This window comes from Mesorhizobium sp. M0968, assembly GCF_040319065.1.
GTDB lineage: Bacteria > Pseudomonadota > Alphaproteobacteria > Rhizobiales > Rhizobiaceae > Mesorhizobium.
In genome coordinates this window covers 1-56,878 of sequence record NZ_JAMYNL010000006.1, presented here as the reverse complement: position 1 = coordinate 56,878, position 56,878 = coordinate 1, and the positions used below count along the sequence as shown (strand labels likewise).

General features: G+C 61.9%; 56 protein-coding genes (1 of these 56 cut by a window edge). 39 read left to right on the top strand and 17 right to left on the bottom strand.

What is annotated here, in order from left to right; translation table 11 throughout:
* From NKH67_RS12890 to trmB, 17 genes are all read left to right on the top strand, one after another.
* Positions 1-609 carry the final stretch of an imelysin family protein gene (locus NKH67_RS12890; RefSeq protein ID WP_502893747.1) on the top strand. Its footprint begins 684 nt before the window's first position, so 609 of the gene's 1,293 nt are visible here — the last part of the coding sequence; the start codon falls outside the window, past its left edge; the stop codon is at positions 607-609.
* Positions 610-665: 56 nt separating this feature from the next.
* Positions 666-977 (top strand): (2Fe-2S)-binding protein, encoded by a 312-nt coding sequence (locus tag NKH67_RS12885; RefSeq protein WP_023676882.1) that lies wholly within the window; start codon positions 666-668, stop codon positions 975-977.
* Positions 943-1,428, top strand: a complete 486-nt coding sequence (gene bfr / locus NKH67_RS12880; protein ID WP_023676883.1) for a bacterioferritin — start codon at positions 943-945, stop codon at positions 1,426-1,428. Before NKH67_RS12885 ends, bfr begins: the two co-directional genes overlap by 35 nt.
* A 12-nt stretch (positions 1,429-1,440) precedes the next feature.
* Complete coding sequence (locus NKH67_RS12875) at positions 1,441-3,048, top strand: di-heme oxidoreductase family protein (protein ID WP_353031013.1); 1,608 nt, start codon at positions 1,441-1,443, stop codon at positions 3,046-3,048.
* Positions 3,048-4,121: an imelysin family protein gene (locus NKH67_RS12870; RefSeq protein WP_353031011.1), complete on the top strand. Its 1,074-nt coding sequence runs from the start codon at positions 3,048-3,050 to the stop codon at positions 4,119-4,121. The genes NKH67_RS12875 and NKH67_RS12870 overlap by 1 nt, the downstream gene beginning before the upstream one ends.
* A 2-nt stretch (positions 4,122-4,123) precedes the next feature.
* Positions 4,124-5,230: a DUF1513 domain-containing protein gene (locus NKH67_RS12865; protein ID WP_353031009.1), complete on the top strand. Its 1,107-nt coding sequence runs from the start codon at positions 4,124-4,126 to the stop codon at positions 5,228-5,230.
* A 159-nt stretch (positions 5,231-5,389) separates the two neighbouring features.
* Positions 5,390-6,082, top strand: a complete 693-nt coding sequence (tsaB, locus tag NKH67_RS12860) for a tRNA (adenosine(37)-N6)-threonylcarbamoyltransferase complex dimerization subunit type 1 TsaB (protein WP_353031007.1) — start codon at positions 5,390-5,392, stop codon at positions 6,080-6,082.
* Positions 6,082-6,576, top strand: coding sequence for a ribosomal protein S18-alanine N-acetyltransferase (rimI, locus tag NKH67_RS12855; RefSeq protein WP_353031005.1), 495 nt, complete (start codon positions 6,082-6,084; stop codon positions 6,574-6,576). The genes tsaB and rimI overlap by 1 nt, the downstream gene beginning before the upstream one ends.
* Positions 6,577-6,597: 21 nt before the next feature.
* Positions 6,598-7,398: a lyso-ornithine lipid O-acyltransferase gene (olsA, locus tag NKH67_RS12850; protein WP_353031003.1), complete on the top strand. Its 801-nt coding sequence runs from the start codon at positions 6,598-6,600 to the stop codon at positions 7,396-7,398.
* Positions 7,399-7,461: 63 nt separating this feature from the next.
* On the top strand, positions 7,462-8,871 hold the full coding sequence (gene miaB, locus NKH67_RS12845) for a tRNA (N6-isopentenyl adenosine(37)-C2)-methylthiotransferase MiaB (protein ID WP_353031001.1): 1,410 nt from the start codon (positions 7,462-7,464) through the stop codon (positions 8,869-8,871).
* 26 nt (positions 8,872-8,897) lie between these two features.
* Positions 8,898-9,947 carry a PhoH family protein gene (locus NKH67_RS12840; RefSeq protein WP_352541253.1) on the top strand — a complete coding sequence of 350 codons (1,050 nt, stop codon included), beginning with the start codon at positions 8,898-8,900 and terminating at the stop codon, positions 9,945-9,947.
* Between the two features lie 17 nt (positions 9,948-9,964).
* Positions 9,965-10,462: an rRNA maturation RNase YbeY gene (gene ybeY / locus NKH67_RS12835; protein ID WP_352541254.1), complete on the top strand. Its 498-nt coding sequence runs from the start codon at positions 9,965-9,967 to the stop codon at positions 10,460-10,462.
* 28 nt (positions 10,463-10,490) lie between these two features.
* On the top strand, positions 10,491-11,564 hold the full coding sequence (locus tag NKH67_RS12830) for a hemolysin family protein (protein WP_352613880.1): 1,074 nt from the start codon (positions 10,491-10,493) through the stop codon (positions 11,562-11,564).
* Between the two features lie 377 nt (positions 11,565-11,941).
* Positions 11,942-13,528 (top strand): apolipoprotein N-acyltransferase, encoded by a 1,587-nt coding sequence (gene lnt, locus NKH67_RS12825; protein ID WP_352541257.1) that lies wholly within the window; start codon positions 11,942-11,944, stop codon positions 13,526-13,528.
* Between the two features lie 137 nt (positions 13,529-13,665).
* Positions 13,666-14,085 carry a helix-turn-helix domain-containing protein gene (locus NKH67_RS12820; RefSeq protein ID WP_023676895.1) on the top strand — a complete coding sequence of 140 codons (420 nt, stop codon included), beginning with the start codon at positions 13,666-13,668 and terminating at the stop codon, positions 14,083-14,085.
* A 330-nt stretch (positions 14,086-14,415) separates the two neighbouring features.
* A complete protein-coding gene (gene metK, locus NKH67_RS12815) occupies positions 14,416-15,705 on the top strand; it encodes a methionine adenosyltransferase (protein WP_023676896.1) in 1,290 nt (429 codons plus the stop codon).
* Positions 15,706-15,716: 11 nt separating this feature from the next.
* Positions 15,717-16,418 carry a tRNA (guanine(46)-N(7))-methyltransferase TrmB gene (trmB, locus tag NKH67_RS12810; protein ID WP_352614602.1) on the top strand — a complete coding sequence of 234 codons (702 nt, stop codon included), beginning with the start codon at positions 15,717-15,719 and terminating at the stop codon, positions 16,416-16,418.
* Between the two features lie 60 nt (positions 16,419-16,478).
* On the opposite strand, the gene NKH67_RS12805 is transcribed toward trmB, so the two are convergent.
* The gene (locus NKH67_RS12805) at positions 16,479-16,643 is read right to left on the bottom strand and encodes a hypothetical protein (protein ID WP_352470065.1); all 165 of its coding nucleotides are present in this window, start codon (positions 16,641-16,643) and stop codon (positions 16,479-16,481) included.
* A gap of 281 nt (positions 16,644-16,924) precedes the next feature.
* Between NKH67_RS12805 and rimP the strand changes: the two genes are divergently transcribed.
* From rimP to NKH67_RS12755, 10 genes are all read left to right on the top strand, one after another.
* Positions 16,925-17,557 carry a ribosome maturation factor RimP gene (gene rimP, locus NKH67_RS12800; protein WP_023676900.1) on the top strand — a complete coding sequence of 211 codons (633 nt, stop codon included), beginning with the start codon at positions 16,925-16,927 and terminating at the stop codon, positions 17,555-17,557.
* Positions 17,558-17,604: 47 nt separating this feature from the next.
* Complete coding sequence (gene nusA, locus NKH67_RS12795; RefSeq protein WP_023676901.1) at positions 17,605-19,200, top strand: transcription termination factor NusA; 1,596 nt, start codon at positions 17,605-17,607, stop codon at positions 19,198-19,200.
* Between the two features lie 38 nt (positions 19,201-19,238).
* Complete coding sequence (locus NKH67_RS12790) at positions 19,239-19,889, top strand: RNA-binding protein (RefSeq protein ID WP_352455116.1); 651 nt, start codon at positions 19,239-19,241, stop codon at positions 19,887-19,889.
* Positions 19,886-22,453 (top strand): translation initiation factor IF-2, encoded by a 2,568-nt coding sequence (gene infB, locus NKH67_RS12785; protein ID WP_352613882.1) that lies wholly within the window; start codon positions 19,886-19,888, stop codon positions 22,451-22,453. Before NKH67_RS12790 ends, infB begins: the two co-directional genes overlap by 4 nt.
* A 694-nt stretch (positions 22,454-23,147) precedes the next feature.
* Positions 23,148-23,573 carry a 30S ribosome-binding factor RbfA gene (gene rbfA / locus NKH67_RS12780; RefSeq protein WP_352613883.1) on the top strand — a complete coding sequence of 142 codons (426 nt, stop codon included), beginning with the start codon at positions 23,148-23,150 and terminating at the stop codon, positions 23,571-23,573.
* Entirely contained in the window at positions 23,573-24,526 is a 954-nt protein-coding gene (gene truB / locus NKH67_RS12775) for a tRNA pseudouridine(55) synthase TruB (RefSeq protein WP_352613884.1), read from the top strand. The genes rbfA and truB overlap by 1 nt, the downstream gene beginning before the upstream one ends.
* Before the next feature lie 146 nt (positions 24,527-24,672).
* Positions 24,673-25,767 (top strand): magnesium/cobalt transporter CorA, encoded by a 1,095-nt coding sequence (gene corA, locus NKH67_RS12770; protein ID WP_352613885.1) that lies wholly within the window; start codon positions 24,673-24,675, stop codon positions 25,765-25,767.
* A 139-nt stretch (positions 25,768-25,906) separates the two neighbouring features.
* Positions 25,907-26,218, top strand: coding sequence for a 30S ribosomal protein S15 (gene rpsO / locus NKH67_RS12765; RefSeq protein ID WP_280940423.1), 312 nt, complete (start codon positions 25,907-25,909; stop codon positions 26,216-26,218).
* Positions 26,219-26,626: 408 nt separating this feature from the next.
* Positions 26,627-28,774, top strand: coding sequence for a polyribonucleotide nucleotidyltransferase (pnp, locus tag NKH67_RS12760; protein ID WP_023676908.1), 2,148 nt, complete (start codon positions 26,627-26,629; stop codon positions 28,772-28,774).
* Between the two features lie 89 nt (positions 28,775-28,863).
* Positions 28,864-29,877 (top strand): class I SAM-dependent methyltransferase, encoded by a 1,014-nt coding sequence (locus tag NKH67_RS12755; RefSeq protein WP_353030999.1) that lies wholly within the window; start codon positions 28,864-28,866, stop codon positions 29,875-29,877.
* 36 nt (positions 29,878-29,913) lie between these two features.
* Here NKH67_RS12755 and fabI read toward each other — a convergent pair whose 3' ends face one another.
* The 3 genes from fabI to fabA form a co-directional block, all read right to left on the bottom strand.
* Positions 29,914-30,726: an enoyl-ACP reductase FabI gene (gene fabI, locus NKH67_RS12750; protein ID WP_352613887.1), complete on the bottom strand. Its 813-nt coding sequence runs from the start codon at positions 30,724-30,726 to the stop codon at positions 29,914-29,916.
* Positions 30,727-30,739: 13 nt separating this feature from the next.
* Complete coding sequence (fabB, locus tag NKH67_RS12745) at positions 30,740-31,960, bottom strand: beta-ketoacyl-ACP synthase I (protein ID WP_353030997.1); 1,221 nt, start codon at positions 31,958-31,960, stop codon at positions 30,740-30,742.
* Positions 31,961-32,080: 120 nt separating this feature from the next.
* Positions 32,081-32,599, bottom strand: coding sequence for a 3-hydroxyacyl-[acyl-carrier-protein] dehydratase FabA (fabA, locus tag NKH67_RS12740; RefSeq protein WP_352470073.1), 519 nt, complete (start codon positions 32,597-32,599; stop codon positions 32,081-32,083).
* A gap of 240 nt (positions 32,600-32,839) precedes the next feature.
* Here fabA and irrA point away from each other — a divergent pair, with 240 nt between their 5' ends.
* Both irrA and NKH67_RS12730 read left to right on the top strand, forming a co-directional pair.
* On the top strand, positions 32,840-33,271 hold the full coding sequence (gene irrA, locus NKH67_RS12735; protein WP_023676913.1) for an iron response transcriptional regulator IrrA: 432 nt from the start codon (positions 32,840-32,842) through the stop codon (positions 33,269-33,271).
* Positions 33,272-33,281: 10 nt separating this feature from the next.
* Positions 33,282-33,641: a DUF4260 domain-containing protein gene (locus NKH67_RS12730; protein ID WP_353030995.1), complete on the top strand. Its 360-nt coding sequence runs from the start codon at positions 33,282-33,284 to the stop codon at positions 33,639-33,641.
* An 80-nt stretch (positions 33,642-33,721) separates the two neighbouring features.
* Here the strand turns inward: NKH67_RS12730 and NKH67_RS12725 are convergent, their stop codons facing one another.
* The gene (locus tag NKH67_RS12725) at positions 33,722-34,279 is read right to left on the bottom strand and encodes an SH3 domain-containing protein (RefSeq protein WP_352541270.1); all 558 of its coding nucleotides are present in this window, start codon (positions 34,277-34,279) and stop codon (positions 33,722-33,724) included.
* 156 nt (positions 34,280-34,435) lie between these two features.
* On the opposite strand from NKH67_RS12725, the gene NKH67_RS12720 reads away from it, so the two are divergent.
* Positions 34,436-35,437: a 2-hydroxyacid dehydrogenase gene (locus tag NKH67_RS12720; protein ID WP_352470076.1), complete on the top strand. Its 1,002-nt coding sequence runs from the start codon at positions 34,436-34,438 to the stop codon at positions 35,435-35,437.
* A gap of 64 nt (positions 35,438-35,501) precedes the next feature.
* Here the strand turns inward: NKH67_RS12720 and NKH67_RS12715 are convergent, their stop codons facing one another.
* The 12 genes from NKH67_RS12715 to NKH67_RS12660 form a co-directional block, all read right to left on the bottom strand.
* Positions 35,502-35,990: a GNAT family N-acetyltransferase gene (locus tag NKH67_RS12715; protein ID WP_352746941.1), complete on the bottom strand. Its 489-nt coding sequence runs from the start codon at positions 35,988-35,990 to the stop codon at positions 35,502-35,504.
* Positions 35,987-36,748 carry a molybdopterin-synthase adenylyltransferase MoeB gene (locus NKH67_RS12710; RefSeq protein WP_352470078.1) on the bottom strand — a complete coding sequence of 254 codons (762 nt, stop codon included), beginning with the start codon at positions 36,746-36,748 and terminating at the stop codon, positions 35,987-35,989. Before NKH67_RS12710 ends, NKH67_RS12715 begins: the two co-directional genes overlap by 4 nt.
* A 76-nt stretch (positions 36,749-36,824) precedes the next feature.
* Positions 36,825-37,973, bottom strand: coding sequence for a DNA replication/repair protein RecF (gene recF / locus NKH67_RS12705; RefSeq protein WP_353030993.1), 1,149 nt, complete (start codon positions 37,971-37,973; stop codon positions 36,825-36,827).
* Positions 37,974-37,999: 26 nt separating this feature from the next.
* A complete protein-coding gene (dnaN, locus tag NKH67_RS12700) occupies positions 38,000-39,118 on the bottom strand; it encodes a DNA polymerase III subunit beta (RefSeq protein ID WP_352613892.1) in 1,119 nt (372 codons plus the stop codon).
* A 199-nt stretch (positions 39,119-39,317) separates the two neighbouring features.
* Positions 39,318-40,865, bottom strand: coding sequence for a chromosomal replication initiator protein DnaA (gene dnaA / locus NKH67_RS12695; RefSeq protein WP_031211816.1), 1,548 nt, complete (start codon positions 40,863-40,865; stop codon positions 39,318-39,320).
* Between the two features lie 841 nt (positions 40,866-41,706).
* Positions 41,707-41,973: a 30S ribosomal protein S20 gene (gene rpsT / locus NKH67_RS12690; RefSeq protein ID WP_023676922.1), complete on the bottom strand. Its 267-nt coding sequence runs from the start codon at positions 41,971-41,973 to the stop codon at positions 41,707-41,709.
* Between the two features lie 160 nt (positions 41,974-42,133).
* Positions 42,134-42,907, bottom strand: coding sequence for an enoyl-CoA hydratase (locus tag NKH67_RS12685; RefSeq protein WP_352685689.1), 774 nt, complete (start codon positions 42,905-42,907; stop codon positions 42,134-42,136).
* A gap of 24 nt (positions 42,908-42,931) precedes the next feature.
* Positions 42,932-43,822, bottom strand: coding sequence for a bifunctional DNA-formamidopyrimidine glycosylase/DNA-(apurinic or apyrimidinic site) lyase (gene mutM, locus NKH67_RS12680; protein ID WP_353011879.1), 891 nt, complete (start codon positions 43,820-43,822; stop codon positions 42,932-42,934).
* Positions 43,815-45,056: a phosphopentomutase gene (locus NKH67_RS12675; protein WP_353030991.1), complete on the bottom strand. Its 1,242-nt coding sequence runs from the start codon at positions 45,054-45,056 to the stop codon at positions 43,815-43,817. The genes mutM and NKH67_RS12675 overlap by 8 nt, the downstream gene beginning before the upstream one ends.
* A 390-nt stretch (positions 45,057-45,446) precedes the next feature.
* The gene (locus NKH67_RS12670) at positions 45,447-46,067 is read right to left on the bottom strand and encodes a TadE/TadG family type IV pilus assembly protein (protein ID WP_353030989.1); all 621 of its coding nucleotides are present in this window, start codon (positions 46,065-46,067) and stop codon (positions 45,447-45,449) included.
* Between the two features lie 30 nt (positions 46,068-46,097).
* Complete coding sequence (locus tag NKH67_RS12665; protein WP_352541276.1) at positions 46,098-46,658, bottom strand: TadE/TadG family type IV pilus assembly protein; 561 nt, start codon at positions 46,656-46,658, stop codon at positions 46,098-46,100.
* 151 nt (positions 46,659-46,809) lie between these two features.
* Entirely contained in the window at positions 46,810-47,232 is a 423-nt protein-coding gene (locus NKH67_RS12660) for a pilus assembly protein N-terminal domain-containing protein (protein ID WP_352613897.1), read from the bottom strand.
* 342 nt (positions 47,233-47,574) lie between these two features.
* Between NKH67_RS12660 and NKH67_RS12655 the strand changes: the two genes are divergently transcribed.
* From NKH67_RS12655 to NKH67_RS12615, 9 genes are all read left to right on the top strand, one after another.
* The gene (locus tag NKH67_RS12655) at positions 47,575-47,745 is read left to right on the top strand and encodes a Flp family type IVb pilin (RefSeq protein ID WP_023676929.1); all 171 of its coding nucleotides are present in this window, start codon (positions 47,575-47,577) and stop codon (positions 47,743-47,745) included.
* A 149-nt stretch (positions 47,746-47,894) separates the two neighbouring features.
* Entirely contained in the window at positions 47,895-48,413 is a 519-nt protein-coding gene (locus NKH67_RS12650; protein WP_352541278.1) for an A24 family peptidase, read from the top strand.
* A 189-nt stretch (positions 48,414-48,602) separates the two neighbouring features.
* Entirely contained in the window at positions 48,603-49,418 is an 816-nt protein-coding gene (gene cpaB / locus NKH67_RS12645) for a Flp pilus assembly protein CpaB (RefSeq protein ID WP_023676931.1), read from the top strand.
* Positions 49,415-50,941 (top strand): type II and III secretion system protein family protein, encoded by a 1,527-nt coding sequence (locus tag NKH67_RS12640; protein WP_352899680.1) that lies wholly within the window; start codon positions 49,415-49,417, stop codon positions 50,939-50,941. Before cpaB ends, NKH67_RS12640 begins: the two co-directional genes overlap by 4 nt.
* A 14-nt stretch (positions 50,942-50,955) precedes the next feature.
* The gene (locus tag NKH67_RS12635; protein ID WP_352541279.1) at positions 50,956-51,690 is read left to right on the top strand and encodes a CpaD family pilus assembly protein; all 735 of its coding nucleotides are present in this window, start codon (positions 50,956-50,958) and stop codon (positions 51,688-51,690) included.
* A gap of 55 nt (positions 51,691-51,745) precedes the next feature.
* Complete coding sequence (locus NKH67_RS12630; protein WP_352621909.1) at positions 51,746-53,029, top strand: CpaE/TadZ family protein; 1,284 nt, start codon at positions 51,746-51,748, stop codon at positions 53,027-53,029.
* A 29-nt stretch (positions 53,030-53,058) separates the two neighbouring features.
* Positions 53,059-54,567: a TadA family conjugal transfer-associated ATPase gene (locus NKH67_RS12625; protein ID WP_352448622.1), complete on the top strand. Its 1,509-nt coding sequence runs from the start codon at positions 53,059-53,061 to the stop codon at positions 54,565-54,567.
* Positions 54,568-54,596: 29 nt separating this feature from the next.
* Positions 54,597-55,610, top strand: a complete 1,014-nt coding sequence (locus tag NKH67_RS12620; protein WP_352685699.1) for a type II secretion system F family protein — start codon at positions 54,597-54,599, stop codon at positions 55,608-55,610.
* 8 nt (positions 55,611-55,618) lie between these two features.
* Positions 55,619-56,635 (top strand): type II secretion system F family protein, encoded by a 1,017-nt coding sequence (locus tag NKH67_RS12615; RefSeq protein ID WP_023676936.1) that lies wholly within the window; start codon positions 55,619-55,621, stop codon positions 56,633-56,635.
* Positions 56,636-56,878: the final 243 nt, after the last annotated feature.

Genomic DNA, 56,878 nt, shown 5'->3' with positions numbered 1-56,878 from the left:
AGCGACCTTCTGGTTTCCGATCTAAAGGATATGGTCGACGACTGGAAGGAAGGCGGCGGCGCCCGCAAGACCCTTGTCGATGGCGAGCCGAACGCCGCCATTTCGACCATCTTCACCGGCATGGGCTCGCTGTCCTATGGCGAGCTCGCCGGAGAGCGGATGAAGCTCGGCCTCTTGTTGCACGACCCGGAAGAGGAGCACGATTGCTTCTCCGACAATACCTACAACTCCCATCTTTACGATGCGATCGGCATCCGTGCCGCCTATCACGGCAGCTACAAGCGGCTCGACGGCACTGTCGTCGAGGGGCCGTCGGTGGCCGACATGGTCAAGGCGGCCGACCCGGCGGTTGCCAAGGAATTGTCGGACAAACTGGACGTCACCGTCGCCAAGATGGAGGCCGTCAAGGCGCGGGCGCTTGCCGGCGAGGCCTATGACCAGCAGATCGGAGAAGGCAACACGGAAGGCAATGCCACTGTGCAGGCGGCGATCGACGCGCTGGTCGATCAGACCAAGTCGATCGAACGCGCCGTCGGTACCCTGAAGCTCAATGCGATAGCCTTCGAGGGCTCGGACAGCCTCGATTCACCGGACAAGGTGTTCCAATAGACTATCGAAACCACCAGCCACGCGACGCAGCGAAGCGCCGTTAGCCAGAGCGAAAAATGCTGATCTGCCATTGCAACATCATCACCGAAAAGGAGATAGAGCAGACGATCGTCGGACTGCTGGATGAGGACCCCTGGCAGCTGATCGTGCCGGCGAAGGTCTATCACGCCATGCACAAGCGCGGTCGCTGTTGCGGCTGCTTCCCAAATGTGGTCGAAACGATCATTCGGGTCACCGAAAATTACCATGCCCGCTCGGCGGCGAGTGGCGTGGACATCGTTTCACACCTGGATCGCGTCAGAGGCCTGCGCGTCCAATACGGGAGCAGAACCCATGAAAGGCGAACAGCAGATCATAGAGCGGCTTAACGAGGCTCTGTTTCTGGAACTTGGGGCGGTCAATCAATACTGGGTGCATTTCCGGCTGCTGGAAGACTGGGGATACGCCAAGCTAGCGAAGAAGGAACGCGCTGAATCGATCGAGGAAATGCACCATGCCGACCGGCTCGTGGCGCGCATCATCTTCCTCGAGGGCCATCCGAACCTGCAGTCCGTGGCGCCGCTGCGCATCGGGCAGAATGTCAAGGAAGTGCTCGAATCCGATCTTGCCGGCGAATATGACGCGCGCACCGCCTACAAGCGTTCGCGCGAGGTTTGTAACGAAGCAGGCGACTACGTGACGATGAAGCTGTTCGAGGAATTGCTGGCTGACGAGGAAGGTCACATCGACTTTCTCGAGACGCAACTCGACCTGCTCGCCTCGATCGGCGAAGAAAAGTACGGTCAACTCAACGCAGCGTCGGCCGACGAGGCGGAATAAGGACATGCCGGAATGCGGCGCCCCCTAGATTTCATGCGCCGCTTGCGGCCGGCCGAGCATTGTGGCCTGCCGTCTCAGAAGAAGCCGCGATACGGTATCCTTCGCGGCGCCTTTCTTGCCGTGGTGGCGACGCTCACAGCCTCGGCGCTGGCCGGGGCGCCGCAACCGGCGGGGCTTGCCACCAGCCGCACGGATCTGACGCCGAAGGATCTGGCGCGCGTCATCGCCATCACCAGGCCGACCAGCGATTTCTCCAAGCCCGAGCAATTCGAGCTGATGCAGGGCGGCGCCGGCACCTCGAAGAAGGACGTCAACAAGGACGCCTTCTCGCAATCCTCCGCCAACATCAGCTTCGAGGAAGAGGGCACCTTCAAGCTCGGCAACGCCATTTTCCGCAAGAACTGGGTGTCCTCGCCATCCTCGACACAAGCCTCGGATGGGCTCGGTCCGTTGTTCAACGAGCGCGCCTGCCAGAACTGTCATCTGAAGGACGGTCGCGGCCATCCGCCCCAAGGCGACAGCGGCACCACCTCGATGTTCCTGCGCCTGGCAAGGGAAGCCAGTACCGAGGAGGAGAAAGCCGCGCTCGCCGATCACAAGGTGCTCAACTTTCCCGACCCGGTCTATGGCACACAACTTCAGGAGCTAGCCGTTCCCGGCCTGCAGGGCGAAGGCAGGATGCATGTCGATTATCAGGAGCAAAAAGTAAAACTGGCGGACGGCAGCGTCGTGTCGCTGCGTAAGCCGAGCTATTCGGTCGAGGGTCTCGCCTACGGGCCGCTCGATCCGCACACCACGCTGTCGCCGCGCATGACACCGCCGATGATCGGCCTTGGCCTGGTCGAGCAGATCGCTCCCGCCGACATCCTTACGCGTGCCGATGCGGCCGACCGCGATGGTGACGGGATTTCCGGCAGGCCAAACATAATACGCGACGCCAGCAGCGGTGAACTGACGCTCGGCCGTTTCGGCTGGAAGGCGCAGGCGGCATCGATCCGCCAGCAATCGGCGGACGCTTTTGCCGGCGATATTGGCATTTCGACGCCCGAAGTGCCGAAGCACTGGGGCGATTGCAGCGCCGCGGAAAAGACCTGCCTTGGCCTACCTAACGGTGTACAGGAGCGCCTCGGTCCGGTCGAAGCGCCGCCGCCGGTCATGGACCTCGTGACCTTCTATTCGCAAAACCTTGCCGTGCCGGCCCGGCGCGATCTCGACAGACCGGACGTGCTCGCCGGCAAAAAACTATTCTACGATATGGGCTGCATCTCCTGCCATACGCCGAAATTCGTCACCCGTCGCGACACCCCGAACAATGCGCAGGCCTTCCAGCTGATCTGGCCCTATTCCGATTTCCTGCTGCATGAAATGGGACCCGGTCTTGCCGACGGACAGGCGGTGGGCGAGGCCACGGGAAGCGAATGGCGCACGCCGCCACTGTGGGGCATCGGGCTCACCCAGACCGTCAGCGGCAACACCTTCTTCCTGCATGACGGGCGCGCACGAAGCCTGGCCGAGGCGACTCTGTGGCATGGCGGCGAGGGTCAGAAGGCGCGTGACCGCTTTGCCGCTGCCGATGCGGCCGACCGCGCCGCGCTGATCAAGTTTCTGGAGTCGCTCTGATGCGGAAGCGTCTTGCATTCGCTCTGATGCTGGTCCTCGCCGGTGCGCTGCCGGCATCCGCGGCGGTGAAGGCTTCGGATGTGATCCAGCGGGCGATCGACGGCTTCGTCCGCCCGGCCTATGCCAGACTGCATGACCATGCGGACAGCTTGGCCAAGACCATGCACGCGCTTTGCCAGGCGCCTTCGCAAGACACTCGCGATGCGGCACGCGCCGAATTCTCAGGCGTCGTGGATGCCTGGTCGGTGGTGGAAATCATCCGTTTCGGGCCGATCGCGGAAAACAACCGGCTTGAGCGAATGCTGTTTTGGCCGGACCGCAAGAGCATCGGCCTGAAGCAGGTGCAGGCAGCACTTGCCGGCAAGGATCCGACAGCCGCCGATCCGGCCCAGCTGGCTACAAAGAGCGTCGCCATGCAAGGGCTCGGCGCACTGGAATTCGTCCTCTACGGCGACGGAGCCGGTCAATTGGTCGGCAGGGACGACGCCTATCGCTGCGCCTACGGTGCGGCCATTGCCGGCAATGTCGAGACGATTGCGGGCGAGGTTGGCGATGCCTGGAACGAGCCCAACGGCTTTGCCGCGCTCTGGGCCAATCCGGGTCCGCAGAACGCGCTCTACCACGACGGCACCGAAGCGGTGACCGAACTGGTCGGCGTCTTCATCAACGAGCTGGAAATGGTCCGCGACGTGCGCCTGAAAGGCTTCCTGGGCGCCAAGCCGGAGGCCGACAAACCGAAACAGGCGATCTATTGGCGCTCGCAAAACACCGCCCGCTCGCTGACCGGGAATCTGGCGGGCATGGACACGCTGTTCCAGGCCTCGCAGCTTGGCGACGCGCTGCCGCCCGATGCCCGCTGGATGGCAGAATCGGTCCACATCCAGCTCACCAACGGGATCGAGGCGGCCAAGGCGATCAGGGGACCGATCGACAAGGCACTTGCCGATCCGGCGCTGCGCCAGAAGCTCGACTATTTCTCGCTGGTGACATCCAGCCTGACGACCCTGATCGGCACCAGGCTGACCGCCGAATTCGGCCTGACCGCCGGGTTCTCGTCATTGGATGGTGACTGATCATGAGGACGCCGCTGATCGATCGGCGCGATTTCCTGAGGGCCGCAGGCGCTGGTTTCGTAGCGGCGATGGCGCCGTCGGCCTGGGCAAAGACAATAGACGCCGACGCGGTCTTCGTCACCGCTTTCGTCAAGCGCGACGGCAGCTATGGCGCGGCCGTCCTGTCCGAGGCCGGCAAGTTGTTGCACACGATCGATCTGCCCGATCGGGGCCACGACGTTACCTTCGACCCGGTGTCCAATCGTTCGGTGGTGTTTGCCAGGCAGCCGGGCACCTTTGCTGTCGTCTTCGACCATACCGGCCGCTATAAACCGCACACCATTGCCAGCGTTGCCGGCCGGCATTTCTTCGGCCATGGTGTGTTCTCGGCCGATGGCACGCTGCTCTACGCAACCGAGAACGATTTCGACAATGCCGCCGGCGTCGTCGGCGTCTATGACGCGCATGCGAAATTCAAGCGCATCGGCGAGTTCCCGACCTACGGCGTGGGCCCGCACGAACTTCTGCTTCTCTCCGACGGCAGGACAATCGCTGTCGCCAATGGCGGCATCGAAACGCATCCGGATTATGGCCGCGCCGAGCTCAATATCGCAACGATGAAGCCTTCCTATGTTCTGGTCGACCGCCTTACCGGCGATCTCACCGAAAAGCACGAATTACCGCCGGCGCTACACAAACTGTCGATCCGCCATATGGATGCCGACCGCTCCGGCACCGTCTGGTTCGGCTGTCAATACAGGGGGCCCGGTACCGATCGTCCCCCACTGCTCGGCCGCGCGGCGCGCGGCATGGACCTGAAATTACTCGACATGTCGCAGGACGTGCTCTCCGCCTTCAGGAACTATATCGGCTCGGTCGCCGCCAACCCTGCCGCCGGCACCATCGCGGTGTCTTCGCCTGAGGGCAATTCGCTTGCCGTGATCGACGCGGCCAGCGGCCGCATCGTCGCCACCAAGGCGCTGGTCGAGGTTTGCGGCGTTGCAGCCGATGGGGAAAGCTTCATGGCGACGACCGGCGCCGGCGATATCGTCGAGTCCGGTGGCTCGATACATTCCGAGCCGGACTATGTCTGGGACAATCACGTGCTGCGTATCGAGCAGGTCGGCTAGTCCCGATACCTATTGTGGCGATTGCGTGCGTTGGAACTTACATTCTTGGACCCGCGCCGAAGCCAAGTCGCCTGACGATTTATCCATTATTGCCTTGCGGGGATCAGCCCGGGCGGGCAGAGGGAAGCTGTTTTCGAAACTGTCTCAACCGGCCGCTTCATGAAATTGCTTGCCATCGACTGTGCCGCTAATCTCTGCGCCGCCTGCGTCTACGACGCGGCGGCCGGGAAAGAACTCGGCCGTTCAGTGCTCGATCTCGGTAAGGGTCATGCCGAGCATCTGATGGGTGTCATCGAAAAGGCGTTGGGGACCAGCAGAACCGACTATTCCGGCCTCGGCGCCATTGCCGTTTCGACGGGTCCGGGCTCCTTCACCGGTCTGCGCGTCGGCGTCTCGGCGGCGCGCGGCCTTGCGCTGGCGCTGAAAATCCCGGCGATCGGCGTGACGACTCTGGAGGCCCTGGCGGCGCAAGCGAGAGCGGCATTTCCCGGTCGCGCCGTGCTCGCCGCGCTCGATGCAGGTCGCGAGGAGATCCATGCGGCACTTTACGATGAGAGGTCGGTTCTGATCTATGGTCCGGCCGTGACCACGCTCTCGCAAGCAGCAGCCATGGCGGTCGACAGATCTGCGGTTCTCGCCGGCACGGCGGCAACCCAAATTGCCGCGGCGGCCGGGCGCAGCTTCGATCTCGGCGGGACGGCGGCCACCGCCGACATCGCCGTCTATGCCCGGCTGGCCGCCGCCCAACGTGCCGGTAAAAAGGGCGAGGGCGAAAAGCCGAAACCGCTCTATCTGCGCGGCGCCGACGCCAAGCCGCAGGCCGGCTTTATTCTATCTAGGCAAAAAAACTGATGCGCATTCCATTCCTCCCGCCGCGTCGCAGGGACTATGCGATCGAGCCGCTGACGGTTGCCGACAGCGCGGCCATGTCGGTGCTGCATCGCGAGGATTTCGCGCGGCCGTGGACCGACGACGAATTCGCCGCGCTGCTCGAGCAGGACACGGTGTTCGGCTATGCCGCGCGCGAGACCGGACAGGGTGCCAAGCCGCCGGTCGGCTTCGTGCTGGCGCGGCTGGCGGCCGGCGAGGGGGAGATCCTGACGGTCGCGGTGGCACGCTCGCATCGGCGCCGGGGGCTCGGCTGGCAATTGATGGATGCGGTGCTGCGTGAACTGCACGTACAGCGCGCCGAGGCACTTTTCCTCGAGGTCGACGAGACCAATGTCGCCGCGATCGCGCTCTACCGGCGGTTCGGCTTCCGCGAGGTCGGCAAGCGCGCCAACTATTACAAGTCGCCGGAGCACGGCCCGACCGGCGCGCTTGTCATGCGCCGCGATCTTCGCTAGCCAAACGCCGGGGTGGTACGGATGATCGGAAAAATCAGGATTTTCCTGGCCCTGGGGCTGGTTGTCGTCGGCTCATTGGTGCTTGTGCCTTTGCAGATACTGTCGATGAGGACCGGACTCTGGCGCGAGACCTTCATCCTGAAGATCTGGCACACAATGATCGTCAGGGCACTGGGGCTGCGCATCCATGTCAAGGGAGCGCTGTCCGGCCAGCGCCCATTGCTGATTGCTGCCAACCACATCTCCTGGACCGACATCATGGTGCTGGGATCGATGGTCGATGTGACGTTCATCGCCAGGGCCGATATGGCCGGCTGGCCGCTGATCGGCATGCTGTCGAAGCTGCAACGCACCGTCTTCATCGAACGTGAGCGCAAACGCTCGTCGGGCGACCAGGCGACCGAGATCGCCGGCCGGATGGCCAAGGGCGACGCCATGGTGCTGTTCGCCGAAGGCTCGACCGGCGACGGGAACATGATCCTGCCGTTCAAGAGCACGCTGTTCGGCGCCGCTACAATGGCGATTGCCGAAGGGGCGGCCGAACAGGTCTTCATCCAGCCGGTGGCCATCGTCTATACGCGCCTGCATGGCGTGCCGCTCGGCCGCCGGCATCGGCCGGTTGCCGCCTGGATCGGCGATGAGGAGCTGATGCCGCACCTCAAGGTGCTGATGGCCGAGGGCGCCCTCGACGTCGAGGTGCATTTTGGCGAGGCGATTGCTTTCTCCAAGGGCTCCCGCCGCAAGGAGACGGCAAAGCAGATGGAACGCCAGGTGCGCGAGATGGTGCAGGCGGCGCTCGCCGAACCGCGCCCGAGCCGGTAGTCTGCGCAGGTTCCGGCCAGATTCGTCTGTTTTTTGTCGGGGAAAGGCGCTAGAAGCCGCGAAATGGAATTGAACACGATAGAACGCGACGACATCGGCGCTGCCGCCGAAAACCTGGTCGTTCCGCCTGCCGCGACCAGAAAGGTCTTCGTCAAGACCTATGGCTGCCAGATGAACGTCTACGATTCGCAGCGCATGACCGATGCTCTGGCGGCCGACGGCTATGCCGCGACAGACGCCATCGGCGAGGCCGATCTGGTGCTGCTCAACACCTGTCACATTCGCGAGAAAGCGGCGGAAAAGGTCTATTCCGAACTTGGGCGCATCCGTGAGCTGAAGGCGGAACGTGCCAAGGCCGGGCGCGAAATGCTGGTCGGCGTCGCCGGCTGCGTGGCGCAGGCCGAGGGTGCCGAGATCATCCGCCGCTCGCCGGCTGTCGATCTGGTCATCGGTCCGCAGACCTACCACCGGCTGCCCGGGGTGCTGGCGAGGGCGCGGAGCGGCGAAAAGATCGTCGAGACCGATTATGCCGTCGAAGACAAGTTCGAGCATCTGCCGCAGCCGAAGCGCGCCGAACTGATCAGGCGCGGCGTGACGGCGTTCTTGACCGTTCAGGAAGGCTGCGACAAGTTCTGCACCTTCTGTGTCGTGCCCTATACGCGCGGCTCGGAAGTCTCGCGGCCGGTGGCACAGATCGTCGCCGAAGCCGAGCGCCTGGCGGATGCCGGCGTGCGCGAGGTGACGCTGCTCGGCCAGAATGTCAACGCCTGGCACGGAAGAGGTGAAGACGGCGAGGAATGGGGCCTTGGCCGGCTGCTGTTCAGGCTGGCAGAGATTCCAGGTCTGGCGCGGCTGCGCTACACGACCAGCCATCCGCGCGACATGGACGATGAATTGATCGCCGCCCATCGTGATTTGCCTACGCTGATGCCCTATCTACATTTACCGGTGCAATCCGGCTCCGACCGCATACTCAAGGCGATGAACCGCAGGCATATTGCCAAGGACTATCTGACGTTGATCGACCGCATCCGTGCCGCACGGAACGACATCGCACTGTCCGGCGATTTTATTGTCGGCTTTCCCGGTGAGACGGAAGCGGATTTCGAGGCGACGATGCAGTTGGTCGAAGACGTCAACTATGCCTCGGCCTTCTCGTTCAAATATTCTCCGCGCCCCGGCACGCCGGGCGCGGAGATGGGCGATCACGTGCCGGAGGCCGTCAAGGACGAGCGCCTGCAGCGGCTGCAGGCGCTGCTTCTGAAACAGCAGCAGCATTTCGGCGCAAGCCTGGTCGGCAGGACTATCGACACGCTGATCGAAAAGCCTGGCCGCCAGGCCGGCCAGAAGGTTGGCCGCTCGCCGTGGCTGCAGCCGGTTATTGTTGATGAAAAGGCCGGCGAAATCGGTGACATTATCCAGGTACGAATCACGAAGACGGGCTACAACAGCCTGTTCGCCGAATTGGCCTGAAGGCCTCGGCAGATGAGGAGAGACGGTTGAGCGCTGCTGAAGTCAAGAACCTGCCCCAGAATCTACCCTCCGGGGCCTCGGATATCGCGCACATCGTACTGACTTTCGACAATAACAAGCTTGCCAGCGCCCTTTACGGCCAGTTCGACGAGAATCTGGCCAGGCTCGAGCAGAAGCTCGGCGTCGATATCCGCTCGCGTGGCAACCAATTGACCATCAAGGGCTCTTCCTCGGCCGCCGAGCAGGCGCGCCGCGCCTTGGACAATCTTTACGGCATTCTGCAGAAAGGCACCGATATCGGCCAGTCCGATGTCGACGGCGCCGTGCGCATGGCGATCGCCACCGACGACCAGCTGACGCTGCCGACGCTGGAGCGCAAGGGCAAGGTGTCCGCCGCCCAGATATCGACGCGCAAGAAGACCATCTATGCCCGCTCGCTCAACCAGGACGCCTATATGCGGGCGCTGGAGCGGTCGGAACTCGTCTTCGGCATCGGCCCGGCCGGCACCGGAAAGACCTATCTGGCGGTGGCGCATGCGGCAATGCTGCTCGAACGTGGCATGGTCGAACGGATCGTGCTGTCGCGCCCCGCGGTCGAGGCCGGTGAACGGCTTGGCTTTCTGCCGGGTGACATGAAGGAGAAGGTCGATCCCTATCTGCGGCCGCTCTATGACGCGCTCTACGACATGATGCCGGCCGACAAGGTCGAGCGGGCGATTGCTGCTGAGGTCATCGAGATCGCGCCGCTGGCATTCATGCGCGGCCGTACGCTGGCGCACGCTGCCGTCATCCTCGACGAGGCGCAGAACACCACGCCGATGCAGATGAAGATGTTCCTGACCCGGCTCGGCGAGAACTCGCGCATGATCGTCACCGGCGATCCGACCCAGATCGATCTGCCGCCAAACACCAAATCCGGCCTGGTCGAGGCGCTGAGAATCCTCGACGGCGTCACCGGCATGGTGACCGTACGCTTCAATGAAGGCGACGTCGTCAGGCATCCGCTGGTCGCCGAGATCGTCAAGGCCTACGACCGTGACGGCAAGCTGGCCAGGGGTTTGGGTGTCGAAAGCTGATACGATTATGCGGCCGCATGGCTGAGGAGCAAAAGGCGGGGGGACCGCTTCCCGTCGAAATCGATATCGCGATCGAGGCGGGCGACTGGCCCGACGAGGCGGTGCTGATGCGGCTGGTCGACCACGCCGTCTCGGCCGCCTTTGCCGAAACCGGTGCCGACGGCCGTTCCGAGCTCAGCATCGTCTTTTCCGACGATGCCCGTATCCGCACGCTCAATGCCGGCTGGCGCGGCAAGGACAAGCCGACCAACGTCCTGTCTTTTCCAGCTTTTCCGTTTGCCAGGGGAGGGCCTCTGCCGCCGATGCTCGGCGACATCGTGCTGGCCGCCGAGACTGTCGCGCGCGAGGCGGCACTGGAAGACAAGCCCATCGAGGACCATATCTCCCATCTCGTCATCCATGGCCTGCTGCATTTGCTAGGCTATGATCACGAAACGGATGCCGAAGCGGAACTGATGGAAGCGACAGAGCGCGCAGCACTTGCGAGGCTTGCCATTCCCGATCCCTACACGTAATTACAAAAGACCAATTGACCGGACGATGATGAACGACAAACCAGAGACTGCCGCCCGCTCCGACGCCGGCAGTGTGATCAAGCCTTCCGAAACGACGGAAGAGGGCTCGAGTCCGAGTACCACGACCGGCAGCTTCGCCAGCGAGGCATCGCCTGCCGGTCCTTCCCTGTTCGATCGCGTGCTCGGGCTTTTCAGGCACCGCAACGGCACCAGCCTGCGCGAGGAGATTGCCGGTGCGCTTGCCGAAACGGCGAGCGATGCAGAATCCTTCTCGCCCGGCGAACGCGCCATGCTCAACAACATCCTGCGCCTGCGCGAAGTGCGGGTCGAGGACGTCATGGTGCCGCGCGCCGACATCGAGGCGGTCGAGATCACCACGAAGCTCGGCGACCTTCTGGGGTTGTTCGAGCAGTCCGGCCATTCCCGCATGCCGGTCTATTCGGAGACGCTCGACGATCCGCGCGGCATGGTCCATATCCGCGACGTGCTGGCGCATATCACCAAGGTCGCCCGCGTCAGAAAGGGCAGGACGACCAGGAAAACTCCGGTCGCGACGGTTCTCGATCTCGCCCAGGTCGATCTGGCGCGCACCATCGGCGATCTCAGCCTGATCCGACCGGTGCTGTTCGTGCCGCCGTCGATGCTCGCCTCCGACCTGATGGGGCGAATGCAGACGACGCGCACCCAGATGGCGCTGGTCATCGACGAATATGGCGGCACTGACGGTCTCGTCTCGCTCGAGGATATCGTCGAGATGGTGGTCGGCGACATCGAGGACGAGCATGACGAGGACGAGCCGATGATTACCCAGGCCGGCGAAGGCGTCTTCATCGTCGACGGCAAGGCCGAGATCGACGACGTCGCCAAGATGATCGGCGAGGATTTCGCCGCCGGCGAGCACGGCGAATATGTCGACACGATCGGCGGCATGATCTTCAACACGCTTGGCCGGGTGCCGGCGCGCGGCGAAGTGGTGCAGGCCATACCCGGCTTCGAGTTCCATGTGCTCGACGCCGATCCGCGCCGCGTCAAGCGCGTGCGCATCGTCGAGACCCTGAAGGGCGAGCGCCGCCGCCGCGCCGTCCGCACCGAGCAGGCTTAGACGCTGCGTTTCGGCAAGCGGTGGAAACCGTTTAGCGTCTTAGCTGGCCGTTAGAGCCAACCCTGGACCATGGCTTGCAGCGAATGCGGTCCAAAGATCCGACACCGAAAGGGTTCCTTTCCAAGGCCGAGCCAGCGCGAACAGCAGGACTGCACTTGGGACGGAAACCATGAGCATGGCCAGAACGCTATTGAGCAGCGAATGTCGCTTCAAGTGAATTGTGCTCCCGTGACGACCAGCATCATCGCATCGCTGGGCAAGGTCTGCCAAGGTCGAGGCCGAAGTTAATGCTCGGCAGCCCCAGCTGGGCGCCATTTGGAGCCAAGGCCGCGGCCTGATAAATCTTGCTTCCTGATTCGCACGACTCGGAAGCATAGATGGAGCGCCAGGCCGGCCGGATAATTCTGCTTTGGGGCTGGCGGCGCGCGTTGGTGGCGTTTCTTGCCGGCGCGCTGGCGGTTCTTGCCCAGGCGCCTTACGATTTCTTCGCCGTCTGTTTCGTTTCGTTTCCCCTGCTGGTGTGGCTCCTCGACGGCGCGACCGGCGAAGCCTCGGACGGTTTTCTGCGGCGCTTGCGTCCGGCTTTCGCCATCGGCTGGTGGTTCGGTTTCGGCTACTTTCTTGCCGGTCTCTGGTGGGTCGGCTCGGCGCTTCTGGTCGAGGCCGACAGCTTTGCCTGGGCCTTGCCGTTCGCGGTGGTCGGCATCCCCCTCGCGCTCGCCTTCTTCTATGGTTTCGCCGCCGTGGTCGCCCGGCTGTTGTGGAGCAACGACATCGGACGCATCGCCGCGCTCGCCTTCGGCTTTGCGCTGGCGGAATGGCTGCGCGGCTTCCTGTTCACCGGCTTTCCGTGGAATGCCGTCGGCTATGCGGCGATGCCGGTACCTTTGCTGATGCAGAGCGTCTCGGTGACCGGCATGGTCGGCATGGACGCGCTTGCGGTCTTCGTCTTTGCGCTGCCGGCGCTGCTTGCGGCGCGCCGGCATCTCCGCCTCGGCGCGGCATTGCTTGTCGTGCTCGTCGCCGCCCATGCCGGCTTCGGCTATATCCGGCTCGCCGCCCCCGAAAAGCCGGCCGCCCGCAGCCTTGACGTCCGTATAGTGCAGCCTGCCGTCGACCTTACCGAAAAATGGGATACCTCGGTGCGTGACCGTATCTTCGCCACCATGATGGGGCTTTCGGCCAAGGCGCCGGAACCCGGCCATGACAGGCCGCAATTGATTCTGTGGCCGGAGACCTCCGTGCCGTTTCTGTTCACCGAACGTCCGGATGCCCTGCCTGCGATCGGAGAGATGCTTGGCGATGGCCAGATGCTGGTCGCCGGCGTCGTTCGCGAGGAAGGCGGCTCGGCGGCCGGCAGCCGTTACTACAACTCTGTGGTGGCGATCGACGAAAGGGGCGAAATCGTCGATGCCGTCGACAAGGTCCACCTGGTACCCTTCGGCGAATACCTGCCTTTCGCCGATCTGCTCGGCCGCTTTGGGCTTGAGCAGCTTGTTGCCGGTCCAATGACCTTCGCGGCGGGCAATGAGCGGCATCCGATCGCGCTGCCCGGCGGTATCCGGGCGCTGCCGTTTATTTGCTATGAGGTCATCTTTCCCGATCTGGTCGCAGTTGACGCAACGTCAGCCGAGCTTATTGTGAACGTCACCAATGACGCCTGGTTCGGCGACACGCCGGGGCCGTACCAGCACTTCAGGCAGGCGCAGATCCGGGCGGTGGAGAATGGGGTGCCCCTGTTGCGCGCGGCTAATAACGGCATTTCGGCCGTTGTCGACCCGCGCGGTCGCATCGTCGACGCGCTGGCAATCGATGCACGCGGCGCGATCGATGTGCGTGTGCCGATCTCCGACCAAGCCATCGTTTCCTCCGGCCAACGACGCATTAACGGAATGCTGATCATGTTTTTGCTTGCCGTTGCGGCATGCATTTTGAACGTAAGGCAAAGGCTACGGGCGAATTGACAGCCGACACATTAGAAACTCATACTGTAAGCGCCTGAAAATTTTCGAAGTCGATAAGGTCGTTCTGTTGGGGCACGGGCCGCGGCGTCGTTTGGGCAGCAAAATAGAAAAAGCCGGAAAAATTCGGCGAGGAAAAAATGACAGAAGAAAACAAGAAAAAGCCGAATCCGATCGACATCCACGTCGGAAGCCGCATCCGGCTTCGCCGCAATATGCTGGGAATGAGCCAGGAAAAACTGGGTGAAAACCTCGGCATAACGTTCCAGCAGATCCAAAAGTACGAAAAGGGCACCAATCGCGTCGGCGCCAGCCGTTTGCAGGCAATCGCCTCCATACTCGGCGTCCCCGTCGCCTTCTTTTTCGAGGATGCGCCCGGTCAGGAGCCCGTGGGCAACCGTGGATTTGCCGAGGATGCTTCGATGACCTCCGCCGTCGAATTCTGCGGCAGCCCGGAAGGCCTCCAGCTGAATCGCGCCTTCGTCAAGATCGCCGATGTGAAAGTGCGCCGCAAGATCATCGAGCTGGTGAAGTCGCTTTCCACCGACGAAGTCGATTGACTGGCCCGTGAAGAGTTCAACAAGGAAGGGCTCGTCGTAGCTGGGCATGCAATTTCTCGCGGCTGCGCGCATTGAGGGATGTTCATTCCGCAGATGCGCTAAAGCGCAGATCGATTTCGCTCGACTCGCTTCCTGGAAGCCGTTTTCCTCAGTCTGTTGGCGCAAGGGCTGATCGCAGTGCGCCCTGCCGCCGTCTCGGGATGCAAAGATAATAACGTCAAAATTTATGCCAGAACGGCTGCATGGCTTGACTAGCGACGCCCGGCACCGTTAACAACTGGCGCGCCAAAATCGGCCGCCTGCCGATATTTTTTTCAAGAGGGGACACCCGTGACGCGGCACAATTACTTCTTCACCTCGGAATCCGTTGCCGAGGGCCATCCCGACAAGGTCTGCGACCGCATCTCCGACGAGATTGTCGATCTCGTCTATCGCGAAGCCAGAAAGACCGGCATGGACCCGTGGAAGGTCCGCGTTGCCTGCGAGACGCTTGCGACGACCAATCGCGTTGTCATCGCCGGCGAGGTGCGCGTCCCCGAGACGCTGCTCAAGAAGGACAAGGAGGGCAACGTCCTGAAGGATGCGGCCGGCCATCCGATCGTCAACCCGGCCAAGTTCAAGTCGGTCGCTCGCAAGGCGATCCGCGAAATCGGCTACGAGCAGGCCGGCTTCCACTGGAAGACAGCCAAGATCGAGGTCCTGCTGCACGGCCAGTCGCCGGATATCGGCCAAGGCGTCGACAACGCCTCCGACCGGCAAGGCGAGGAGGGAGCCGGCGACCAGGGCATCATGTTTGGCTATGCCTGCCGCGAAACCCCGGACCTGATGCCGGCGCCGATCTATTACAGCCACAAGATCCTCGAATTGCTGGCGGCTGCGCGCCATGAAGGCAGCGGTGATGCCGGCAGGCTCGGGCCGGATGCCAAGAGCCAGGTCACCGTCCGCTATGTCGACGGCAAAGCGGCGGAAGTGACGCAGATCGTGCTGTCGACCCAGCATCTCGATGAGACGTGGGATTCGAAGAAGGTGCGCAACGTCGTCGAGCCCTATATTCGCGAAGCACTGGGCGACCTGAAGATTGCCGACAATTGCAACTGGTACATCAATCCGACCGGCAAGTTCGTCATCGGCGGGCCTGATGGCGACGCCGGCCTGACCGGCCGCAAGATCATCGTCGACACTTATGGTGGGGCTGCGCCTCATGGCGGCGGCGCTTTTTCTGGCAAGGACACCACCAAGGTCGACCGCTCGGCGGCCTATGCGGCGCGTTATCTCGCCAAGAACGTGGTTGCCGCAAAGCTCGCCGATCGCTGCACCATCCAGCTTTCCTATGCGATCGGTGTCGCCCAGCCGCTGTCGATCTACGTCGACCTGCACGGCACCGGCAAGGTCGACGAGGCAAAACTCGAGCGTGCACTGCGCGCCGTGATGGATCTGTCGCCGTCCGGCATCCGCCGCCACCTCGATCTCAACAAGCCGATCTATGCCAAGACGTCGTCCTACGGCCATTTTGGCCGCAAGGCCGGCCGCGACGGATCCTTCTCCTGGGAGAAGACCGATCTCGCCAAGGCGCTCAAGGATGCTCTCGCCGAACCGGTCGCCGAAGCGGTCGCCGCCTAACCGCGGCGCCTATGGATCCGAAGGACCGGCCAAGCCGTGCGACCGAGGCCTTTTTCGGTCGCCGGCGCGGCAAGACCATTCGACCACAACAGGCAGCGGCGCTGGAGAGCGGCTTCGCCGCCTACAGGCTCGATTTGACGGTTGAACCGCCGGCCGACTTGCGCAGCCTTTTCGAAGCCGAAGTTTCGGCTGTCCAGCTCGAAATCGGTTTTGGCGGCGGCGAACATCTTCTGCACCGTGCTACGGCCAGCCAGGCGACCGGCTTTATCGGCGTCGAGCCTTTCGTCAACGGCATGGCCAAGATGATGATGGCGGTCCGGGAGCGGCCGCTTGCCAATCTGCGCGTCTATGACGACGACGCCACACGTCTGCTGGACTGGCTGCCGCAGGCTTCGCTTGACGGCATTGACCTTCTCTATCCGGATCCGTGGCCGAAGAAGAAGCACTGGAAGCGGCGCTTCGTCAGCCCGGTCAATCTCGACCGCTTCGCGCGCGTCCTGAAGCACGGCGGAAAGTTCCACTTTGCGTCCGATATCGACAGCTATGTGAACTGGACGCTCCTGCATTGCCGGGCGCACGACGCCTTCACGTGGCAGGCAAGCGAAGCAGCCGACTGGCACCGGCCCTATGATGGCTGGCCGGGGACGCGCTATGAGGCCAAGGCCATTCGCGAAGGCCGACGGCCCGCCTATCTCACCTTCGTGCGGAAATAAGCGGGAAATTAGAGCTGAGCACAAGGCGAGCGGGCCGAAGGCTCTCGGCGGCCACCTGGCTCAGAAGCGACGGATCTTGTTGAAGGCTGCCGGCTCCATGCCGAGATTGCGCAGATCATGCGCACGCGGCTTGCGACCGCGTTCCACAGCCCGCGACGCGGCTACGGCGCTGCCGAACACGCTAAAGACATCGCCTATGGCTGAAAAAAATCCACGATTGTTCATGATGGGACCCTTTCGAGCGCAGTGAGCGCTCCAATTGTGCAATGCAACGTAGATAGTCGTGCGTGGCCGGTGCTCAAACGGTGATCACTGCATGGGCGCCATGCATTTGGAGCAGCGCTGCGGACTCGGAGCCTTGCCGTCATGCAGGACGGGCTTGAAACGAGGACCACGATCGTCTATATCAGCTTCAAATTCTTGGTCGGTATGACGAAGAGTGGGTCCACCCGGTCCCGCTCTTTTTTATTACCTGCCGACCGACAGAAATCGAGTGACAAGACCGAATGACAGTGACGGCAAGCGAAGGCGACGACCGCATCATCCGCGAAAGCGGCATCGATGCGCGCATCGCGCTGATCGTTCAGCCGGTACTGCGCGCCATTGGCTTCCGCTTGGTACGTGTGCACCTGTCGGGCCAGAACGGGCTGACGCTGCAGATCATGGCCGAGCGCGAGGACGGCACCATGACGGTCGAGGATTGTGAAGAGGTCAGCCGGGCGGTATCGCCGGCGCTCGATGTCGATGATCCGATCGAGAAGGCTTATCATCTCGAAGTGTCGTCGCCGGGCATCGACCGGCCGCTGGTCCGCAAATCGGACTTTGCAGCCTGGACCGGCCATCTGGTGAAGATGGAAACGTCGGTTCTCGTCGCCGACCGTAAGCGCTTCAAGGGCAAGATCGCCGAAAGCGACGCGGACGGTGTGCTGATCGAGCGTGACAAGGCCGCTTACGGCGAGGAGCCGACGGTACGTGTTCCCTACGATGCGATTGCCGAAGCGCGGCTGATTCTGACCGACGACCTTATCCGCGATGCGCTGTCGAAGGACAATCGGGCGCGCAAGGAAGCCAGGAAACGCCGCGGCGAACCCGAAGACGCACCAGAGGGTGCGGAAGACGAAACCGAACAGGAAATGTGATTGGGCTGCCGGCCGTAAAGGTCGGCAACAAGCTCGGGAGAAAGAAGATGGTTGTAAGCGCCAACAGGCTTGAACTGCTGCAGATCGCCGATGCGGTCGCGCGTGAAAAGTCGATCGACAAGTCGATCGTCATCGCCGCCATGGCCGATGCGATCCAGAAGGCCGCGCGCTCGCGCTACGGCCAGGAAACCAATATCCGCGCCGACATCAATGCCAACACCGGCGAGATGAAGCTGCAGCGGCTGATGGAAGTGGTCGAGAAGGTCGATGACTACGCGACGCAGATTGCCATTTCCTCGGCGCGCGAGCGCAATCCGGACGCCCAGCTCGGCGATTTCATTGCCGAACAGCTACCGCCGATGGATTTTGGCCGCATCGCCGCCCAGTCGGCCAAGCAGGTCATCGTGCAGAAGGTGCGCGAGGCCGAGCGCGACCGGCAATATGACGAATACAAGGACCGTATCGGCGAGATCGTCAACGGTACCGTCAAGCGCGTCGAATACGGCAACGTCATCGTCGATCTCGGCCGCGGCGAAGCGATCATCCGCCGCGACGAGCTGATTCCGCGCGAAAACTACAAGTATGGCGATCGCGTCCGTGCCTATGTCTATGACGTGCGCCGCGAACAGCGCGGCCCGCAGATATTCCTGTCGCGCACCCATCCGCAGTTCATGGCGAAGCTGTTCACCATGGAAGTGCCGGAAATCTACGACGGCATCATCGAGATCAAGTCGGTCGCCCGCGATCCGGGTTCGCGCGCCAAGATCGCTGTCATCTCGCGCGACAGCTCCATCGATCCGGTCGGTGCCTGCGTCGGTATGCGCGGCAGCCGCGTCCAGGCGGTCGTCGGTGAATTGCAGGGCGAGAAGATCGACATCATTCCTTGGTCGCCTTCGGCGGCGTCCTTCATTGTCAATGCATTGCAGCCGGCGGAAGTCGCCAAGGTCGTGCTCGACGAGGATGCCGAGCGCATCGAGGTCGTCGTTCCCGACGATCAGCTGTCGCTGGCCATCGGCCGCCGCGGCCAGAACGTCCGTCTTGCCTCGCAGCTCACCGGCTGGGATATCGACATCCTGACCGAGCAGGAAGAGAGCGAACGCCGCCAGAAGGAATTCGTCGAACGGTCGTCGCTGTTCATGGAAGCCCTCGACGTCGACGAGATGGTCGGCCAGGTGCTCGCTTCCGAAGGCTTCACCAGCGTCGAAGAGGTCGCGTATGTCGACTCCGGCGAAATCGCGTCGATCGACGGCTTCGACGAGGACACGGCTTCGGAAATCCAGACCCGCGCCCGCGAATATCTGGAGAAGATCGAAGCCGAGCATGACGAGAAGCGCAAGGCGCTCGGCGTCAAGGACGAGCTGCGCGAGATTCCCGGCATCACCACCGCCATGATGGTGACGCTCGGCGAGGACGGCGTGAAGACGATCGAGGATTTCGCCGGCTACGCCGCCGACGACCTGACCGGTTGGAAGGAACGCAAGGACGGCGAGACGAAGGTATTCCCGGGTGTGCTCGCCAACCACGGCGTATCACGCGCCGATGCCGAGCAGATGGTCCTGGCCGCTCGCCTGAAGGCTGGCTGGATCACCGAAGACGAGCTTGCCGCCGAGGGCGTGCCGGCTGACGAAACCGTCGGTGCGTGAGGTGAAACCGCATCGCACCGAACCCGCCCTTGGACGAGATGAACGATCGCACCTGCATCGTCACCCGCAGGCAAGCCGAACCGGATGAACTGATCCGTTTCGTCGTCGGCCCGGATTCGGCCGTCGTTCCGGACATCAAGAGAAACCTGCCCGGCCGCGGTTGCTGGGTGACGGCCGACCGCCTACATATAGAAAAGGCAGCGGCCAAAAACCTGTTTGCCCGTGCTTTTAAGGCGCAGGTGAGCGTGCCGGCCGATCTTGGCGGCATGGTCGACGCGCTGCTTTCCAGGTCCGCTCTGGGCATGCTTGGCCTGGCCCGCAAGGCGGGCGCCATAGCGCTCGGAGCGACCAAGGTCGAGAGCGCCGTGCGCGGCGGACTTGCACTTTTCGTGCTCCACGCGACCGAGGCTTCCGACGATGGCGTCCGCAAGATAAGCCAGGCGCGACGGGCAACCGTCCACCTTGGCGGGCCTGCGATCCGCGCTTACAAACTTTTCTCCGAGGCCGAGTTGAGCTTGGCATTGGGGGGTACAAATGTGATACATGCTGCCGTTCTCGCGGGAGACGCGGGCAGGGCGGTCCAGAAGCGCATGGTTGCGCTCGACCGATATCGGGGCGGTTCCCCGGACGATCTGGCAATGCTTGCGGCCGTTGCTGACGAAGATGATGCCGCAGAGGATATGGAATGAGCGATACGAAATCGGGCGACGACAAGACGCTGAGTGTTACGCCGAAGAAGACCTTGACGCTGAAGCGCCCCGGTATGGAACAGGGCACGGTGCGCCAGAACTTCTCGCACGGCCGCACCAAGTCGGTGGTCGTCGAGACCAAGAAGCGCAAGTTCTCGCTGCCCGGCGACAAGCCGGAGCCGGCGGCAGCGCCTGTTTCCGTCTTCACGCCGAAGCCGGTCGCGGCAGCGCCTGCCGTGCAGGAAGCTCCCAAGGCGCCTCCCCCTCCGCCGCCGGTCGAACGCGGCGGCATGGTGCTGAACGAGTTGTCGCGCCAGGAAATGGAAGCGCGCCGCCGGGCTCTCGAGGGCTCGAAGGTCCGCGATGTCGAGGATCGCCAGCGCGCCATCGAGGAAGCCAAGCGCCGCAGCGAGGACGAAGAGCGCCGCCGCCGCGAGCGCGAGGAATCGGCTCGCCGTCAGGCCGAGGAAGAGGCACGGCTGCAAGCCGAGGCCGAATCCCGCCGCCGTGCCGAGGAAGAGGCGCGCCGCCGTGCGCCGCTCGCCGCCGAACTGGCAACAGTCGATGACGAGGAAGAGGTCAAACCGAAGCGGACCGGTGCCGGCGCACCAGTGCGCCGTCTGGTCACGCCGGAAGTGGCGCGTCCGGCCAAACCGACCAAGGGCGAGGAAGACCGCCGCCGCGGCAAGCTGACGCTGAATTCGGCGCTTTCCGACGAGGATGCGCGCGCCCGCTCGCTCTCGTCGATGCGCCGCCGTCAGGAGAAATTCAAGCGCGCGTTGCATAACGAGCCACGCGAGAAAGTCATGCGTGAAGTGATCCTGCCCGAAACCATCACCATCCAGGAGCTGGCGCAGCGCATGTCCGAGCGCGCTGTCGACGTGGTCAAGTTCTTCATGAAGCAGGGCCAGATCCTGAAGCCTGGTGACGTCATCGACGCCGACACGGCCGAACTCGTCGCCACCGAATTTGGCCACACGGTCCGCCGCGTCGCCGAGTCCGACATCGAAGAGGGCTTGTTCAACATCGCCGATCGTCCCGAGGACCTGCGGCCGCGTCCGCCGGTGGTAACGATCATGGGCCATGTCGATCACGGCAAGACCTCGTTGCTCGATGCCATCCGCAATGCCAACGTCGTCTCCGGCGAGGCCGGCGGCATTACCCAGCATATCGGCGCCTATCAGGTCGAGAAGAACGGTCACAAGGTTACCTTCATCGACACGCCCGGCCACGCCGCCTTCACGGCGATGCGTGCCCGCGGTGCCCAGGCGACCGATATCGCCATCCTCGTGGTGGCAGCCGACGACAGCGTCATGCCGCAGACGATCGAATCGATCAATCACGCCAAGGCGGCCGGCGTTCCGATCATTGTGGCGATCAACAAGATCGACAAGCATGACGCCGACCCGCAGAAGGTGCGTTCGGAACTGCTGCGCCACGAGGTGTTCGTCGAATCCATGGGCGGCGAGGTGCTGGATGTCGAGGTGTCGGCGACCAAGGGCATCAATCTCGACAAGTTGCTCGAAGCGATCCTGCTGCAGGCCGAAATCCTCGACCTGAAGGCCAATCCGGACCGCACCGCCGAAGGCGTGGTCATCGAAGCCCAGCTCGACAAGGGCCGCGGCCCAGTCGCTACCGTGCTGGTGCAGACCGGCACGTTGATGCCGGGCGACATTCTCGTCGCCGGCAACGAATGGGGCCGGGTACGCGCGCTCGTCAATGATCGCGGCGAGCAGGTCAAGGAAGCGCCGCCGGCAATGCCGGTGGAGGTGCTCGGCCTGCAAGGCACGCCGCAGGCCGGCGACCGCTTCGCCGTGGTCAACAACGAAGCCCGCGCCCGCGAGATCACCGAATATCGCCAGCGTCTGGCGCGTGAGAAGGCGGTGGCCAGGCATGCCGGCCAGCGCGGCTCGCTTGAACAGATGATGTCGCAGTTGCAGACCAGCGGATTGAAGGAATTCCCGCTGGTCATCAAGGGCGACGTGCAGGGCTCGATCGAGGCGATCAACGCCGCGCTCGACAATCTCGGCACCGACGAGGTGCGCGCCCGCATCGTCCATGCGGGGGCTGGCGGCATTACCGAAAGCGACGTGTCGCTGGCGGAAACTTCGGGGGCTGCGATCATCGGCTTCAACGTTCGCGCCAATGCGCAGGCCCGCGCAGCCGCGGCTGCGGCAGGCATCGAGATCCGCTACTATTCGATCATCTACAATCTGGTCGATGATGTGAAAGCGGCGCTCTCCGGCCTGCTCTCGCCGGAGCGTCGCGAGACCTTCATCGGCAATGCCGAGATCCTCGAGATCTTCGACATCACCAAGGTCGGCAAGATCGCCGGCTGCCGTGTCACCGAAGGCAAGGTCGAGCGTGGTGCGGGCGTGCGCCTGATCCGCGACAACGTCGTCATCCACGAAGGCACGCTGAAGACCCTGAAGCGCTTCAAGGACGAGGTTTCGGAAGTTCCGGGCGGCCAGGAATGCGGCATGGCCTTCCAGAACTACGAGGACATGCGCGTCGGTGACGTCATCGAGTGCTTCCGCGTCGAGATGGTGACCAGGACACTATAAAGCGCTTGGCACCGATATGGGCCAGGACGTTCCAAATTTGGAAGGTATGTTCCCTCTATGGGAGTATACCTTCCAGACAAATGATACGCAGCTTAAACGTGCTGCGCGTTCGTTTTCCGATCTGAGGTATGGTCGATCCAGGCGTTGGATTCTTACAGGGCTTGCTTGGCTGATTTTGATAGCCGCAATTCTTTTGATTATCTGGACATCTGCGTTGGCCGTCGCTCTGCTGGAGTACCTTGCAAAGGGCGTGGTTTCCAGTGAGACAATTTACGCTCTGGCCCCCAATTGCTATGGGGACAATATATATAATAATAGCTCGTAGTTTTTTGGTTCCTTTAAAAAGGAAGGCAGGTAATAAGAAGCTTGGCAATATCGCTGAATCAGTTAAGATTTTCGACGGGTATATTATCCAGTTTTTGGACGAGAGCTCGATAAAGAATCGAAAGATAGAACGGATGCATCTCAGCCACGATTATTTATTCTTCGTTATTGACGACGGCACCCGTTTCGTTTTTGTCCCGAGAGATGTCGTTACCGCCGATGCGCTTGCGAAAATAAAAATCTGGGTAGCTGACGCTCGGTCATAGAATGAGGACCAATTAACGCAGGTTCCCAAGGGTAGCCAAGCCAGTTCAACAGCGCTAAGTGGGCGGCTTGAGGCGGTTCGAACCCGCGCGAAGGAAGAATTTTCATGCCTAGACCATCAACGGCTGGCCCATCCCAGCGCATGCTGCGCGTCGGCGAGCAGGTGCGCCATGCGCTGTCCGAGACCTTGCAGCGCGGCGAGATCCTCGATCCGCTGATCGAGAACACGGTGGTTTCGGTCTCGGAAGTGCGCATGTCGCCCGATCTCAAGATCGCCACCGCCTTCGTTTCGCCGCTCGGCGCCAAGGATGCCGGGGCGGTGATCGAGGCGCTCAACAAGCATGCGAAGTTCGTGCGCGGCCGCGTCTCCGGCGCGCTGCGGCAGATGAAGTACATGCCGGAATTCCGCTTCCGGCTCGACACCAGCTACGACAATTTCCAGAAGATCAACGAATTGCTGCACTCGCCCGAAGTGGCGCGCGATCTCAGCGCCGACGACAAAGACAAAGACGACCGGAAGGACAGCGAATAGTGGCGCGTCGCGGTAAGAAGAAGGGCCGCCCGATCTCGGGCTGGCTGGTACTGGACAAGCCGGTCGGCATGGGCTCGACTGAAGCCGTCTCCAAGATCAAATGGCTGTTCCAGGCGGAAAAGGCCGGCCATGCCGGCACGCTCGACCCGCTGGCGTCCGGCATGCTGCCGATCGCGCTCGGCGAAGCGACCAAGACCGTGCCATACGTCCAGGACGGCGCCAAGGTCTACCGCTTCACGGTTGCCTGGGGCGAGGAGCGTTCGACCGACGACCTCGAAGGCCCGGCGACCAAAAGCTCGGACCGCCGTCCGGCGGAAGCCGACGTACGGGCGCTGCTTTCGAAATATACCGGCGTCATCATGCAGACGCCGCCGCAATTTTCGGCGATCAAGATCGCCGGCGAGCGCGCCTACGACCTTGCCCGCGATGGCGAGACGATCGACATTCCGGCACGCGAGGTCGAGATCGGCCGGCTCGATCTGGTCGAGCACATGGCCGATCGCACCATCTTCGAGGTCGAATGCGGCAAGGGCACCTATGTCCGCTCGCTGGCGCGCGACATGGGGCGCGACCTTGGCTGCTTTGGTCACATCGCCGAGCTGCGGCGGGTCGAGGTCGAGCCGTTCACGCAGGAAGATTTCGTCACCTTGGCCGAGTTGGAGGCCGCCCGCTTCGGCGAGCAGGGCGAGCCGCAAGCAGCAGACGCGCCGATCGACTTCGGTACCATCGATGCACTTCTGGTCGACACCGCCGCGGCGCTCGAATGCTTGCCGCAGGTTGCGATCAGCGATGATGCGGCAACCAAAATCCGCCTCGGCAATCCGGTCATCATTCGCGGCCGTGACGCGCCGGTTGAAGCTGAGGAGGCCTGCGCCACCGCGCGCGGCAAGCTGGTCGCCATCGGCGCCATCGAGCAAGGCATGTTCAAGCCAAAGCGGGTCTTTGTCGGGTAACAGCTGTCGCCCGGCGCATGATCTCCAAACCGGATTCTATTTTGGGAAAGGATCATGCGCTAAATCAACAGGCCTACGGCGTCGTTTGCCGTCCGAAAGGATGCGCTGCGCTGTAGTGCCGTTCGACGCTGCACTCGAGGGGGCACATGGCAAAGGCTGACACGGTCAACAAACGAGCGGCGCTCAAAACACGGAGGCCGCCGGTCGGGGCTTCGCCGGGCACGCTGATCGCCGACCCGGCGGCGCGCCGCTCCGAGCTCAGGCTGACGTTGATCTCGCCCGAAAAGTTCAAGACCATCGACAATGCCAGCATCGACGACGTCAACACCCATTGCCACAATTGGCCGGTTATCTGGCTCGATTGCACAGGCCTCGCCAACATCCAGCTGATCGAGGAGATCGGCCGGATCTTCAACCTGCATCCGCTGGCGCTGGAAGATGTCGTCAACACCGGCCAGCGGCCGAAGGTGGATTTCTTCGAGGACCATGCCTTTGTCGTCGTCAGGATGATCGACGATGTCACCGCGCATCGCTACGAACAGATCGCCGTCTTCTTCGGCAGGAACTTCGTCGTCACCTTCCAGGAGCGCGAAGGCGACCCGTTCGATCCCGTGCGCAAGCGGATCGCAAGCTCGGTGCCCAACCGCTTGCGCTCGCGCGGCGCCGACTATCTCGCCTATGCTTTGATCGACGCCATCGTCGACAGCTATTTCCCGCCGATCGAGGCTGCCGGCGAATTGGTCGACAGCATTGAGGACCAAATGCTGAACCAGGCGCACAAGCATCAGATGCGGCAGCTTCACGAATTGCGGCGCGATGCCAATGTGCTGAAGGGCGTGCTTTGGCCGATGCGCGACGCGCTGGCGACCATGATCCGCAACGACGTCTCTTATGTGAAGGCCGAAACCAAGATATTTCTGAACGACACGCTCGATCATTCGCTGCGATTGATCGAACTGGTCGAAACCCAGCGCGACATGCTGACCGGCCTGATCGAGATGCACTTGTCGCTCAGCCAGGCGCGCACCAACGACGTCATCAGCTATCTGACGATCGTCTCGGTGATCTTCATGCCGCTTACCTTTCTCGTCGGCGTATGGGGCATGAATTTCGACCCCGACACCTCGCCCTGGAACATGCCGGAGCTGAAGGCCTATTACGGCTATCCGCTGTCGCTCGCCTTCATGGCGCTTGTGGCGGTCGGGCTCTTTGCGTACTTCAAATGGAAGAAATGGCTCTGACTAGGCGGAAGTGCCCGTTTACGCAGCAAAAGCCGGCTTGTGAATTAGGCTGGCCTTTTTGTCGGAATTGCACTATATGCGCCGCAGCCTCGCGCTTTGACGCGTTGCTTGCACCGGCCCCTGCTGGACGACATCCCGGCTGAGGGCGTCCCGTTTCCTCAAACAGACAAGGAAAAACACGATGTCGATTACTGCCGAACGCAAGAAGGAATTGATGGGCGAATTCGCAACCGCCAAGGGCGATACCGGGTCTCCGGAAGTCCAGGTGGCCATCCTTTCCGAGCGCATCAAGAACCTGACCGATCATTTCAAGGACCACAAGAAGGATAACCATTCCCGCCGTGGTCTGCTCGCTCTCGTTTCCCAGCGCCGCAGCCTGCTTGATTATCTCAAGCGCAAGGACGACGCGCGCTATCAGACGCTGATCGAGAAGCTCGGTCTGCGCCGTTGACGAATTGACCGGCGGGTTCTTTCGAGAGCCCGCCGGTCGCGCATTGGAGCATCGGATCATCCGAGGCTCCAATGAAGAAAGCAGAGCGCCGCGCACCGGTTTGGACGCGCAAAGGACGCTCTGAAGTTTAGATTTGCGCAGGATACTTTCCGAAAACCTGGTTTTCGGGTTCACGCGCAAGGCCAGTCGGATCGATTGGCCAACCCGGTTTCGAAACAGCAGAGGGCTACTCGAAACCGCCCATGGACGGTCATGGGGCAGGATTGCAGGACGCTCGTGCGGCACCGCGCCGAATAAGCCGAGCCTCCCGTTGTCTTGCCCGTGGCTGCCCGAGAAAGGAAGCCAAGGGAAAGGGGCATCCGCGCACGCTGAAACGGCGCGGCCCTTTCCGCATACGAAGGACAAGACATGTTCAATTACCACAAAGTCGAAATCGAATGGGGCGGCCGTCCGCTCATTCTCGAAACCGGCAAGATCGCGCGTCAGGCTGATGGCGCGGTGCTGGCCACCTACGGCGAAACCAAGGTTCTCGCCACCGTAGTCTCGATGAAAGAGCCGAAACCCGGCCTCGATTTCTTCCCGCTGACGGTCAACTACCAGGAGAAGACTTACGCCGCCGGCAAGATCCCGGGTGGCTATTTCAAGCGTGAAGGCCGTCCGAGCGAGAAGGAAACGCTGGTTTCCCGCCTGATCGACCGCCCGATCCGGCCGCTCTTCGCCGAAGGCTACAAGAACGACACCCAGATCGTCGTCACCGTCGTCCAGCACGATCTCGAAAATGACCCGGACATCCTGTCGATCGTCGCCACCTCCGCCGCCCTGACCTTGTCCGGCGTGCCGTTCATGGGTCCGGTTGGCGGCGCCCGCGTCGGCTACATCAACGGCGAATACGTGCTCAACCCGCATGTCGACGAGATGCAGGAATCGAAGCTCGACCTGGTCGTCGCCGGCACCGCCGACGCCGTGCTGATGGTCGAGTCCGAAGCCAAGGAACTCGGCGAGGACCTTATGCTCGGCGCCGTCATGTTCGGCCACAGGGGCTTCCAGCCGGTGATCGACGCGATCATCAAGCTGGCTGAAGTCGCGGCAAAGGACCCGCGCGACTTCAACGCGCCGGACTATTCCGCACTTGAAGCCGAGATGCTCAAGATCGTCGAAGGCGAGCTTCGCGACGCCTACAAGATCACCGACAAGCAGAAGCGCTATGCCGCCGTCGACGCCGTCAAGGCGAAGGTCAAGGCCGCGTTCGCGCCGGCAGAAGGCGAAGAGGCCAAATACACGTCCGAACAGATCGGCACCGTGTTCAAGGAGCTCCAGGCCAAGGTCGTGCGCTGGAACATCCTCGACACCGGCTCGCGCATCGACGGCCGCGACCTGAAGACGGTCCGCAAGATCGTCTCGGAAGTCGGCGTCCTGCCGCGCACGCACGGCTCGGCGCTGTTCACTCGCGGCGAGACCCAGGCGCTGGTCGTCGCCACGCTCGGCACCGGCGAGGACGAGCAGTATGTCGATTCGTTGACCGGCATGTACAAGGAGAAGTTTCTCCTGCACTACAACTTCCCTCCCTATTCGGTCGGTGAAACCGGCCGCATGGGTTCGCCGGGCCGCCGCGAAATCGGCCATGGCAAGCTCGCCTGGCGCGCCATCCGGCCGATGCTGCCGACCGCCGACCAGTTCCCCTATACGTTGCGCGTCGTTTCGGAGATCACCGAGTCCAACGGCTCGTCGTCGATGGCTACCGTCTGCGGCACCTCGCTGGCTCTGATGGACGCGGGCGTGCCGCTTGCCAAGCCGGTCGCCGGCATTGCGATGGGCCTGATCAAGGAAGGCGAGCGCTTCGCCGTGCTCTCCGACATCCTTGGCGACGAGGACCACCTCGGCGACATGGACTTCAAGGTTGCCGGCACCGCCTACGGCATCACCTCGCTGCAGATGGACATCAAGATCGAGGGCATCACCGAGGAGATCATGAAGATCGCCCTCGACCAGGCCAAGGATGGCCGTCAGTACATTCTCGGCGAAATGGCCCACGCTCTGTCCGGCGCACGTGCCGAGCTCGGCGAGTTCGCGCCGCGCATCGAGGTCATGCACATCCCGACCGACAAGATCCGCGACGTGATCGGCTCGGGCGGCAAGGTCATCCGCGAGATCGTCGAAAAGACCGGCGCCAAGATCAACATCGAGGACGACGGCACCGTCAAGATCGCCTCGGCCAATGCCAAGGAGATCGAGGCGGCGAAGAAGTGGATACACACCATCGTCGCCGAGCCGGAAGTCGGTGAAATCTACGAAGGCACGGTCGTCAAGACCGCCGACTTCGGCGCTTTCGTCAATTTCTTCGGTCCGCGTGACGGCCTCGTCCACATCTCGCAACTCGCCAATGACCGCGTCGCCAAGACCTCCGATGTGGTCAAGGAAGGCGACAAGGTCTGGGTCAAGCTGATGGGTTTCGACGAGCGCGGCAAGGTCCGCCTGTCGATGAAGGTCGTCGACCAGGCCACCGGCAAGGAAATCGTGCGCGACAAGAAGAGCGAAGGCGAAGAAAACGCCGCCTAAGCTGATCTAACTATGCAATCGAAGCGGGCGCGCCGGAAGGTCGCGCCCGTTTGCGTTTCAACAACAGCCTTGCAGTTCAAGAGTGGTGAATGTCCGCCGAGCCGCTGAAAACGCTTTTCCATCCGTTCGAGGCCGGTGCTGTCTCCCTGCCACGAAAGGATCAACGCATACTCTTTCTCGGTGCCGAGCCCGGCTTTCGCTTGCCGGAAAGTTTTGATGCCAAGCTTCATCTTGTCCAAGGCTTCAGGCCGCACTTTCGCGCCTTGCAGGCGTCCGGCTTCGCGGTCACGCCGCAGGTCGAAGGCGAGGCTTTCGACGCGGCATTTGTGCTCGCTGGCCGCCATCGCGGCCAAAACGAGTTGCGCGTTGCCGAAGCGGTCGAACGCGCAGCACCAGGCGGGTTGATCGTCGTCGCCGGCAGCAAGGACGATGGAATCGCCAGCCTGCGCAAGCATGTCGGCGCCCTTGTGCCGCTCGAAGGCCACCTGCCGAAGCATCACGGCATTGCCTTCTGGTTTCGCCGGCCGGCCGATACCGTTGCCGCGGCAACGCTTCGCGCCGCCAATCCGGACTTGGTGGTCGAGGACCGCTTCCGCACGGCCCCAGGCATGTTTTCCTTCGACAAGATCGATGCCGGATCGAAGCTGCTAGTCGAAAATCTGCCCAACGATCTGCGTGGCAGCGTTGCGGACTTCTGTGCCGGTTGGGGCTATGTCGCCGCCGAAGTCGCCGCCCGCTCACCCGGCATATCGGCGCTTGACCTTTACGAAGCGGATTTCGAGGCGCTGGAGGCGGCCAAGGCCAATGTCGGCAACACAGGCGTGGAGCCACGTTTCTTCTGGATAGATCTGTTGAGCGAACCGGTCGAGCGCCGCTACGACGTGGTCGTCATGAACCCGCCCTTTCACCGCAGCCGGGCGACTGAGCCGGAAATCGGTGCCGGCATGATCCGCGCGGCAGGCAAGGCGCTGAAGCCCGGCGGCCGGCTGTTCATGGTGGCAAACCGCCAGCTTCCCTACGAACCGGTGCTGGCGGCCGCCTTCTCCAGCCATGCGGAGCTCGCCCGCGACGGCATGTTCAAGGTCTTATCGGCGCGACGCTGAAATCCTGCGGGGCAAGCCGGCGATACGTCGCTCGCGCTATTCCCGCCCGCCGTCGGTCTGCTTCAATTCGTCAAGCGTCGGCATGGAAACGATGTGATAGCCGGAATCGACATAATGGATTTCGCCGGTGACGCCGGAGGACAGGTCGGACAGCAAATAGAGCGCGGAGCCGCCGACTTCATCGATCGTCACTGTACGGCGTAGCGGCGAGTTGCGCTGCTGGTAGGAGAACATGTGGCGTGCGTCGGAAATCCCGGCGCCCGCAAGCGTCCGTACCGGTCCCGCCGATATGCCGTTCACCCTGATGCCGCGCGGGCCGTAGTCGTTGGCGAGATAGCGGACGCTGGCCTCCAGCCCCGCCTTGGCGACACCCATAACGTTGTAGTTCGGCATGACACGGACCGAACCGGCATAGGTCAGCGTGACCATCGAACCGCTATCCTTCATCAATGTGGCGGCGTGACGGGCGATCTCGGTGAAGGAGTAGCAGGAGATCACCATGGTGCGGATGAAGTTGTCGCGGCTCGTGTCGGCGTAGAGGCCTTTCAGCTCGTTCTTGTCGGAAAAGCCGATGGCATGGACGACGAAATCCAGCCCGCCCCACGCCTTCCCCAAAGTCTCGAAAGTCGCGGCGACCGACACGCTGTCCTCGACGTCGCAAGGCACCACCAGGGATGCGCCCAATTTCTCGGCGAGCGGCTTGACCCGGCGCCCGAAGGCCTCGCCCTGATAGGTGAAGGCGAGGTCCGCGCCATGTTCGGACAGTTTGCGGGCGATACCCCAGGCGATCGAATGATCGTTGGCAACACCCATGACAAGCCCGCGCTTGCCCTTCATCAATCCGTCCATGGTCGGCAAATCCTTATGCGGAATAGCGCTGGAAAATCAGCGTTGCGTTGGTGCCACCGAAACCGAACGAATTGGACAAAACGGTGTCGATCCTTGCATCGTCGATGCGCTTGCGCACGATCGGCATGCCCTCGAATTCCGGATCGAGGTTCTCAATGTGGGCGCTCTCGCCGATGAAGCCGCCTTGCATCATCAGGATCGAGTAGATCGATTCCTGCACGCCGGCGGCGCCCAGAGAATGGCCGGTTAACGATTTGGTCGACGTGATGAAAGGCATCTTCTCGCCGAACACCTCGCGGATGGCGCCCATTTCCTTGGAGTCGCCGACCGGCGTCGAGGTGCCGTGCGCATTGATGTAGTCGACCGGCGAGGACACCGTTGCGAGCGCCTGCTTCATGCAGCGCGCCGCGCCTTCGCCCGACGGCGCCACCATGTCGTAGCCGTCCGATGTCGCGCCATAGCCGACGATCTCGGCATAGATCTTGGCGCCGCGTGCCTTGGCATGCTCGAGCTCTTCAAGAATCAGCACGCCGGCGCCGCCGGCAATGACGAAACCGTCGCGATCGACGTCGTAGGCGCGTGAGGCGACCGACGCCCTGTCGTTGAACTTGGACGACATGGCGCCCATGGCATCGAAGAGATCCGACATCGTCCAGTCGAGATCCTCATGGCCGCCGGCGAAGACGATGTCCTGCTTGCCCCACTGAATCAGCTCGTAGCCATTGCCGATGCAATGCGCAGACGTCGAGCAGGCCGATGAGATCGAATAGTTGACGCCGTGGATCTTGAACCAGGTGGCAAGCGTCGCCGACGCGGTCGACGACATCGCTTTTGGCACCGCGAACGGCCCGATCCGCTTGGGGCTGCCGTTTTTGATCGTGGTCTCGGCCGCCTCGACGATTGCACGGGTCGACGGTCCGCCGGAGCCCATCACGATACCGGTGCGCTCATTGGTGATGTCGGCCTCGTCGAGGCCGGCGTCTGCGATCGCCTGGTCCATTGCGACATGGTTCCAGGCAGCACCCTGCGACAGGAAGCGCATGGCGCGACGGTCGATCATGCCCGATGGGTCCAGCGTCGGCGCACCCCACACCCGGCAACGGAAGCCATGCTCGGCGAAAGAGTCGGAGAAGCTGATGCCGGATCTGGCATCGTGCAGCGAGGTCTGCACCTCGTTGGCATTGTTGCCTATCGACGACACGATGCCGAGACCTGTGACTACGACCCGTCTCATTCGCAACTCCTTCCAGCGGACCCCGAACCTGAAATCAATTTCCGGAATGGAACCATGCGCAAAATTAAAGTGCTACAGCGTTCATCAGACGTCCAAGACGTCGTACTGCAGGGTCTTCGTTCAGACGGCGGCCGATTGCTTGGACAGACCGACCTTCAGATCCGTTGCCGCGTATATGGGCTCGCCATCTGCCTTCAGCCAGCCATCGGCGATGCCAAGCACAAGCCGACCGCGCATCACGCGCTTGAAGTCGACGCCATACTCCACCTTCTTGACCGAAGGCGTGACCATGCCTTTGAACCTCACCTCACCGGTCGACAGCGCCATCCCCTTGCCGGGTTCACCGAGCCATCCGAGATAGAACCCCGTCAACTGCCACATGGCGTCCAGGCCCAGGCATCCCGGCATGATCGGATTACCGATGAAATGGCAGGCGAAAAACCACAAATCCGGCTTGATGTCGAATTCCGCGCGGATGAAACCCTTGTCGAACGCACCGCCGGTCTCGCTGATCTCGGTGATGCGGTCGAACATCAGCATCGGCGGATAGGGCAACTGCGCATTTCCCGGTCCGAACAGCTCGCCGCGGGCGCAGGCAAGCAATTCCTCGTAACCGTAGCTGGATTTCGGATCCGCCATCAATCTCGTCCCCGTGATCGTCCCGCGCGAAAGGAGCCCTTGTCGGTGGTTTCCTAACACAATCTGTTTCAGGCCGGAAACCGGCGTTTGCGCTTAACCTGCCCGTCTGCCCGGGTCAATGCGCGCTATTGATCGCATTCGGTCGACAGAATATATGTCAGGACACGTCCAGTTTCGGCAGATGCTCAATTTCTGCCATTTTGGACCTGTCTGAGGCGGAACTGTGAGCGCGACGGATAGATGGATCTGGGTTGCCGGAAGGATAATGTCGCTGTGGACAAGCGGGTTCGTGAGGCCGGTCTGAGGCCGACACGCCAGCGCATCGCGCTGGCCGATCTGCTTTTCGCCAAGGGCGACCGCCATCTTTCGGCCGAGGAACTGCACGAGGAGGCGCTTGCCGCCGGCGTGCCGGTGTCTCTGGCCACCGTCTACAATGCTCTGCACCAGTTTACCCAGGCCGGTCTTCTGCGCATCCTTGCCGTCGAGGGATCGAAGACTTATTTCGACACCAACACCTCCGATCACCATCATTTCTATATCGAGGGCGAAAACAGGATCTTCGATATCGACAGCGGCCCGGTGACGGTTTCCAACCTGCCGGAGCCGCCGGAGGGCATGGAGATCGCCAATGTCGATATCGTGGTGAGACTGCGTCCGAAACGCTGCGACTGACCGGCATCTTATGAAATTCCTGGATTTGACGCTCCGGCTCGAATGGGTCGCCGTCGCGGTGGCGGCTCTTGTCTTCTATGCAATCGCCGGTGTTTCCTGGTGGCTGTTTGCCGTGCTCATTCTGGCGCCCGACCTGTCGATGCTGGGTTACATCGCCGGGCCGCGCGTCGGGGCCGTCGCCTACAACGCCTTGCACATACTGATCTTCCCCGTTCTGCTGGCGCTTGTCGGCAGCGTCTTTGACAATGCAATGGCGGTAGCTGTCGCGCTGATCTGGATCGCCCACATCGCCATCGACCGCGCTCTGGGCTATGGTTTGAAGCTGTCAAGCAGTTTCCAGGATACCCATCTCGGCCGCATCGGCCGCTAAACCATCCCCGAACCGAAGATCAGCGAAACAAATGCCGGATCCGGTGCTTGCAGCGCTGGCCCGACCTGCGGTTCGGAAAGTCAGTTCTTGACCTTTTCGCCGGGATAGGCACCCCAGACCAGCGACTGCGCGAGCCAGCCAGTATGGCCGTCGAAGGTCATTTCGCACCACTGGCCATCGCAGGACTTGATCGTGCCCATCACCCCCGGTTCGAGGATCGCGATGACGCCTGCGTCTTTTGCCGGGTCGTCAAGGAGGTTGACGCGAGCGTCCTTGCCGCGCTGCCAGGGGGCGACGATCGCCGTGCGACGGCCCGAAAGCAGCGACTGATTGATCCAGCCTTCCGAGCCGTCGGCATCACGCACACGGCGCCACGTATCGAACTCCTGGATGATCTCCATCGGCAGGCCTGGCTTCATATACATCCAGTCGACGGAATAATTGACGCCCGGCCCAACGCGCGAGTTGACGCGGCCGGATTTCAGGCTGACGAAGCGCGGCAGCGGCAAGCCGCTTGGTCCGAGCGTGATGCTCTGGGCGGGTGCGGCGGCACTTTGCGCCATCACCAGTGGGCTATGGATGAGAGCGCCGAGGAATGCTGCACTGAGGGTCAGGCGGAGCGACGCGAAACCAGACACTTTCGTTCCTTTCGGCACCGGCCCATCGGCCTTCGCCCCTTTTTCTTTGTCTTCGGCGGAACCGCTTGTTACATGAATGACCGGTACCGCGATCGGCTCTCAGTTTCGCCGTTCTTGGTTAAAGAGGTCTCAACGAGATCGGGTTCGAGGAAAACAATGGCAGGCAAAAAGAAGCCCCTCGTCGTCATCACGCGCAAATTGCCCGACCCGGTCGAGACCCGCATGCGCGAGTTGTTCGACGCCCGCTTGAATGTGGAGGACAGGCCGATGACGCAGCCGGAACTGGTGGCTGCGGTCAAGGAGGCCGATGTGCTGGTGCCGACCGTCACCGATAATATCGACGCGGCGCTGATTGCCCAGGCCGGCGACAACCTCAAGCTGATCGCCAATTTCGGCAATGGGGTAGACAAGATCGACGTTGCGGCAGCGGCCAAGAAAGGCATCACCGTGACCAACACGCCGAACGTGCTGACCGAAGATACGGCCGACATGACCATGGCGCTGATGCTGGCCGTACCGCGGCGGCTGGCCGAAGGCGCCAACGTGCTGACCGGCGATAAGAAATGGGCGGGCTGGTCGCCGACCTGGATGCTCGGCCGGCGCATTTGGGGCAAACGGCTCGGCATTGTCGGCATGGGTCGCATCGGCACCGCCGTCGCCAGGCGTGCCAAGGCGTTTGGCCTCTCGATCCACTACCACAACCGCCACCGCGTACTGCCGGCAATCGAGGACGAGTTGGAAGCCACGTATTGGGAAAGCCTTGACCAGATGCTCGCCCGCATGGACATTATCTCGGTCAATTGTCCATCGACACCGGCAACCTTCCACCTGCTTTCGGCGCGGCGGCTGGCGCTTCTGCAACCGTCAGCTTACATAGTCAACACCGCGCGCGGCGATATTATCGATGAGGAATCGCTGGTCAAGCTCATCCATGACGGCAAGATCGCCGGCGCCGGCCTCGACGTCTACGAGCACGAGCCGGCGCTGAACAGCAAGCTGCTGAAACTCGCCCACAAAGGCAAGGTCGTGCTGTTGCCGCATATGGGCTCGGCGACGCTCGAAGGCCGTATCGACATGGGCGAGAAGGTAATCATCAACATCCGCGCCTTCTTCGACGGTCATCGCCCGCCCGACCGCGTGCTGCCGCTGCGGGCGTGACCGGCCATCGTGGCAGCGAATTCTGGTCGCGGCAGCTGCCTGCTCGCTTTTGGATAGCGTTTGCTTACAAAAGCACCTTGCGCATGGTGATTGAGGTCGGCCGGTCGTAACCTTTGTGTGCTGTCCGTTCGGTTTCGCGAAAGCCGAGGCGGGCGAAGGCAGCGTGGTTTCCAGTCAGTTCGACCCGGGTCTGGAGCTCGATGGCGGTCCTGTTGCGGCTGCGGGCAAGATCTTCGACGGCCTGCATCAGCTGTTTTCCGACGCCTTGTCCCTGAAGCGTCGGCTCGACCGCGAGCTTTCCAATATAGAGGTCGTCTGCGCGCTTCAGGACGAAGACGCAACCGACGATCTCGTTTCCCTTCAGTGCCAGGAATGCTGTCTCCTCCAGCGCTCTAGCCCTGAGATTTTCAACGGTGAGCCGATGCGCCGAGGACGGCGGGTCAATAACCTCGTCCATAAAGGCGAAGGCGCGCATGACCAGCGCCAGCACCTCGTCCCAACGGTCGAAATCGGCCGCAAGCTGCACGATGGAAACGTCGGCAGGCAGGCTCATGGGCTGGTTCGCTTGTAGCGGATCGTGTCGAAGCGTGCCGCCAGCGCATCGTAGAGCAGCAGTCGTCCGACCAGCGGCTCGCCAATCCCGGTGATCAGCTTGATCGCTTCCATGGCTTGCAGCGTGCCGATGACCCCGGTCAGCGCGCCGACAATGCCGGCCACCGCGCAGGATGGCACAAGTCCCGGCGGCGGCGCCTCGGGAAAGAGATCGCGGTAGCTTGGGTTCAACTTGCCGTCCGGGCCGGTTTCGAATGGCTTCAGTACGGTGACCGAGCCGTCGAAGCGGCCAACGGCGGCATGCACGAGCGGCCGGCTTTCCGCGGCGCAGGCGTCGGCCACCGCGTAGCGTGTCTCGAAATTGTCGGAGCCGTCAACGACGATGTCATAACGGGCAATGAGGGTAGGGGCGTTGTCGACGGTCAGCCTGAAATTGTGCTCTTCCACGACGACGTTTGGATTGATGCGGATGATCGCCGCTCTGGCACTGTCGGTTTTTGCCATGCCGACCATGTCCGTGCCGTGGATCACTTGTCGTTGCAGGTTGGAAAGCGAAACGATGTCGTCGTCGACGATACCGAGAGTGCCAATCCCTGCGGCGGCGAGATATTCGAGCACAGGCGCTCCCAATCCGCCGGCGCCAATGACGAGCACCCGCGCCCGCTTCAGCCGCTGCTGGCCGGCGCCGCCGATCTCGGGCAGCACGATGTGGCGGGCGTAGCGTTCGAGCTCTTCATCGGTGAGGGCGGCTGTGATCATCGCCGGACCATATAGCGGAGGAAAAAGCTTGTCAGGTATCAATGCATGCCGCTCAGAAGTGCGCCATGAACCAAGTTCAAATGGTCGGCCTGACCGTGCCGTGATCGACGGTCAGGAATTGCGCGCGTCCCTTGAGGCTGTCAAACAACGCGGCATCGGTCCCGGTCATGAAGGCCTGGCAGTTTAGTTCCTCCAGGATCGAGAACAAGGCCGCCCGTCGACCGCCGTCGAGATGGGCGGCGATCTCGTCGAGCAGCAGGATCGGTGTCATGCCCGACATCTCACCGGTTAGCCGCGCATGCGACAAGACAATGCCGACCAGCAGCGCCTTCTGCTCGCCGGTCGAACAGAGCTCGGCCGGCATCGCCTTGGGCCGGTGGCGCACCACGAGGTCGGAACGGTGCGGGCCGTCGAGCGTGCGTCCGGCGGTGCGGTCGCGGTCGCGCCCCTGGGCAAGCGCACGACGGAACCGTTCCTCTACGTCGACGGCCGGCAAAATACCGAGTTCGCCTTCCAGTTCGCCAGAGATGCCGATGTCGGCTTGCGGAAACGGTCCGTCGCCGGGCAGCCGGTCGATCATGGCGGCGAGCAGGCGCACCAGTTCGGCACGCGCCGCGGCAATCGCCACGCCGGTCTCGGCCATTTGCATCTCGATCGCATCGAACCAGGCACCGTCGCGTGAACCGTCGGCGAGCAGTCTGTTGCGGCCGCGCATTGCCTTTTCGTAGTCAAGCGCGCGCTGGCCGTGGCCAGGATCGATCGCCAGCACCAGCCGGTCTAGGAAGCGCCGGCGGTCGGCAGCCGGCCCGGGGAACAGGCCGTCCATGGCCGGTGTCAGCCAGACCACGCGCAGCCATTCCAGCATGTCTTCGGCTGAGCGTGCCGCCGCGCCGTTGATCCGCACCCGCCGGCCGGCTTCGCCGTCGCTGCCCGATATTCCGGTACCGATCTCGACCTGGCCTTCCGGCCCGTCAAGCCGGGCATGCAGCGCAAAGCCACCGTCGCCGCCTTCGCGCGCCACCTCGGAATAGGGTGCGCGGCGCAGGCCGCGGCCCGGCGTGAGCAGCGAGATCGCTTCAAGCAGATTGGTCTTGCCGGCGCCATTGTCGCCGGAGAAAACGACAGCGCCGGGATCAAGGTCGATTGCCAACGCCGCATAGTTGCGGAAATTCGTAAGTATGAGCTTACTTATGTACGTCTGCTGCGGTTTTGCAGATCTGGTCACGACAGCAAGATGGCCCCGTTCGGGCCCTACACCCGCATCGGCATCAGCACGTAGAGCGCGGTCTCGTCGGCCATATCGTGGATCAGTGTCGGGGAACCGGCATCCGCCAGCATGAACTTCGCCTCCGTGCCGGTCAGTTGCGCGGCAACGTCGAGCAGGTATTTGGCGTTGAAGCCGATTTCAATCGGATCGGACGAATAGTCGGCCGCCAGTTCCTCGGTGGCACTGCCCGAATCCGGGTTGTTGACCGCAAGCGTGACCTGCCCTTCGGCGATCGAAAGCTTCACCGCCCGGCCGCGTTCGGACGAAATGGTCGAAACGCGATCGACGGCAGCGGCGAAACTCTGGCGATCGATAATCAGCTTCTTGTCGTTGCCGGTCGGAATGACGCGCTGGTAGTCCGGGAAAGTGCCGTCGATCAGCTTGGAGGTCAAGATAACGCTGCCGATGGTGAAACGGATCTTGGTGTCGGACAACTCGGTGGTGACTGCAACATCGGGATCGTCGACCAGCTTTTGCAGCTCGCTGACCGTCTTTCGCGGGATTATGACGCCGGGCATGCCCTCAGAGCCTGCCGGCGCATCGATCTCGGCGCGCGCCAGCCGGTGGCCGTCGGTCGCGACAGAGCGCAGCTTCAGCTTGCCGCCGGCCTCGTGCGTGTGCAGATAAATGCCGTTCAGATAATAGCGCGTCTCCTCGGTCGAGATGGCGAACTGGGTCTTTTCGATGAGGCCCTTTAGTCCGAAGGAATCGAGCCGGAAAATATGCGAGAACGACCCGGCTGAAAGCTCGGGAAAGTCGGACTGCGGCAGGCATTGCAGGCGGAAGCTCGAGCGCCCCGACGTCACCGTCATGGCGTTGCCGTCTTCGTCGGTCTTCAGCGCCACCTCCGCGCCGTCGGCAAGCTTGCGCACGATGTCGTAGAGCAGATGTGCCGGGACCGTCGTCGCCCCGCCACGTTCGACCTTTGCCGGCGTTGCTTCGGTCACCTCCAGGTCGAGGTCGGTCGCCTTCATTTCAAGGCTGGCCCCCTCGGCGCTGAGCAGCACGTTCGACAGGATCGGAATGGTATTGCGCCGCTCGACCACGCGGTGAACATGGTTGAGCGACTTCAGGAGATTTGACCGTTCCAGGATAACACGCATGACAAAACAGGCTCGCTTGAATGAATGAACGGGTCTCCGGCAAGCGGCGCCCCGCGAAAGGTCTGAACAGGCTCAGAATCTGCGTAAACTGACAGGAAAAACCCGGCAAACGCAAGCCCGCGCCACCGGTTCGGACCGGCTGCACGGGCTTTCCGGGGATAAAAAGGCCGGAGTCCGCGAGCCGGCGTTTTTCGGGCCGTCAGGCCTGGTCGTTGATCAGCCTTCTCAGCAATTCGAGTTCCTGCGCCAGTGTGTTGTCGGCACCGGAAAGATCCTCGATCTTGCGCACCGCATGCAGCACGGTCGTATGGTCACGACCGCCGAACCGCCGCCCGATCTCCGGCAGCGAGCGCGGCGTCATCACCTTCGACAGATACATGGCGACCTGCCGTGGCTTGACGATGGTGCGTGTGCGCCGGTTGGACAGAAGTTCGGTCTTCGACACGTTGTAGTGGCGCGCGACGATGCGCTGGATGTCCTCGATACGCACCCGCTTGGGTTCGCCCGAACGATAGATGTGACCAAGGATCTCGTCGATGCGGTCGATGGTGATCTGCGGTTCGAAGGATTGGCGAAACAAAAGCTGGTTGAAGGCACCTTCGAGCTCGCGTCCGCTGCCGGTCACCGTGCGGGCGACGTGGTTGAGGATCTCTTCGGAAATATCGAGCGACGCATCGTCGAGCTTGGCGGTGGCAAGCCTGAGCTTGAGCATACCGATACGCATGGCGAAATCCGGGGCTGACATTTCCAGCGCGACGCCGCCGTTGAGGCGCGAGCGGACGCGTGGCTCCAGCGACTCCAATTCCGACGGCGGCCGGTCGGCAGCGACCACCACTTGCTTGGCGCTGTCGAGCAGCATGTTGATCAAATGGCAGAATTCGTGCTGGATCGACTTGCCCTGCAGGAACTGCATGTCGTCGATGATGAGGAGGTCGATGTCGCGCAGCTGTTCTTTCAGCGTCAGTGCGTTGTTGTCGCGGATCGCGGTGGCGAACCGCCACATGAAATACTCAGCCGTCAGATAGACGACCCGCGATTTCGGGTTCTGCTTCAGCGATTCTGCGGCGATCGCCTGCAACAGGTGCGTTTTGCCCAGCCCGACCGTCGCGTGAAGAAAGAGCGGATTAAAACGCACCGCGCTCGACTGCGATTCCGCGACCGCCTTGGCGGCGGCAAAAGCCACTCGGTTCGATGGTCCTTCGATGAAGGAGGTGAAAGTATAGCGTGGATCGAGTGGCGAACCGAGAACATTGTGCCGGAACTCGGTTTCTGCGGGCATCCCCGGGCGGGGTACCGGGACCCGTTCGACCCTGCTGGGGCTCGCCGTGCCCGCAGAGAGCGCGGTTTGCGTCTGTCTGGTCATCTTGCGCGCCGGGGCCACTTCTGGCTCGACGCTGTTGCGGCCCTGCCGTGTGGCGGTGCGAACCACGATCTCGATCTTGAGGATCTCCGGATCCTCGTGCTTCCACAACTCGGTGATGAGATCGAGATAGTGGCCGTTGATCCATGAACGCAGGAATGCGGTTGGCACTGAGATGCGGACAATGCCCTTAGAGGATTCAGCGACCTTCATGCGCCCGAACCAGCTCGAATAGACCTCGGTTCCCAGACGCGCCTTCAACTGGGCCTTGACCCGATCGAACTTCTGTTCAGCTTCATTGGAAGCCGCCATGTCGTTCCTTCCGATTAACGTTCCAGGAAATGGGAGGTCGCCTGTAAGCTCCCTTTCGATGCCGCCGCTCTGCATGATCGAGTTCCTTGTCTCTTGTACCTGTTTTCCGCCGGGGATGCGCCTCCTGCATCCATGTTTCCGGCGACCGTGTCTTCGCTGCGACACCATCGCCGCCGCCGGGCTGATGAATCGCCTCGTTGTCGGTCCGGCGCCGAAGAGCCGATCCGCTTTGGTCATGTTAGGGCAACAAAATGCCGTCCGGCGAAAAACCGCCGGCGCACCGTCGACCTGCCATGTACAATTACGCCAGTCCCCTACCGTATCGAAAAGACAAACCAACCCCGTCCGCGGAGTTGAATCCGCGCTGTAAACTCTGCCAATTTGAGCTGGCCGGTTTCAGGCTGGTCAAGGGCCAAGGGCCCGTCCCTTCGATGGACAGACATTACCGAAATCGCTGTGGATAGGGCAAGGCCACCCCTAACGGATTTTTAAGGAATCTGACTAGCAAGGGACGTTTCGAACGCCATGCCGCAACAGTTGATTTTGACAAAGCCATTGTGATTCAAACCCTTTTCCGGCGAATGTGAAAAAGGCCACACAACGCGAAATTTTCTGAAATAATTCACTTGACAGCCAATTGCCGCCTATCGGCCACAGCCGATGTGAACAAGCTGTGGATCACCATCGGTAAGCCTCTGAAAAAAAACAGTAATCTGTGACGCTCGGAAATTTTCGCATTGACGGTTTCGAAGGCTGCGAATATCAGCGGGTATGTATACGCCGGCAAAGCATTTCGAACTTTGAAGTGCACCCGGAGCGCCATTTTGCGGGCTTTCTTTTAAGTACTTGCCGGCAAACGAAAAAAACCCGGCGCGATTGGCCGGGTTTGAAGAAGCGCAGTTCAGGAAAAGATATATTAGGCCGACAGCACCTTGACCCGTTGGGCCAGCCGCGACACCTTGCGCGATGCCGTGTTCTTGTGCACCACGCCCTTGGTCGCGGCGCGCATCAATTCCGGCTCGGCCACCTTGAAGGCAGCCTGTGCGGCCGCCTTATCGCCGGCCGCGAGCGCCTCTTCGACCTGGCGGATGTAGGTCCGGACGCGGGAGCGGCGGTTCTTGTTGATCGCTGCGCGACGGGCGATCTTGCGCGTTGCCTTTTTGGCCGAGGAGGTATTGGCCATGGTGCCTCTCTTCTGATCTGGTGGGCGCTTGCGGGATACCGCAGGGCGCAAAAAACAAACGGGCAGCCACAGGGCCGCCTCGGTTGGTGCGGCTTATAGTTCAGCTTTTCCGGCGCGTCAACGCTGCAGCGCTTTCTTTTTGACCGGCGCCTTCGTCATCTCATCGGTTCGTGAAATTCGGCTTCCGCTTGCCGCTGAAGGCCGCCATGCCTTCCTTCTGGTCATCCAGCGCAAACAGCGAATGAAACAGCCGGCGCTCGAACCGCAGACCCTCGGTGAGCGTCGTCTCATAGGCGCGGTTGACGGCCTCCTTTGCCATCATCACCGACGGCAAGGAAAAACCAGCGATCTTGGCCGCTGCCTTAAGCGCTTCCTCGATCAACTCGCCGGCTGGCACCACGCGCGAGACAAGGCCGGAACGCTCGGCCTCGGCTGCGTCCATCATTCGACCCGTCAGGCACATATCCATCGCCTTCGACTTGCCGACAAAGCGGGTCAGGCGCTGCGATCCGCCCATGCCGGGCATGACGCCCAGCGTGATCTCGGGTTGGCCAAACTTGGCAGTGTCGGCGGCGATGATGAAGTCGCACATCATCGCCAGTTCGCAGCCGCCCCCCAGCGCATAGCCCGCCACCGCCGCGATGATCGGCTTTCGTGCCCGCGTAAATTCTTCCCAGCCGACGAAGAAATCCTGCAGATAGGCATCCACATAGGAGATGGACTGCATTTCCTTGATATCGGCACCTGCCGCGAAAGCCTTTTCCGAACCAGTGATGACCATGGCGCCGATGTCGGCATTGGCGCCCATGCTATTCACCGACGCGACCAGTTCCGCCAGCACTTGTGAATTCAGCGCGTTGAGCGCCTGCGGCCGGTTCAGCGTAATCAGCCCGACCTTGCCGCGGGTTTCGACGATGATGGTTTCATAGCCCATGCTTTGCTCCTCCTCGCTTCTGGTTCAAGCTTGACAGGCCCGGCAGTGGAAAGTCGAACGACCGCTTTGCACGATACGCTCGATGTGGCCGCCACAACCAGGCTTGGAGCAGCCTTCCCCCTCGCGATCGTAAACCGCGAAGGAATGCTGGAAATAGCCCAGTGATCCATCGGTCTGCATATGATCGCGCAACGACGAGCCGCCGGCGGCGATCGCATCGGCGACGACCGAGCGGATTGCTTCGGCCAGGCGTTCGCTCTGCTCTTTGGCTTTCTTGCCGGCTCTCGCGAGGGTGCCCGCTTCGCGCAGCGGCGACAGGCCGGCCCGCCAAAGCGCTTCCGAGACGTAGATATTGCCTAGCCCGGCAATCAGCCTCTGGTCCAGAAGTGCCGCTTTCAGCGGTGACTTGCGACCTTTCAGCAACGAAGCGAGCAGCGCGCCGTCCAGTGCGTTGCCTGTAGGCTCGACGCCTAACCCCGCCAGCATCGGATGCATGTCGGGCTCGCCTTCCGAAAACAGCATGAACCCGAAGCGGCGCGGGTCGTTGAAGATCACGCGAGAGCGGACGCCGGCAGGGGATGCGATGTCGAAGACGACGTGATCGTGAGCAGTGTTTTTCGAGCGTTCGTGGTGGAACGCGCCGGGCGTTGCGCTCTCGTCGGCTGTTTCGATGCGAAACGAACCCGACATGCCGAGATGGCAGATCAGAACCGGGCCGTTGTCCATGTGCATTGTCAGATATTTGGCACGGCGGCCGAGCGCCGCAATCGTCTTGCCGGTCAGCCGCTCGGAAAACCTCTCGGGGAACGGAAACCGCAAATCCGGCCGGCGTGCCTCGACACCGACAATGCGGGCACCTTCAAGGGCCGGCTGCAGACCGCGCCTGACTGTCTCTACCTCCGGCAGCTCAGGCATGGCCACCTATCGTGGCATGGAAGGAGGTGCCGTGACGGCCGCGCGCCAGCCCGAGATGTTCGGCCACGGTTTCGCCGATGTCGGCAAATGTTGTCCTCAGTCCGATGTCTGCGCCTTTGAAACCCGGCCGTGTCCCGATAATCGGAATACGCTCGCGCGTGTGGTCGGTGCCGCGCCACGTCGGATCATTGCCGTGATCGGCGGTCAAGATGAGCAGATCGCCTGGCCTCAGCCGTGCGAATGCCTCGGGCAGGCGCCGGTCGAAAGCTTCGAGTGCGGCGGCATATCCCGCAACGTCGCGCCGATGCCCGAACTCGGTGTCGAAGTCGACAAAGTTTGCGAAGACGAGGTCGCCGTCGCGGGCGTCTTCCATGGCACCAAGCGTTTTGTCGAACATCGCCATGTTGCCGGCAGCCTTGCGGACTTCCGAGATCCCCCGATGGGCGAAAATGTCGCCGATCTTGCCGATCGCGATAACCCGGCTGCCGCGCGCCGTCAGCCGGTCGAGCAGCGTCGGTTCCGGTGGCGGTACGGCATAGTCGCGACGATTATGCGTTCGCTCGAACGTGGCGGCGGTTTCACCGATAAACGGCCGCGCGATGACGCGGCCGATATTCAGCGGATCGACGAGGCTGCGCACCACTTTGCAGAACTCGTAAAGCCGTTCCAGGCCGAAATGAACCTCATGCGCGGCGATCTGCAGGACGGAGTCGATCGAGGTGTAGCAGATCGGCTTGCCGGTGCGGATATGGTCTTCGCCGAACCGTTCGATAATCTCGGTGCCCGGAGCATGGCAATTGCCGAGGATGCCAGGCACCTTCCCTTCACGCACCATTGCTTCGGTCAACTCGGCCGGAAAGGCGGGAATCTTGTCTGGGAAGTAACCCCAGTCGAAACGGACCGGCAGGCCGGCTATTTCCCAATGGCCCGATGGCGTATCCTTGCCGCTCGAAACCTCTTGGGCCGCGCCGTGAAAGGCAGCGGCAAGCGGTGCACTGCCGGCATTCTCAAACCTGAAACCCGTTGCCGTTGCCGCGGCCTGGCCGAGACCGAGCGCGAGCATGTTTGGTACAAGAAGGGGTCCGGCACGCAGGCCTTCGCGGTCGGCGCGGCCTTCTGCGCAGGCCCGCGCGATGTGTGCGAACGTATTGGAGCCGGTGTCGCCATAACGTTCGGCATCGGCCGCGCCGCCGATGCCGAAGGAGTCGAGGACAAAAAGGAAGGCGCGTGCCATCGAAAGGTTCATCATTGCCTGTGTGTTGGCTCAGACATAGGGTTCCGCGCCGCCATTGGCAATTCGGAAACCCAAACAGCACGGCTTGGCGTGCTGGTCCCGGAGAGACGAATCGCGGCATGGTCGATCTGCGGATGGAAATGCGCGGCGCGGAGCTCGCATGAGGCTTGCCCTGACAGCATTCGCCACCGTACTGGCTTTGCTGCTGGATGCGTCTTGCACAAACCTGGCGCGAGCCGATTGGCGCGATGTTATCGGAACGCTCCGTATCGGTATCGTCGCCGAACCGTTGCCGGTCGAGGGACTATGTGCTGGCTGCAGCCATCGTGCGTCTAGTCTCGGCCCGCAGTCGCAAGCAATAGCAACAGACCGGTTAGCGGGCTTCAGGCGTCAGCAATCGCTGCACGGAATGGTCGGGCTCCTGCGCGGCCGCAGATAATAAGTTTCCGCCATCGATATCGAATTGAAGACCGAGCTCAACCCGAACCGGCTTTGGCCGTCCGCCGACCAGGTGATGATTGGCTTGTAGGCGAGATCGCTTTCGACCCGAATGAGGAACGTGCCTTTGATCTTGAGCGCGCTCCGGACCGTCGTGGTGGAATCCTTGACCGCGTCGACGCTAGAGACGCCATCGACCAGCTTGCGCGACCACACGACCAGGACTTTCGGCGTCGTCTCGTTCGTCACCTGTATCGCCGTGATAATGATCTTCGGTTTCGAGCGGTTGTAGGGCTGGAGCGTGGAACTGCCGATCGCCATGATGGCATCGACATCGGCCGCCTTGACGGTCTGCTGCTGCGTGACGAGGTCCGCTACCATGCTGCCGATGCGGCTGACCTTCTTGCTGGTCTCGATGGCTTGCGAGGCCTCCATTGTCATAAAGTACATGATCAACAGGATAGGCACGATGAGGGCAAACTCGACAGCCGCAATACCGCGGCGGTCCGAGCAAAGCCGGACTGCTCTTGTACAAATCCCTGCGATGCCCAGCTGTGCCCCCGCACGAATCATGGCTTTGCCCTTTTCAAGCGACTACGTGGTTCAGTTGTCGAACGGCTCGTTCTGCCAAGTGATCGAAGCAAAATGCAGCGTTTTGCCGTCCTTCAGGTTGGCCATCGATTTGGCCATGAAGTCGGTCATCACCGGCCATTTGTAAAAAACACGCAGCATGTTTCTCGACTCCGCCAGGCCAGGTGCGACGGTGAAGGTCTGTGTGCTCGTGCCTTTGGTCAGCACGACGTCGCCATCCTGGATCTTGAAACCGGCCAGCGCCGCATCGGCGAAGGTCGGATATTCGCGCAAGTCCACCAGCAATCCGGGACAGGTCTTGGCGACCATGATCTCCAATTTGGTGCAGATCATATCCCGCAGCTTGGTGCCGGACACATCGGTCGGTCTTAATTGGCCGGTACGCAGCTGGCGCGCGATGTCGTCGGTTGCGTTTGCCATCACTTCCTGTGCGGCAAAAGAAATGCAGCTCTCCAGGATGGCAAAGACAAGAAGCGCGAAAGGAATTGCAAGCATGGCGAATTCGATCGCCGTGCTTCCGCGGCGGTCGCCCAAAAACCGTCTTGGAGAACCTGCTCGTCCTGCCTTGCTCATGTCCGCTGCCCGCCGATGCCGCTTCTGTATCGGTCCACCCTTAGTCGGAACCGATTGAAGTCCGGTTGGAATGACCGTTAAATTCAACGGGAAGGCCTTAACCCGGCGATAACCGAAGCACGTTCCCGCCAAAGACGGAGACGTCGGCTAGCTAATGCACGGCGCTCATTTCGGCTTCAGAGGCCTTCTCGGCATCGCTCTTATACGAGCTTTCGCAATATGGCGCGCAGGACATGGTCTGTACTTCGGAACGCCGATAGATGCGCACCGACGACGCTGCCTGGCGCACGACGGTTATTTGCTCATCGACGATCGGATTGCCCTGCTGGTCGAGGACGACGAGATTGGTGACGCCAAATCCCTTGCCGGTCAGTACGATCGTCGATGCGTCCTGCACGGAGGCGTCGGCGATCGCCGGATTGCCGACGACAATCGTATCGGCGGCGCGCGACAATTTGATGATCTTTGCCTGGTTCATCGTCACCTCGATGCCGGCGCCGGCCTTGGCTGGAAAGGCGAAAGCCGCTGCGGCAAAAAGCACGGCAACTGGAAATGATGATCTCGGCCCGGCCATTGAGGCGCCCCCTGGCAAACTGTTCAACGGAACATGAACGAGATTGGTGAACCAACCGTTAAGCGGCTGGAATTCAGGATCAAGCCGGAACCGGCATTGGGTCTAGCCGGCACGGCTGAAACGTCTTTGCCGAATTGCGCCTGTTGCGCCTTTTGTCGGCCGGGGCCCTGGCGGCGGGTATTTTAGTTCTGGGTTAACCACGCAATGTCGTCGAAGCGGGAAAGGAATCGGTAAGCCTGTTTATTAAGCCGATTGAAACAGCTTCTCCTTAGATTCGCAGTATCCGATCAGCCACCAAGAGAAGTTGACGGAAGTGCTGTAACAATTGGAGTAGGAGCTCGAATGTCTAACCTCATCGCACGTTTTGTGAAGGACGAATCCGGCGCGACCGCTATCGAATACGGTCTGATCGCCGCTCTTATCGCACTCGCCATCATGGTCGGCGCCGGCCAGCTCGGCAACTCGCTGAACGCCAAGTTCACCGCCATCTCCACTAAGGTGAACGGTAGCTGACCGTAACGGGTTCGGTTGTTCTGAAATAAGGGCCGCCGCACTGGCGGCCCTTATTTAGTCCTGGTATGAATTGAAATTTGCGCCTCATCAGTCGTTAGTCGAATAGGATTGGGTTGGGGGCCAGATGCAATTGGGTCATAGGCGCGCCGATGCTTGAAGCCGTGATCTTCGTCGTATTTCCGTTCTGCATGCTTTTTGCCGCGATCTCCGACATGCTTTCGATGACGATCGCCAATCGCGTGCCGGTGTTGCTTGTGGTCGTCTTCGCCTTGGTTGCGCCTTTGACCGGTATGGACTGGGCCACCTATGGCTGGCATTTCGCCGCCGCCGGCCTGGTTCTCGCGGTGACGTTCGGCCTGTTCGCGCTGGGCGGCATGGGCGGCGGCGACGCCAAGCTTCTGGCTGCCACTGCCATGTGGATGGGACTGAACATCCATCTCATCGAATACCTCGTCGCCTCGACATTCATCGGCGGCCTGCTGACGCTAGCCATCCTCGCCTATCGAAAATCGCCGCTTGCCGCCGTCACAAGCCATAATCCGTTCCTGCGCCATTTCGCCGATGAGGCGACCGGCGTTCCGTACGGCATCGCGCTTGGCATTGGCGGTCTGCTCACCTATTCCGACTCGCCATTGATGGCCTGGGGACTTACCAGGCTGGCGGGCTGAAGTTCACTTTACGCGGTTGGCGCCGAGCAGGCGAGTTGGCCACGTTTTCCTTCGGGCCGGGCTTGTCGATCCAATTTATATAAACGTTAAATTAATCACGATCGTAAGTATAACATTAACCTTGTTTTGACGATTGCCGCTGCAAAGTCCCGCTTGGCTACGTGGTTTGCCAAGGCGAGGTTCGGACAGATGCCAGCATCCCGATTGATTATTCTGAGCGTGGCGATAGCCGCGGCCGGTGGTGCAGGCTATGTCGCGAAGAACATGGTCGTGGCTCCGCCGCCTCCGGTTGTCGATTCCGGTCCTCAGGCGCCGGCGATCGCGCTGCAGGATGTGCTTGTTCTTTCCGGCGACGTTCCGATGGGCAGTCCGCTTGAAAACAACATTTCCTGGGAGTCATGGCCGTCCGCAGGCATCAACGCAAATTTCATCACCCGCGCCGCCGAGCCTGAAGCGCTGGACAAGCTGAAGGGCGCCGTCGCTCGCGTGGCGCTCTACGCCGGCGAGCCGCTGCGGCGCTCGAAGCTGATCGGTGAAGGGCAAAGCTTCATGTCGTCGATCCTGCCCTCCGGCATGCGGGCCGTTGCCACAAGCATCTCGGCCGACACCTCGGCCGGTGGCTTTATTCTTCCCAACGATTTCGTCGACGTCATCATGACCCGCAGAGCCGATCCCGCCAACGGCGGTGGTCCGGGCTTCACGACCGAAACTATCCTGAAGAACATTCGCGTCCTGGCGATCGACCAGACCATTCAGGAGGACGAGGAAGGTAAGAAGACCAGGGTTGGCCAGACCGCCACCCTGGAACTGACGCCGCAGCAGTCCGAGATCATCACCGTCGCACAGCAGATGGCGGATCGCCTGACATTGGCGCTGCGCTCGATCAAGGACAGTCAGGACAAGAATGTGGGCGAAGCCGATTACCTGGTTTCCGGCAATGGCCGGCGCGGAACCGTGCGGTTGATCAAGTCGGGCGAAGTTTCCGAAGTGGGGGCAAGGAAATGAGGCTAAAGACCAAACTGCCGCTCATCCTGGCTGCGGCGATCGGCCTGTTTCTCCTTGGAACGAGTGCATATGGCATTGTCGATGCCAATGCGGCAGGCAATGCCAGGGTGACGGCTTCGACCGCCACCCAGCGGGTTAAGCTCGGACTGAACAAGTCGGTGGTCATCGACCTCCCGAGCGATGCCTACGACATTCTCGTCGCCAACCCCGCTGTAGCCGACGCGGTGACCCGCACCGCCAGGCGCATCTATCTGTTTGGAAAGGCGGTCGGCGAGACAAATATCTTCGTCTTTGGCCCGAATGGCGAGCAGATCGTCAGCCTTGACCTAGCGGTCGAACGTGACGTCGCCGGGCTGGAGGATTATATCAAGCGCTTCATCCCGTCATCGGAGGTCAAGGTCGAGTTGCTGAACGACAACGTCGTCCTGACCGGAACCGTGGACACTCCTCTGGACGCCAAGCGCGCGGCCGATCTGGCAACTATTTTCGTGTCCGGCGGCGAGGCAACCACGGGTCAATATTCGCAGACCGCTGCCGGCGGTTCGGCTGAAGCCGGCGTCGCGATCGATAACCCGGATGCCGAGCGCCGCGTCAGCAAGATCGTCAACCTGCTGCAGATCATCGGCGACGACCAGGTGACGCTGAAGGTGACGGTCGCGGAAGTCAGCCGCTCGGTGATGAAGCAGCTCGGCGTCAACATGGTGGGCAACGGCAGCAGCAACGGCATCAGCTGGGGCGCGGTAAGCGACAATTTCACTGGTTTGGGCAAGTCGCTGTCGAACTCGGGCCTCTCTATCGGGAGCTCGACGCTGCAGGCCTACATCAATGCCATGGAACAGTCCGGTGTCATGAAAACCCTCGCCGAACCAACATTGACGGCCGTATCCGGCGAGAAGGCGACCTTCAAGGTTGGCGGCGAATACAACATGGTGACCAGCGTTTCCCAAGCCGTATCAAACGATAACCAGACCGGTCTGAAGACGTATTCGGTCGAGAAGATCGAATACGGCATTGGCCTGGAATTCCAGCCTGTGGTGCTGTCTCCCGGCCGTATCAGCCTGAAAGTCAGAACCTCGGTTTCCGAGCCGACAACGGAGGGATCTGTGTCTTTGTCCGAAGGCGTAACGAGCCCGGGCATGAATGCCCTGTCGCTCCGCAAGCGCTTGGCCGACACAACAGTGGAACTGCCTTCGGGCGGCTCGATGATGATTGCCGGCCTTGTCCGCGATGATCTCAGGCAAGCTGTCAACGGCTTGCCCGGTCTGACAAAGATTCCAGTGCTTGGCGCGCTGTTCCGCAGTAGGGATTTCGTTCGCAACGAGACCGAGCTCGTCATCATCATTACGCCCTATCTGGTGAAGCCGGTGGCGCGCAACGATCTTGCCAAGCCGGATGACAATTTCAACGCCGCCAGCGATGGCGCCGGCATTTTCCTTGGCCGCGTCAACCGTGTCTACGGCACCATGCAGACCGACAAGCCCAACGGCCGTTACCACGGCGTTGTCGGCTTTATCTACAAGTAAGCGGGGAAGCGGTCATGTCTAAGGCAACATCGAAGGCACGGGCGATCACCGCGACGCGGTCAGTCCATTCGCGAATCTGGCGGCCGGCCGTTCCCATTATGGCGATCGCGATGGCGGCATTGCTGGCCGGCTGCGCCAATCGCGACAGCGTCACGGTGGGTGCCATACCGGACGATTATCGCACCACCCATCCGATCGTCATAGCCGAGAAGGTACAGAAGATCGACCTTCCGGTCGGCGCCGGCGACCGTGGCATGACCAGATCCCAACGTGACACGCTCCTGGGCTTCCTGGACGGATACGACAGGAGCGCGGCTCCGGTGCTGACGATCGAGATTCCGAGCGGCTCAGCCAACGAAATCGCAGCGGCCGCGGCCGGCCGCGATTTCGCCAGGCTGGCCATAGCCAGCGGCATCAGCCGGAAGCGGATCGACATGCGGTCCTATCAGTCTGTTTCGGCCGAAGCGTCTGCACCGGTTCGTGTTGCCTACGTCTCGGTGAAGGCTCAGACGGATAAATGCGGGCGCTGGCCCGAAGACCTGCTGCAGACTTCGGAAAACAAGCACTATGCCGATTTCGGCTGTTCGTATCAGAACAACCTGGCTGCCCAGATGGCCAATCCGTCCGATCTGATCGGGCCACGCAAGCCGACGCCGATCGACGCGGAAAATCGCGGCGCGGTGATCGACGTCTATCGTGACAGAGGTATTTCGGACGAATTCCTCGGCAATTCGGAAGTCGAATATTAACGAGTGTTGAGGCTCAACAAACCCTAAGCCGCGCAAGTCACGGAAAGTGATGACAATGAGCAATCTTGCCTATGACACAGAGGTACCGGGCGGCGAAACCTCGGAGCAGGATATTGCCGCGATGCAGGCGTTGCGGCCGATCCCGCGCATTTCGATCCAGGCATTTTGCGAGACCGAAGGCGTAGCCAATCCGGTCGAGCGCGCCGGCGAGGATCGCCGCATGGCCAAGGCCCATTTGAAGGTGCATATGGGGGGCATCCCCACCGCTATCGAATTCTATCAGTCGGCGCCGACGCCGAACCTGATCCTGCTTGAATCGCGCAGCGAGCCGAAGCTGTTGCTGGAACAACTCGCCCAGCTCTCCGAGCATTGCGACCCGACCTCCAAGGTGGTGGTTGTCGGCCACTACAACGATGTCGGCCTGTATCGCGAACTCATCCGTTCGGGCATTTCCGAGTATGTCATCGCGCCCGTATCGATGGCCGACATAGTCAGCGTGGTGTCTTCGATCTTCGTTGATCCGGAAGCTGAGCCGATCGGCCGCTCGATTGCCTTCATCGGCGCCAAAGGCGGCGTCGGCTCCTCGACCATAGCCCATAATGTGGCCTGGGCCATGTCGTCCCTTTTCAAATCCGAAGTGGTTGTCGCCGATCTCGACCTCGCCTTCGGAACGGCCAATATCAATTTCGACCAGGATCCGGCGCAAGGCATTGCCGAGGCAGTCTTCTCGCCGGAACGCGTCGACGAGGTCTATCTCGACCGGCTGCTCGCCCAATGCGCCGAGCACCTGTCGCTGCTTGCGGCCCCTTCGACCCTGGAGCGGGTCTACGATTTCGATCCCGACGCCTTCACCCAGCTTATCGACATAGCCCAGCGTAGCGCGCCGCTCCTCGTGCTCGATGTTCCCCACGTGTGGGCCGGCTGGACCAAGAACACGCTGGTCAAGGCCGACGAGATCGTCATCACGGCGACGCCCGAACTTGCCAATCTGCGCAACACGAAGAACCTGGTCGACATGCTGAAGCGGCTTCGTCCGAACGACCCCGCGCCAAAGCTTGTGATCAACCAGGCCGGTGTGCCGAAACGTCCTGAGATTACGCCGTCCGACTTCTCCGAATCGCTCGGCCTTTCGCCGATGTCGGTCATCCCGTTCGAGCCGCTTTTGTTCGGAAATGCTGCCAACAACGGACGTATGCTCGGTGAGATGGATGCCAAGAGTCCGGTTGTCGCCACGATCAACGAGATCGCCCATGTGCTGACAGGGCGCAGCGAAATCAAGGTGAAGAAAAAGGCTGGCCTCGGCAATCTGATCGGCAAGCTTTCGCGCAACAAGAAGTGATGCCTCAGCGGTGGAATTGGTAAGCGATCATGTTTGGTAAAAGAGGCAGCGACGACGGCAACCGGACCATTCCGGAATTCCGTCAGCCAGCACCCGCGCCTGCTGCGCCGGCGGCCGCAAACCCTGTGGAAGCGGCTGTAACTGCCAGGCCGGCGGCGCTGCCGCCATCCGGCGCGCCTGCCGCGCCGGCGGTTCGCCGTGCGGTCGAGCCGCCGCCATTGGCGCCGGAGCCGAAAAGTATCCAGCGCCAAAAGAGCGAAACCTACTACGACACCAAAAGCCAGGTCTTCGCCGCACTCATCGATACGATAGATCTGTCGCAGCTCGCCAAACTCGATCCCGAAAGCGCGCGCGAGGAAATCCGCGACATTGTCAACGACATCATCGCGATCAAGAATTTCGCGATGTCCATCGCCGAGCAGGAAGAGCTTCTCGAGGATATCTGCAACGACGTTTTGGGCTACGGGCCGCTGGAGCCACTGCTTGCCCGCGACGATATTGCCGACATCATGGTCAATGGCTCCAAGAACGTCTACATCGAAGTCAACGGCAAGGTCGAGCAGACCGGCATCCGTTTCCGCGACAACCAGCAGCTCCTCAACATCTGCCAGCGTATCGTCAGCCAGGTTGGCCGCCGCGTCGATGAATCAAGCCCGATCTGCGATGCGCGTCTTCCTGATGGCTCCCGTGTCAACGTCATCGCACCGCCCCTGGCTATCGACGGCACCGCACTTACCATCCGCAAGTTCAAGAAGGACAAGCTGACGCTCGACCAGCTGGTCAAGTTCGGCTCGATTTCTCCGCAAGGGGCCGAGATTCTCAAGATCATCGGGCGTGTCCGCTGCAACATTGTCATCTCGGGCGGTACCGGCTCAGGCAAGACGACGCTGCTCAATTGCCTGACCAACTATATCGACCGCGAAGAACGCGTCATCACCTGCGAGGACTCAGCTGAGCTGCAATTGCAGCAGCCGCATGTGGTGCGTCTCGAAACCCGTCCGCCCAACCTCGAAGGCGAGGGCGAAGTGACCATGCGCGACCTGGTCAAGAACTGTCTGCGCATGCGCCCCGAACGTATTATCGTCGGCGAAGTGCGCGGACCCGAAGTGTTCGACCTGCTGCAGGCGATGAACACCGGCCATGACGGCTCGATGGGAACGATCCACTCGAACAGCCCGCGCGAATGCCTCAACCGCATAGAGTCGATGATCGCCATGGGCGGCTACACGCTGCCGCAAAAAACCGTGCGCGAAATCGTCGTCGGCTCCGTCGACGTGATCATACAGGCTGCACGCCTGCGCGACGGATCGCGGCGTATCACCCACATCACCGAGGTGATCGGCATGGAAGGCGACGTCATCATCACCCAGGACATCGTTCTCTATAACATCAAGGGCGAGGACGCGAACGGCCGGCTGCTGGGCGAGCACGTGTCGACTGGCATCGGCCGTCCGCATTTCTGGGAGCGCGCCCGCTACTACGGTGAGGAGCAGCGCCTCGCGGTTGCGCTCGAGGCGATGGAGAAACGCGCTGATTGATCCGTCTGGAAGCGTGGGGGCCAGGGTCGATGTTCGGAATTGACGGCACCGTATTGGCATTCGTCGTGCTCGCCGGCTTCAGCGCCGGCGCGGTGGCCTATGCTTTCCTGTTCAACCGGATCAGCACCGAGAAGCAGGTCGGCAAGCGGCTTGAATCGATCAAGACCGCCGAGACGGATCGTTCCGTCGTCAAGGCGTCGCGCGATCGCGTGGCGGAAGCGGCCAAGCGTCGCAAGTCCGTCCAGGATTCGCTGAAGGATCTCGATCAAAAGCAAAAGTCCAATCAGAGCCTGGTCAAGAAGCCACCGCTGAAGATCCAAATCCGCCAGGCCGGCATGAAGATCTCGCTTGAGCGCTTCTATGTCTACTCGGCGGTCTGCGGCGTCGTATTGACGGCTCTTGTATATTTCATCGGCGCACCGTTGCTGATCTTGCCGGCTGCGCTGCTGGTCGGCGTCTTGGGTCTGCCCCGCTGGTTCGTCTCGTTTCGCCGCGCGCACCGCGTCAAGGCGTTCCTCAACGAATTTCCGAACGCGCTCGACATCATCGTGCGTGCGGTAAAATCCGGCCTGCCGCTGAACGACGCCGTGCGTCTGATCGCCAACGAATCCCCCGAGCCGGTCAAGACCGAGTTCCGCCGCATAGTCGATTCGCAGCAAATGGGTTTGTCGATCCCTGACGCGGCCATGCGCATGCCAGAAACGATGCCGTGCACCGAGGCGAGCTTCTTCGGCATCGTCATCCAGATTCAGTCTCAGGCCGGCGGCAATCTTTCCGAAGCGCTGGGCAATCTTTCGCGCGTGCTTCGCGACCGCAAGAAAATGAAAGCCAAGGTCCAGGCATTGTCCATGGAAGCCAAGGCATCCGCCGTGATCATCGGCGCGTTGCCTTTCGTCGTCGCCTTTCTCGTCTATTTGACGAGCCCGAACTACATCATGCCCCTCTTCATCACCAGCACCGGCCATCTGATCCTCGGTTGTTCCGGCATCTGGATGTCGATGGGCGTCCTGGTAATGCGCAAGATGATGAATTTCGAAGTCTAGGACTCGCTATGACCGATCACGTCATCAGAACTCTCACCGACCCGTCCCTGCTGATCGCACTGCTGGTCGGCATCGCGGTGTTTGCGACCGTCTTCACGCTGCTGCCCGCTTTTGGCGGGAACCAGCTCAAGGCGCGCATGAAATCCGTAGCGCTGGAGCGCGATGAGCTGCGCGCCAAGCAGCGCGCGCGGCTGGCAGTCGAAGCCGACCGCCGCCGCAAGGGCCTGCGCGAAGAACAGTCGGTCGGCATGCGCAATATTGTCGATCGCCTGGATCTCAGGCGTGCGCTGGCGGATGAAGGTACCTTGCAGAAATTGAAAGTGGCGGGTTTTCGCGGGCAAAATCCGCTGACGCGCTTCCTTTTCTTCCGTCTCGTCCTGCCCTTCATCGGCTTTGCATTGGCGGCGATGTATCTGTTCGTGCTCGGCGGATTGCCCGAGCAGCCGCTTTTCGTGAAGCTGTTCGTGTGCATCGTGGTAGCCTATGCGGGATTCTACGCGCCGGTGCTCTACGTCAACAACCGCGCTACCAAGCGCAAGCAATCGATTCAGATGGCGTGGCCGGACGCGCTCGACCTGTTGCTGATATGCGTCGAGTCCGGCATGTCGGTGGAAGCGGCGCTTCGCAAGGTCGCCGATGAGATCGGCGCGCAATCGGTGGCATTGGCGGAAGAATTCATCCTGACAAACGCCGAGCTTTCCTATCTGCAGGAGCGCAAGCAGGCCTACGAGAACCTTGCAAGCCGAACTGGCCTGGAATCCGTCAGGTCGGTGTCCCAGGCGTTGGTTCAGGCCGAGCGCTACGGCACGCCCGTGGCGCATGCATTGCGGGTGCTTGCCAGTGAGAGCCGCGACATGCGCATGAATGCCGCCGAGAAGAAGGCGGCCGCGCTGCCGCCGAAGCTCACCGTGCCGATGATCCTGTTCTTCCTGCCGGTGCTGTTCGCCATCATTCTGGGTCCCGCCGGCATCCAGGTGAGCCAGCGCGGCATCTTTGGCGACCAGCCGAAATCAAGCAGCGAGTAGCGCCAGCGGCGTTGCCAGAAACGCTGATACGATTCAGAGCCACGCTGCCGGTGCAGCGCGGCTCTTTGCGTTAGACATGTTGCGGAATTGGGGGGGCGGGGGGGGGGGGGGGGGGGGGGGGGGGTGGGGGGGGGGGGGGGGGGGGTGGGGGGGGGGGGGGGGGGGTGGGGCGGGGGGGGCGGGGGGGGGGGGGGGGGGCGGGGGGGGGGGGGGGGGATGTGGGTTGGGGGGGGGGGGGGGGGG

Excerpts from the sequence above, each read along its gene's own strand:
- NKH67_RS12640 (WP_352899680.1), top strand. The coding sequence starts at position 49,415 with ATGAGGCTAAAGACCAAACTGCCGCTCATCCTGGCTGCGGCGATCGGC.
- NKH67_RS12830 (WP_352613880.1), top strand. The coding sequence starts at position 10,491 with ATGAACGACAAACCAGAGACTGCCGCCCGCTCCGACGCCGGCAGTGTG.
- dnaN (WP_352613892.1), bottom strand. The coding sequence starts at position 39,118 with ATGCGTGTTATCCTGGAACGGTCAAATCTCCTGAAGTCGCTCAACCAT.
- NKH67_RS12805 (WP_352470065.1), bottom strand. The coding sequence starts at position 16,643 with ATGAACAATCGTGGATTTTTTTCAGCCATAGGCGATGTCTTTAGCGTG.
- NKH67_RS12870 (WP_353031011.1), top strand. The coding sequence starts at position 3,048 with ATGCGGAAGCGTCTTGCATTCGCTCTGATGCTGGTCCTCGCCGGTGCG.
- pnp (WP_023676908.1), top strand. The coding sequence starts at position 26,627 with ATGTTCAATTACCACAAAGTCGAAATCGAATGGGGCGGCCGTCCGCTC.
- NKH67_RS12885 (WP_023676882.1), top strand. The coding sequence starts at position 666 with ATGCTGATCTGCCATTGCAACATCATCACCGAAAAGGAGATAGAGCAG.
- NKH67_RS12620 (WP_352685699.1), top strand. The coding sequence starts at position 54,597 with ATGTTCGGAATTGACGGCACCGTATTGGCATTCGTCGTGCTCGCCGGC.
- olsA (WP_353031003.1), top strand. The coding sequence starts at position 6,598 with ATGATCGGAAAAATCAGGATTTTCCTGGCCCTGGGGCTGGTTGTCGTC.
- NKH67_RS12655 (WP_023676929.1), top strand. The coding sequence starts at position 47,575 with ATGTCTAACCTCATCGCACGTTTTGTGAAGGACGAATCCGGCGCGACC.
- rimP (WP_023676900.1), top strand. The coding sequence starts at position 16,925 with ATGACAGTGACGGCAAGCGAAGGCGACGACCGCATCATCCGCGAAAGC.
- lnt (WP_352541257.1), top strand. The coding sequence starts at position 11,942 with ATGGAGCGCCAGGCCGGCCGGATAATTCTGCTTTGGGGCTGGCGGCGC.
- NKH67_RS12675 (WP_353030991.1), bottom strand. The coding sequence starts at position 45,056 with ATGGCACGCGCCTTCCTTTTTGTCCTCGACTCCTTCGGCATCGGCGGC.
- mutM (WP_353011879.1), bottom strand. The coding sequence starts at position 43,822 with ATGCCTGAGCTGCCGGAGGTAGAGACAGTCAGGCGCGGTCTGCAGCCG.
- irrA (WP_023676913.1), top strand. The coding sequence starts at position 32,840 with ATGGATCTGGGTTGCCGGAAGGATAATGTCGCTGTGGACAAGCGGGTT.
- bfr (WP_023676883.1), top strand. The coding sequence starts at position 943 with ATGAAAGGCGAACAGCAGATCATAGAGCGGCTTAACGAGGCTCTGTTT.
- NKH67_RS12625 (WP_352448622.1), top strand. The coding sequence starts at position 53,059 with ATGTTTGGTAAAAGAGGCAGCGACGACGGCAACCGGACCATTCCGGAA.
- fabA (WP_352470073.1), bottom strand. The coding sequence starts at position 32,599 with ATGGCGGATCCGAAATCCAGCTACGGTTACGAGGAATTGCTTGCCTGC.
- NKH67_RS12665 (WP_352541276.1), bottom strand. The coding sequence starts at position 46,658 with ATGAGCAAGGCAGGACGAGCAGGTTCTCCAAGACGGTTTTTGGGCGAC.
- NKH67_RS12710 (WP_352470078.1), bottom strand. The coding sequence starts at position 36,748 with ATGATCACAGCCGCCCTCACCGATGAAGAGCTCGAACGCTACGCCCGC.
- NKH67_RS12720 (WP_352470076.1), top strand. The coding sequence starts at position 34,436 with ATGGCAGGCAAAAAGAAGCCCCTCGTCGTCATCACGCGCAAATTGCCC.
- NKH67_RS12635 (WP_352541279.1), top strand. The coding sequence starts at position 50,956 with ATGTCTAAGGCAACATCGAAGGCACGGGCGATCACCGCGACGCGGTCA.
- NKH67_RS12730 (WP_353030995.1), top strand. The coding sequence starts at position 33,282 with ATGAAATTCCTGGATTTGACGCTCCGGCTCGAATGGGTCGCCGTCGCG.
- NKH67_RS12715 (WP_352746941.1), bottom strand. The coding sequence starts at position 35,990 with ATGAGCCTGCCTGCCGACGTTTCCATCGTGCAGCTTGCGGCCGATTTC.
- corA (WP_352613885.1), top strand. The coding sequence starts at position 24,673 with ATGGCAAAGGCTGACACGGTCAACAAACGAGCGGCGCTCAAAACACGG.
- rpsT (WP_023676922.1), bottom strand. The coding sequence starts at position 41,973 with ATGGCCAATACCTCCTCGGCCAAAAAGGCAACGCGCAAGATCGCCCGT.
- NKH67_RS12615 (WP_023676936.1), top strand. The coding sequence starts at position 55,619 with ATGACCGATCACGTCATCAGAACTCTCACCGACCCGTCCCTGCTGATC.
- NKH67_RS12865 (WP_353031009.1), top strand. The coding sequence starts at position 4,124 with ATGAGGACGCCGCTGATCGATCGGCGCGATTTCCTGAGGGCCGCAGGC.
- ybeY (WP_352541254.1), top strand. The coding sequence starts at position 9,965 with ATGGCTGAGGAGCAAAAGGCGGGGGGACCGCTTCCCGTCGAAATCGAT.
- fabI (WP_352613887.1), bottom strand. The coding sequence starts at position 30,726 with ATGGACGGATTGATGAAGGGCAAGCGCGGGCTTGTCATGGGTGTTGCC.
- tsaB (WP_353031007.1), top strand. The coding sequence starts at position 5,390 with ATGAAATTGCTTGCCATCGACTGTGCCGCTAATCTCTGCGCCGCCTGC.
- NKH67_RS12630 (WP_352621909.1), top strand. The coding sequence starts at position 51,746 with ATGAGCAATCTTGCCTATGACACAGAGGTACCGGGCGGCGAAACCTCG.
- fabB (WP_353030997.1), bottom strand. The coding sequence starts at position 31,960 with ATGAGACGGGTCGTAGTCACAGGTCTCGGCATCGTGTCGTCGATAGGC.
- rimI (WP_353031005.1), top strand. The coding sequence starts at position 6,082 with ATGCGCATTCCATTCCTCCCGCCGCGTCGCAGGGACTATGCGATCGAG.
- NKH67_RS12670 (WP_353030989.1), bottom strand. The coding sequence starts at position 46,067 with ATGATTCGTGCGGGGGCACAGCTGGGCATCGCAGGGATTTGTACAAGA.
- nusA (WP_023676901.1), top strand. The coding sequence starts at position 17,605 with ATGGTTGTAAGCGCCAACAGGCTTGAACTGCTGCAGATCGCCGATGCG.
- NKH67_RS12650 (WP_352541278.1), top strand. The coding sequence starts at position 47,895 with ATGCTTGAAGCCGTGATCTTCGTCGTATTTCCGTTCTGCATGCTTTTT.
- NKH67_RS12790 (WP_352455116.1), top strand. The coding sequence starts at position 19,239 with ATGAACGATCGCACCTGCATCGTCACCCGCAGGCAAGCCGAACCGGAT.
- NKH67_RS12755 (WP_353030999.1), top strand. The coding sequence starts at position 28,864 with ATGTCCGCCGAGCCGCTGAAAACGCTTTTCCATCCGTTCGAGGCCGGT.
- infB (WP_352613882.1), top strand. The coding sequence starts at position 19,886 with ATGAGCGATACGAAATCGGGCGACGACAAGACGCTGAGTGTTACGCCG.
- NKH67_RS12660 (WP_352613897.1), bottom strand. The coding sequence starts at position 47,232 with ATGGCCGGGCCGAGATCATCATTTCCAGTTGCCGTGCTTTTTGCCGCA.
- dnaA (WP_031211816.1), bottom strand. The coding sequence starts at position 40,865 with ATGCAGAGCGGCGGCATCGAAAGGGAGCTTACAGGCGACCTCCCATTT.
- rbfA (WP_352613883.1), top strand. The coding sequence starts at position 23,148 with ATGCCTAGACCATCAACGGCTGGCCCATCCCAGCGCATGCTGCGCGTC.
- miaB (WP_353031001.1), top strand. The coding sequence starts at position 7,462 with ATGGAATTGAACACGATAGAACGCGACGACATCGGCGCTGCCGCCGAA.
- cpaB (WP_023676931.1), top strand. The coding sequence starts at position 48,603 with ATGCCAGCATCCCGATTGATTATTCTGAGCGTGGCGATAGCCGCGGCC.
- NKH67_RS12875 (WP_353031013.1), top strand. The coding sequence starts at position 1,441 with ATGCGGCGCCCCCTAGATTTCATGCGCCGCTTGCGGCCGGCCGAGCAT.
- NKH67_RS12820 (WP_023676895.1), top strand. The coding sequence starts at position 13,666 with ATGACAGAAGAAAACAAGAAAAAGCCGAATCCGATCGACATCCACGTC.
- NKH67_RS12685 (WP_352685689.1), bottom strand. The coding sequence starts at position 42,907 with ATGGGCTATGAAACCATCATCGTCGAAACCCGCGGCAAGGTCGGGCTG.
- trmB (WP_352614602.1), top strand. The coding sequence starts at position 15,717 with ATGGATCCGAAGGACCGGCCAAGCCGTGCGACCGAGGCCTTTTTCGGT.